The organism is Arthrobacter sp. 05L428 (genome assembly GCF_056397665.1).
Map to the genome: position 1 here is coordinate 1 of NZ_JBFTNW010000006.1, position 56373 is coordinate 56373.

Here is a 56373-nt window from a genome sequence, read left to right on the forward strand (position 1 = left end):
ACCGGCACTGTCACCATCAACACCTACGCCACCGCAGCAATCCCCACCTCCAACGCCAACGCCGCCCCGGTCACCTTCAACGTCCCACTCTCCCTGCTGGTCAACGGAACCAACACCATCGCCGCCGAAACCCACCTGAACTACCACGCAACCAAAGACATCAGCTTCGACCTCACCGCAACAACCACCACCAGCGGCTAGCGGAGTGAATGCCGTGCCGGCGGCGGCCTTGCCCGTCGATCGGCCGTCCGTCAGGACTGCGGCGGGGTTGCGGCGGGGGCGCTTCGCGCCTGACCACGCGGCATCGGACCTGGTTACACTGTCTGCCCGGCCCCGGTGACTACTCTCGGAGGCACCGAACTACCTGTTTGTCCGGTGCGTCCTCGGTGGCAGGATCTGGGCCATGGACCTGAACTTGGCGTTGACCGCTTTCGGTGTAGCCATCGTCGTTGGATTGACAGGTATGGGCGGCGGCGCCCTGATGACCCCCGCACTGGTGCTGTTCTTTGGCGTTCCCCCGCTCGCCGCGGTCTCCAGCGACCTCGTCGCCAGCGCCGTCATGAAGCCGGTGGGCTCCCTGGTACACCTGCGGCGCCGGACGGTGAACTTGGACGTGGTTAAGTGGTTGGCGGTGGGTTCGGTGCCTTCAGCCTTCTGCGGCGTGCTGGTCCTCAAATGGCTGGGCCCCGGCGAGGACGTCCAGCAGATGGTCAAAACGGCGCTCGGCTTCGCTCTGCTCTTGAGCGCCATCCTGTTGGTGGTGCGGGCCTACCTCCGGCTTGCCGAGCGCGCACGCAGCGCGGACGGGCGCGGAGCCGAGCTGCCTACAGAGCGGCCGCAGGTGGCGGTCCGGGTTCTGCCCACCGTCCTTTTGGGCATTCTGGGCGGCATTGTGGTGGGCATGACGTCCGTCGGAAGCGGATCCTTGATCATCATCGGGCTCATGCTCATCTACCCAGGGCTCAAGGCCAACCAGCTGGTCGGCACCGATCTCTTACAGGCCGTTCCCCTGGTCTTCGCTGCGGCCGTGGGGCACACGCTCTTCGGCGATCTGAACCTCGGCTTGACCCTGCCCTTAGTGTTGGGCAGCATCCCCGGCGTCTACCTCGGGGCCATGCTGTCCTCCCGTCTCTCGGGCGGCTTCGTGCGCCGGGCGTTGGCCTTTGTGCTGCTGGCCTCGGCGCTAAAGATGCTCTCCGTCCCGGACCCGGTAACAGCAGGGATTCTGGTGGCCGCCTTGCTGGTGGCGCCCCTGGCATGGATGTATCTGCGCCGGCAGAAGGGTTTCCCGGCGCTGGCCACCGTGGAGAGCCGACGTCGGCGCGAGGCAGCCGCCTTGTTAAACTCAACGAGCGGAATCAGGGGGACACTGTGAGCTTGCTCTTCGGTTCTGAACCATCACACGTTCTGACCGGCGCCCGGCTCGATGAGCTGGAACTCCTGCTGGGCGGCCTGTACGGCCCGGCGGACGGCTATGCTCTGCCCTCCAACGTTCCACCGGAATGGCCCTGGCCGTTTACGCTCTCGGTGCCCGCCGCCGTCGGCCAACAGGCGGTGGACTGCAGCGCCCTGCTGATCACGGATCCGGATGGCACACCGCTGGCTAGATTGACCGTATCCGCCGGCCAGGGCGCGGGAAACGGCACCATGCACCTTGCCGGCCGGCTGGAAGCCCTTCAGCCCGCCGAGCACCCGCCCATGCGCCGGCTGCGTCTGACGCGGCCCCTCACCGGACCGGGACAGGACACGGATCCGAGCCTGGTGGCGGCGTTCGACCGGCTGCCGGAGCCTGCCCAGCTCGCCGAAGCGATGGGTATGGCAATCCGCCATCACGCCAGGTTGTGGCTTGTCGCGGTTGCCGGCTGCCAGGAGCACGGAAACTATACGGTCTTGGAACTGCTTTCCGTCCTTGAACGCTGCACGGAGCAGCTGGTTGGAGCCCGGACCGGACTGCTGGTCCTGCCCGCGTTCGAGGGTGCGTCCGGCGCCCGGGACCGGACCCTGCGCGACTACGTGCTGCTCCGGCTGGGCGCCTCCATCCTGCTCAACTACACCTCCGATGCGGGGGCCGCGGCCAGTGCAGCGCCGAGGCGGCGTGCCGCCGCCGCTCCCGAACCGCTGGCAGCAGGCACCCCACCGCTGGGTGCTGTCGTTTTCCTGACGGGCCTGTCCGGTTCCGGGAAATCTACAATCGCCCGCGCACTGGCGGAACGGCTGCAGCGGGCAGACTCCCGCCCCGTCACGCTGCTGGACGGCGACGACGTGCGCAGGCTCCTGTCTTCGGGTCTTGGCTTCAGCCGGCAGGACCGGGATCTCAACGTCCGCCGGCTCGGGTGGGTCGCCTCCCTGGTTTCCAAGTCCGGCGGAGTTGCCGTCTGCGCTCCGATCGCGCCGTTCGAGTCGACCCGTCAGGAGGTCCGGGCGATGGCCGAGACTGTCGGCTCGTTTGTCTTGGTGCACGTGGCCACGTCGCTGGAGGTATGCGAAGCGCGGGACCGAAAGGGACTGTACGCACGGGCCCGGGCCGGTGACATACCGGACTTCACCGGGATCGGCTCTCCGTATGAACCGCCGCTCGACGCCGATCTGGTGCTTGATACCGGCACCACCTCGGTGGACGAGGCGGTCGATGTGATTTTGGCAGCGATGGGCGTCGGGGCCAGGGAACTGGTGGAACTCAGCCAGTGAAGACGGCGCGTGGCGGTTGAGCGAGGAAATCTGCCGTAAGCCAGGACATTCCTGTTGGCCTGGTCATGGAGGCAGGTCAGTAGCCCAACCATCGTTCCTGTTCTCCCCGGTCCTCAGCGGGGGCTGAGCGCGTCGCTTCGCACAGCCATCAAGTCACAACTCGTCAGGTCTTCGCGGCGGTTGATGCCGAGCTTGCTGAAGATCCGGTAGAGGTGTCCTTCAACAGTGCGGACCGACAGTGAGGCGAGCTGGGCAATTTCGCGGTTGCTGTTGCCGTTGATCACCATCGTGACTACTTCGCGTTCCCTGGGCGTCAGGGAGGTGGCGTCATCGGTGCCGAACAAGGACAGGGTGCTGATTCCCGCCAGCTCCCTGCGCCTGAGCTGAAGCAACTGGGCCACGGCGCGAACGCGCTTGCGGTCCCCGCTGCCGTTCAGGAACCAGACGGCCTTGCCAAGGCATTCCGCCGCCAGCAGGTGGTACCGCAGTTCCTGTGCCCTTTCGCTGGCCGCGATCAGCTGCTCAGCGTCACGCTGAAGAAGGGCCCGCGCGTAGGCATTGAGGCACTCGGCCTCCGGGCCTTCGCCGTGATCCGTCAGTTCCACCAGCCGCGGCAAGTGGCCGCTGTCGCCGAGCCGGAGCGCCAGTTCTCGGGCATCCCGCTCCGCCGCGAGCAGTCCCATGCCTCGGGCCCGATCAGCCAGCACTGACAGCTCCCGGACGCCGTTAGCTGCTCCATGCAGACCCGCCCGCGCTGCCGCGACGTGGGCCTGCCCCATCAGCTGGAAGTGTGCGGACCCTCGATACGGGACGCGGTTGAAAGCCTCGCAGTAGCGGTCCACCACGTCGTTTTGCCCGAGCAGGGAAGCTGCATAGGCCGCCAAACCCAAGGCATACGGCAGGAGGTGGTCGAAGTCTGATTCAAAGAAGGCCTCAATGGCGACCGAAAGCCTGCCCAATGCGGTCACCATGTCGCCCTTTCTTAGCGCCGCCAGCCCTTCCACCAAGGACTGTCCCCCGCTGAAGTGCAACCCGCTGCGGAATCCGTGCCAGGGGGCCTCCGTAGGGGGCATGGCGACCAGGTTCCATCGTCCCAGGCGAACCAGTGCCAGCGAATGCTTGAAGCGTGCCAGCTCATACGCCCGGAACTGCGCCGTGGAACTTCCCCCCAGCAGCTGCAGGATTTCGCCGCTCGCCCGGAAGGCACTGTCCGGCCGACCGGTGGCGGCCAGCAATTCAGCCCAGAGATAGAGAATCTTGGCGCGGGTAATCGGATCTGATCCGGTGTCGGCCAGCCGTTCGGCCAGCTCATCCTCGATCTCGGCGTAACGTCCCTCCAAGTGGAGCGCATGCAGAATCAGCAGCCGGCTACCGGCTGACTCGGCCGGTCCGGGCGTCAGGCTCCCTGCTCCCAGACGCTGCTCCGACGCGCGCCAGGAGGCGGCGATCTTCCTCAGTTCCAGGGTCTGCCCGCCCATGCCGAGATGCACGCGGGCGGCGAGGATGGATGCTGCCCCCGCCGTCGCGTGGTCCGCGGCGGAGTCGACGCAGTCCTGCAGCAGCGCCGCCGCGCGCGGAAGATCACCAAGATGGAAATGGGCGTCTGCCATTTGGACTTTCGCTGCCGCCCGGAACACTTCGCCATCGATCGCTCCGGCCGTTTGCAGCGCTACCATCGGCTCGAAATGCCGGTTGGCGCTGGCGGCTGCACCCAACAGCTGCTCGTCGGGAACCTCGGCTCCGCAGTCCAGGGACCAGCAGACCAACCGCGTCTGCATCTCCTCCGGCATCGTGCCGTCCACAACATCGAGCACGCGCGAGCGGATCATCATGCTGCGGGCCGGAGGAACAAGGGCGCGCACCACCTTTCCCAGCAGCGGGGAGGCCGACCGCACCAACCTTTGCGGCCCCCGGGCAATGGTGATGAGCCGGTCCTCTATCAGGGTGTCAACGTCCGAATCACTGGCGAGCCGGTGCAGCCAGGCCAGGGGCAGAGGCTCCGCGAGCGCGACCGTCTCAAGGATCTCCGTCTCGGCCGCAGACCTGCAGGCGAGCTGTTCCCGGACCAGATCCCTCAATTGCTGATCGACGCGCAGATGAAAGTTCTTCAGCATCCAGACGTGGTTACGCAGCACCAGTTCACCGGTGCGCTGGGCCTGGCGGATCAGCGCGAGCAGAAGCAGGGGGTTTCCGCCTGCAATCCTGCATAAAGCGGTACTGGCGCTGTTGATAACCTCACCACCCAGCATCTGGCTACAGAGCTCGCGGGCCTGCGCATCGGTGAGCGGGGACAGGTCAAAGCGCCGCAGCAGCCCCTCGTTCCAGAGGGAAACAAAAGCTGCCGTCGGTCCCGGCTTTGGTCTGGAGAGCACCAGCAGCTTTACCAGGCCCATCAAGGCCAGTTGCGCCAGCACCCTGGAACTGTCTGCATCCAGGTTCCCGGCGTCTTCCACGATCACAAGCGCTGTGGGTTCCCCGGTTTCGAGCCGCCGGCTAAGCACCTTCTCCATGCGGCGGGGCACTGACGGCCACGGTTCGGACTCCGGCAAGGGGTATGAGCCCAGGTATGGAGCCAGCGCGCCGAAAGGGAGCTTCGTCATCGCCGCTGCGGGAAAGATCCAAAAGGGCTTGACCGCCGCGCCGAGCTGCCGGAGCACCGCCCCGGCCAACGCACTCTTTCCCAAGCCGGCGTCCCCCGCCAGCAGGACTCCTACCCGGTCAGGGTCCTGCAGCGCGGCCACGATTGAAGCTACCAGGTCGGAGCAGCCCACCAGGGCGCGGGGAAAGTCGTCGTTGTCCATGTCCGCCGGCCCCCTAGGCAAAGGTCATCTTCAGGTCGGCACGGCTGGAGACCTGAAGCTTTCCGTAGATCTGGTAAAGATGGCCCTCCACCGTCCGCACGGAAATGCACATTTTCGCGGCGATGGCCTTGTTGCTCTCACCCGCGGCCGCCCGCTGGGCTACCTCCTGTTCGCGCGCTGTGAGCGTCGGTCCGTCCTCCTCCGCCGGCAGGACGCCCATTTTCTGGACACTGCTGCTGATCCGGTGTCTGGCTGCCCTGGCCGCGGCCCGGTCCCCCGCCGCGTCGGCAACCTTCTGGGCCTCCCTGGCGGCGTCCCTGGCGAACAGGTCATCACCTATCCGGGCGGCGGCCTCAGCGGCCTCCAGCAGCACGGCGCTGTCCTGTTCCACAATGCCCGTTCCGAACAGGTGAGTGACGTCCGCGAACTGACCGTGGACGGCAGCTGACGCCGCGACCAGCCGGGGGGCAGCGCCCCGGCAGCCTTGGCGCACGGCAGCGCAGAGGAAGAGCAGTTCAGGGAGTTTCGCGCCGCGTCGGCGTTCCTCCTCGGCGCGTTCCAGCAGTCGCACGCCGGCCTTTTCTTTAGACGCCAGCTCGGCAGAGGCGAGCACCTGAAACAGCGAACGCACGCTCAAGGAGAGCTGAGAGGGGCAACGTCCGTCCAGCTCCACAGAGCGCAGATACTGGAGGGCTTTGTCGTTTTCCCTGAGCAAGGCGTAGCAGTAGGCGATCGTGGCACTGGCCAAAGCCTGCGCTCCGGACGTATCCAGCTGCCCCAGCTGACTATGTGCCGGCAACAGCCTTTCCAGCGCACGCTCCGCCCGGCCGCAGTACGCGTCAAGAGCCCCCTGGGCGAGTTGGTCCAATGCGACGGCGGCGACGGCGGCGATCCCGTCGCCGAACCGTCCCGCATCGGGGCTATGGCAAAGCTGGGGATCTGAGGCCGTCCCGAGGAAGACGCTTAACAGTGCCTGCTCCGCTGACCTGGCATTGACCGCCGCCAGCTCCTCCGCGGTGAAACGCATCTGCATGTCGTGGACAAGGGCCCGGGCCTCCGCATGGCGTCCCACAATCGTCCAGGCTTGCCATAGGAGCGTGGCAGCATGCACCTTATTGCCTTGGGTCGCGCATGCGGGATAGAGCCGGCTCAGCGCATCCGTCGCCTGCCGGTATCTGCCCTCGCCGAGGTCCAGTTCGGCCCTGGCCAGGGCGACGTCCTCCCGCAGCGCGGCGATACCGGCCGCGTCCTGGACAGAGGCGGCAGCGGCTCCGTTCAGTCTGGCTTCCACCCGGTCCAACGCGGCGCGGGCTTCCGGTCCGCGGCCTAAACGGGATGCGAGGACGGAACTGCGCACCAGCATCGCCTCAACCCAACAGCCCAGCGCAAGGTCCATGGCGTCAAGGGCATCCGGCGACAAGAGCTGTTCGGCCTTTGCGGGGTCCCCCAAGGCTGCGTACGCCCGGCCCTGTTGGGCCAAAGCGGTGCCGCGTTCCTTCGGAGCCAGGAGCTCCACGAACCTCAGGGCCTGCTGCGGCTGACCTGCGAGATTGGCCAGCCGGGCAGCATGCCTGGCCTCCTGAGGGGACAAGGCCTCCCCACAGTCGAGGGCCCACCGGGCCAGCTCCAGGGTTTCCGTGGCCGACCTGTCAGTTGCTCGTTGGGTCTGTGCAGCGAGCCGTCGCAGCGTCCGGCTGCGGCCGTGGGGGACGCGTTGGCGGATCGCGCGCTCCGCCAACGGGTTCGAGAGTCGGACAAGGGGCCGCCGGTCGGTTGCCAGGTCGAGGCAGCCCCGCCGGGTGAGGGAGTCGAGGGCTTCGGCGCTGCACAGGCGCAGGAGGGTGTTCAATGGCATTCCGCCGCTGAGCGCCAGCAGCTCAAGGACCTGTTGCTCGGCCGCGGACTCCGGGTTGGCCCAGGCGCTGACGGCGTCCCGGGAGCATGCGCCGTACACGAATGTGCGGTTGGTCAGCACCCAGACGCCGGCGTCCTCAATGAAGGTGCCGGCGTCAATCTGATCGCGCAGGATCAGTTCGAGCACCCGCGGATTGCCGCGGCTGGCTCTCCAGAAAGCCACTGCTGCGGCAGTTGAGACCTCGGCGGCGAAGAAGCTGCGCAGCCACTGGCTTGCCTCGGCGAGGCTGAAAGCGCCCACGTCTGTCCGACCGATGAGCCTGTCCTTCCACAGCGACACCAAGTCGCCCGGAGCCGCCAGCAGATCCTCTCCCGTGGCCAGCAGGCGAACGGTTCCATGGACGGTCAGTCGGTTGATGACGAGCGCGGCGAGCTCGTCCAGGCCTTCGGTGTTGTCCACAAACAGCACGATGTTGCGCCCCTTTGCCCGGTCCCGCAGCAACTGGGCAAGTCCGGCCACCACCTTTAGCGGATGTTCAGCGCATCCTTCGTCGAGGTCGTTGAGCAGCGATCCCAAGGCGCCATAGGGCGTCGACGCCGAGGTGGAACTGCCATTTACTTGCACCACAAGGTAACTGTCGTCCAGCCGCTCCAGCGCCTGGCGGGCCAGAAAGGTCTTGCCCACTCCCGGCGCCCCGACTACCACCGCGCCGCAGGAGCCGCCGGGTGAGCCGCGGCCGGTCAGGGAGCCCAGGATGTCCTCGACCAGGTCCTGCCGGCACCATGCGGGACGGGAAATCTGTTTAACCCCGTCCGGGGCATCGGAATCACGATTTTTAGGGTTGCCTGCGGCAACAGAAATTAAGACGGCAGCATTTGAATCGAACATGAGGCGAGACCTTCGTATTCAGTTGGAGACCCAGTAGCCCCAACCTACGAACGGCGCTGCGCAGGTACACGAGTAACGTGTACTCGATTTACCTGCCCCGGTCCTGATGGCGGACGGCAACGGTACTCAACCTCTTGGATCTACTACCTACCCGTCTCGTGACCGCCCTTCGGCGACGCCGCAAGTACCGTCACGCCTCTATCTCTGGCGCGCGGGGAGGAGGTGCCGGACATGGTGCTCCAGAATCTCGCCGGAGCCGTGAGCAAAGCGAGCGTCCCCCGGCCCGGACCTAGACGGCGAGCAGCCCGGCGGGCCTCTGCCCGGACAGGGAAGCCAGCGCGCGGGGACGCAGCTCCGGCCACTCCTCGGTCAGCAGCGACAGGATGACGAAGTCGCGCCAGACGCCGTCGGCGTTGCGGGAGGACCGGCGCCGGGTGCCTTCGGCAGTGAAGCCGAACCGGGCCAGCGAGGCCAGCGACCGCTGATTGCGGCTGTCCACGTCGCATTCAACCCGTCCAGCCCCGCAGGAGAACAACCAGTCGAGCAGGGTGATCTTCACCTCGTGGTTCACCTTCGCTCCCCAGAGGTCCGGGTCCAGCACGGTCCGGCCGATCTTCACGCGCTCCGTCCTCTCGTCGTGTTCGGTGATGCCGGTGGTTCCGACGAAACGGGACTGTCCCAGCGGGAGCTGCTGGTACACCGAAAACACCTGCAGCCCCGCGAAACGGCGGTCCACGAACGCCGACAATTCGGCCTCACCCGCGGGCCGGGCCTCACTGTCACTAAAGCCTTGGGACCAGATCTCGTCGCGGGCCAGAAGGCGCGCCAGCGGCTCGACGTCGAGCGGTGTGAATGGTGCCAGGACGAACCTGCCGGTGGCCGTCTGAAGGGTCGGCAGGGTGTCGGGAAGGAGCAGCGCCATTGCGGCCTTTCTGGTGCGCGGTGAAGCGTGGGGAGTGGGTCGGCGGAAGCCGTATGTGTCCGCAAATTTTCGGCGGCAAGAGAAATTATCACCCCGATGCCGCAGTCCGCAACGACACGCTGGCCGCGGCTGTGCGGCAGCCCATCCGCAGCCGGTTCAGCCAGCTGCCGGCCGGCCACGAACGACTTATCCGCGGGGGTGGAGGGCCTGCTGGACCGTGCCGAGGAGCGAACGGAACCTTGCGTCCTGAGGCAGTTCCTCGATCAGCACGACGCCTTCCGGCCCGGCCAGTGGTATCCGCCAGTTGGGGTACTCCGTGCTGGTGCCGGGCTGGTTCTGCGTGCGGGTCTCCCCCACGGCGTCGACCAGCGCCACACCGAGCAACGACGACGGCGTGAGGGCGGTGAACGCGTACAGCGCCTCCACCGTGGCCTGCTCCCCGGCCTCCGCCGCTGCCGGCAGCAGCCCGCGCTCCCGGACGAGCTCCAGCACGGCTTCCTGCTCTGCGGCGTCGGCGGCGCGTTCTTCCGCGACCGGGCGCCGCAGCAGCCCGAGCGACTCGCGGAGCGTCACGTGCGCGCCGGCCAGGTAGCCTGCGGTAGGAGGCAGGTCGTGCGTGTTGACACTGGTGAGGCACTGCTGCCGGTAGCGTTCCGGCGCCAGCGGCCCGTCGCCGTCGTGCTCGAACCACAGGATCGAGGTGCCGAGGATGCCCCGTTCGGCCAGGTAGTCCCGGACCCAGGGTTCGAAAACGCCGAGGTCCTCGCCGATCACCACTGCCCCCGCGCGTTGGGCCTCGAGGGCCAGGATGCCGATCAGCGCTTCGTGGTCGTAGTACACGTACGTGCCCCCGCCCGGCCCGGCGCCCTCCGGGATCCACCAGAGGCGGAACAGGCCCAGGACATGGTCAACCCGGATCCCGCCGGCGTGGCGCAGCACGGTCCGCAGCATGTCCCGGTAGGGGGCGTAGCCGGCCTCGGCGAGCCGCCCCGGGTGCCACGGCGGCTGGGTCCAGTTCTGGCCCTGCTGGTTGAACATGTCCGGAGGCGCGCCAACCGTCACGCCGTGCGCGAGGACGCCGGACAGGGTCCAGGCGTCGGCGCCGCCGAGCTTCACCCCGACCGCAAGATCATGCACGACGCCGATGTCCATGCCGGCCCGCCGCGCGGCGTCCTGCGCCGATTCCAGTTGCTGGTCGCAAATCCACTGCAGCCAGCGGTGGAATTCGATCCGGTCCGCGAGCGCGGTCCGTTGGGCGGCGCAGTACCCGGTGTCCGGGGAGGCAGCGGCGTCCGCCCACTCGGGCGCCGAGGGGTCGAGGCTCTCTGCCAGGGCGCACCACAGCGCGAAGTCGTCGAGCCCCTGGCCCTGGTCCCGGCAGAAGTCGCTGAACCGGCGTGAACGGAAGGGTCCCCGCCGGACGCGGAACACCCGCTCAAGCACCGCCAGCTTTGCCTCGTAGCTGGAGTTGCGGTCCAGCAGGGACGCCTCCCGGTTGGCGGCCCGCAGGCGGGTAGCGAGGCTGTCCGCCTCGGCCAGCGCACCGGGCTCCAAGTAGGCGTATTCCGGGATATCCTCCACCCGGATGTACAGCGGGTTGAAGAAGCGCCGGGTGGCCGGCAGGTACGGCGAGTCCTCCACCGGCGGCCGGGGCTCCGCGGCGTGCAGCGGGTTGACCAGGATGAACCCCGCCCCTTCCGCCCCGGCAACGGCGGCCAGATCGGCCAGGTCCGCGAAGTCGCCGATCCCCCAGGAACGCGCTGATCGCACGGAGTAGAGCTGGGCCGTGAGTCCCCAGTTGCGGCGTGCCGCCAGGGCTGCAGTGGTCCGCAGCCGCCCCGGAGTGACCACCAGCGGGCACTCCGCCGCGGTGCCGGCCGCGTCCGCCTGGATGGTGTGCCAGCCGATCGCCAGCCCCTCCGGGATGGCGAAACTCGCGCGCCCGGTCAGGACGCCGTCGACCTCTTTTGGCTCCTCCCAGTTCTCCAGCTGCCGGACCTCGTGCCGGGCGCCATCCTCGGCGACGACCCGGACATTGACGTCGGTCCCGTGCGGGACGTGGACATCGAAGGATGCCGCTGCTCCCTCCCGCGCCACCACGACCGGCGGCAAGAACCGGCGCCAGGGGGCCAGCTCGGCTGCCTCCAGCGATCGCTTGATCTCCCCCGGACCGGCGGAGGCAACGCCCAGGGCGGTGAGGACCCGGCGAAGGGTGTCCGCGGCAACGGAGCGCTCCACCCCGTCCCAGCCCCAATAGGAGGTTCCCACCCCGTGGGCCGCTGCCAGTTCGCGCAGCAGCGCGTCGGCGTCGTCTGCCGTGGCGGGGTGGTGGTCAGCCGGTTCCGTGCCGTCCCTCATGGGCGCGTCAGCCGTTGTCCGGGCGCGCCGGCGGTTCGGCACCGTGGGCGGCATGGATGTGGGCCTCCCCCACCAGCTCGTGCAGGCCGGCGACGGAGGCGGCGAGGCTGAGACCGGGCGATTCGACAATGAACGGCATCAGCAGCCGGTTTTCTTTCTCCAGGTGCAGGGCGAAGACCTGTCCGATCGTGCCGGCGGCGACGGCGGCGTCCACTCCCTGGGCGGCGCGGAGGCGCTCCACGAGGCCGACTATCGCCTTGTGTTCGGCGAGCATCCCTGCCACCAGCAGCCGTCCCTCCGGCATAGCCCCCGGTCCGCCGTACAGCGGGCCCTCCTCGGCAAGCGCATGCGGGACCAGTTCGGTCTCGCACCATTCGACCAGCACCTCGTGGGCCTCGTGCTCGGCTCCGGTGTCGCGGGACTTCACCGCATGGGTCAGGGCGGCAATCAGCGCCTCGAGCCGTTTGAGCATCCCCGCATGGTGCGTCTCCACGGCTGCGAGCGCCTCGGCTTCTTCCTCGGGTTTCTTGGGAACCGGCGTGTCCATGGCGTCTCCCTGGCTGGGCGGAACTCGGGTCCTGCTGAATCTGATCCAACTGTACGGCCGGCCCGGTTCCCGCGAACAGGCCTTTCGGCCCCGCATGCCGCCCGGACCTGCCGGCAGGGTCGGGGCGTTTTGGGGCGGTTTCGACGCTTCCCGGCCGGCCGCGCTAGCCTTGCACCCTATGATCGACGTCGAACGGTTCCGGATCCTCCTCAGCCAGGAGCGCGAGCGGAAGCTTGCCCTGTTGCCCGCCCTGCGCAGGGACATCACGTCGGTGAATGCCGCCCGGCAGGATTCCAACGTCGACGACGAACACGATCCGGAGGGGGCGACGATCGCTTTCGAACTCTCCCAGGCCTCCGCGCTGCTGGAACAAAGCAGGGCCGGGCTCGCACAGATTGAAGCTGCGCTGGTCCGGATCGACGCAGGTAGCTACGGCATCTGCGAGGTGTGCGGCGGCCCGATTGCCGAGGGCCGGCTTGAGGCCAGGCCGTGGACGCCCTACTGCATCCGGCACAGCGCCGGCCCGGCATAACAGCGAAGGCGTAACAGTCCCCCCATGAGCATTGAGTCAACTGCCCTCGCCACCGACGACCTGGCCGGAACGTGGTGGCACCGCATTGTGGACGGGTTCAGCCACGCGCCCGCACCGGTGGTGACCGGAACCGAACTCCTGCTGGTGGTCGCCGTCGCCGTCGCACTCTCCCTGCCGCGCGCCAGCTGGCGGTACTTTGGGCTGCTCGCCACCGTGACGCACGAGCTGGGCCATGCCTTCGCCGCACTCATGACCGGCCAGCGGCTTGGCGGCATCAGGCTGAGCCTGGACCATTCCGGCACGACCACGAGCTACAGCCGCCGGCCCTTGGCCGCCGCCTGGTCGACATTCTGGGGCTATCCGGTCCCCGCCGTCGTCGGCGCCGCGATGGTTTGGTCAGGCTTCAACGGCTGGGGGCCGGCGGCGATGTCGGTCGGCACCCTCGTGTTGCTGCTTTCCTTCCTCTTCCTGCGCAACGGCGTCGGTGTACTGATCACGGCCGCGGCGGTCCTCGCCGCAGTGCTGCTGGTCCTCGTTGTCCCCGCGGTGTTTATTGGCCACGTGATGATCGGCCTGGGGCTGGCACTGCTGGTGGCTGCCGTCCGGGACCTGGGCAAGCTGGTGGCGGTGCATTCGCGGCACCGGAACCGGCTGTCGACGTCGGACGCGTACCTGCTTGCCCGCTCCACGCCCTTGCCGGCGTTTGTCTGGATCGGGCTGTTCGGCGTCGTGGTGGCGGCGGCCTGGTGGGTGGCATGGCAGCCGATGGCGCCGGTCGTCGCCGGCCAGTTCGGCCTCGTGGCCCAGGCTGCCCGGCTGGGCTGATCTGCTGGGCTGATCTGCTGGGCTGCCCGGCTGGGCTGACCGGGGCCGGTGCGGCTGGTCAGGTGCGTCCGGCTGGCCTGCTGCGCATAGGCTGGGAGCATGAGTGAGACAACCACGAAATCGGACCAGGCCTTCAGCACGCGGGGCGCCTATGTCACCGGCGGTGCGGAGTTCAACCGGGACACCAACTACATCGAGGACCGGGTCACCCGCGACGGCGCGCCCGGGGCCAACGGGGAGCCCGGCTGGCCCGTCGAACCCGGCCGTTACCGGCTGGTCGCGGCGCGCGCCTGCCCGTGGGCGAACCGGACCGTGATCGTGCGGCGCCTCCTCGGCCTCGAAGACGTGATCTCTCTCGGCCAGCCAGGCCCCACCCACGATGCACGCTCCTGGACCTTCGATCTGGATCCCGGCGGCAAGGACCCGGTCCTGGGCATTGAGCGGATCCAGGAGGCCTACTTCCGCCGTTTCCCGGACTATCCCCGCGGCATCACGGTCCCGGCGATCGTCGATGTGCCCAGCGGCGCAGTGGTCACCAACAACTTCCCGCAGATCACCCTGGACTTCTCCACCGAGTGGACGGAATTCCACCGCGACGGCGCCCCGGATCTTTACCCCGAAGCCCTCCGGGAGGAGATCGACGCCGTCAACAAGCGGGTCTTCACCGAGGTCAACAACGGCGTCTACCGCTGCGGTTTTGCCGGCTCCCAGGACGCCTACGACGCGGCCTACGACCGGCTTTGGACGGCGCTGGACTGGCTGGAAGAACGGCTCACCGGGCAGCGGTACCTGGTGGGCGACACGATCACCGAGGCGGACGTCCGGCTGTTCACCACGCTGGCACGCTTCGACGCCGTCTACCACGGGCACTTCAAGTGCAATCGCCAGAAGCTCAGCGAAATGCCGGCGCTGTGGGCCTACGCCCGGGACCTGTTCCAGACCCCCGGCTTCGGTGATACGACCGACTTCGTGCAGATCAAGCAGCACTATTACATCGTCCACGAGGACATCAACCCCACCGGGATCGTCCCGAAGGGTCCGGAACTGGGCAACTGGCTCTCGGAGCACGGCCGCGAGGCCCTCGGCGGCCGCCCCTTCGGCAACGGCACGCCGCCGGGTCCCGTCCGGGCCGGCGAAGAGGTTACCGCCGGACACGGCGCGGGCTAGGCACCGGCCGCGGCGGGCGGTGCAGACGGCGGCGCTAGGGTGGGGCAATGGAACTTTCCACCCAGCCACACTCCGGACCGGCGGCCGGACCCCAGCTGTCCGTCGGGACCGCCGCCCCGGCGTTTGCGACCGTCCGTGAACTCTTCGACACATTCCTGGCAGAGGATCCTGAGTACAGTGCCCAGTTAGCGGTGTACCGCGGCGGCGTCAAGGTACTGGAGCTCAGCGGCGGTCCCGGGCTGGGCCCGGGCGACATCACAGGTACCTACTCGTGTTCCAAGGGGGCGGCAGCCTTCGTCATCGCCCTGCTGGTACAGGACGGGCTGCTGGACCTGGACGCGGCCGTGGCGTCCTACTGGCCCGAGTTCGCCGCGCACGGCAAGGACCGGCTCACCGTCCGCCAGGCACTCTCGCACCAGGCGGGCCTGCCGGGCATCGCCGGCGGCTTCGCGCTCGAGGAGTTCCCCACGCCGGAAGCCGCCCGCCGTCTGGCCGCCGCCGCCCCGCTGTGGCGCCCGGGACGCACCTTCGGCTATCACGCGCTGACCATCGGCATCCTGATGGAGGAACTGTGCAGGAGGGTCGCCGGAGCCCCGTTGCAGGAACTCTTTGACGAGCGCCTCCGCCGTCCCTTCGACATCGATTTCTTCCTGGGCCTGCCCGCCGAGGAGGAGGAGCGCTTCCGCGAGGTGTTGTACACCGAGGACCCCGATGGCTGGCTGGACCCGCTCAGCCTGGCGGGACTGAACAGCAACGCGCCGGTCAGCGGCATCATGGAGTTGCCCAACCACCGCGTCATCCGCGCAGGCGGCATGAGCAGCGCCGGAGGGATAGGCTCCGCGGAAGGACTCGCCCGGCTCTACGCCGCAGCCACCACCGGAGTCGACGGCGGTCCGGGCTTCCTGGCGCCCCGGACCATCGGACTGATGGCGGAGGAGCAGGTGTGGGGCCTTGACCGTTCCTCCGGACAGGACAACGCCTTCGGCGTGGTCTTCATGAAGCCGCACCCGGGGCGGGACTTCGGCAGCCACCTCGCTTTCGGCCACGAGGGCGCCAACGCGGCCCTGGGCTTCGCCGATCCCGGCTACGGAATCGGCTTCGGCTACGTGCCCAGGCGCAGCGAGGAAGGACGCACCAACGGAAGGGCCCAACGACTCTCGGCCGCGGTGCGGAAGGCCTGCGCGTCGACCCCGCTGGCATCCCCGTAAGGGTTCGTCCAGTTGTAGCAGCAACGCCGCGGCCCTAGGGTGAGCCGGGATGGCAAATGCAAAAGAACACGACGACGGCGGCACCCACCCCTCCTGGGCCCGCAGGCTCGCGCGCACCGTGGCCGGGAGCGTCTCTGCCGCCCTGCTGTGGCCCCGGCTGCAACTGGCCACCAAGGCGGCCATCGCGGCGGGCGTCGCGTTCTTCATCGCCCCGTTCATGCCCGGATCCGCGGCTGACTACCCGTACTACGCGCCCCTGGGCGCCCTGGTCGCGATGTACGAAAACGTCTCCGGCTCCATGCGCCAGGGAGTCCAGACGCTGGTGGGCCTGGCCCTCGGCATCGGGCTCGCCTTTGCGCTGTTCAGCTTGGGAAACCCGACGCCGCTGTCGGTCGCGATCATGATGGGACTCGGCGTCATCCTCGCCGGCCTGCCGAAGATCGGTTCCGGCAGCGACTGGATCCCGACGGCGGCGCTGCTGGTGCTGCTGGTCGGCGGCCACAACCCGGACAAGTTCTCGTTCGGCTATCTCTTCCAAATGGGCGTCGGCGTCAGCGTCGGCATCGTGGTGAACCTGCTCGTCTTCCCGCCGCTGCACTTCAAAGCCGCCGCCCTCAGCCTGGCCGAGCTGCGGCTGGCCCTGGCCCAACAGCTCTGGGATATGGGCAAGGCGCTCCGCGAGAACTGGCCGCCGGAACACGAGGACTGGTCCCGCCGCTCAGAGGCGCTCGCGGGGCGCGCCCGCTCCGTGCGCGTTGCCGTGCAGAAAGCCGACGCAAGCCGGCAAGCCAATCCCCGCCGCCGGCTGCACCCGCGGGACGTCGAGGAGGACTACCGCAACCTGCGTGACCTGGAGCGGCTGACCTTCCATATCCAGGACGTGACCCAGGTACTCTCGGATGTCATCTGGGCCAAGGACACCCCCTTCGTGATTCCGGACGGGTATGCCGAGCCGCTCGCCGAAGCCATGACCATGGCGGGCGACGTGCTCCGGGCTGCGGAGGAGGAGGAACCGCAGCGGCAGGCCGAACTCGTCGAGGAGGCTGACGCGGCGGTCAAGGCCTTCACCGCGCGAGTCGCCGCCGACGACCAGTCCGCCGGCGCCCCGAGCGCCGTCGAGTCAATCCTGCTGAGCCTGCACCGGATGCTGCGGGTAGTGAAGTCGGGTAACGCTGATTTCGCGAAGTCCAGCGACGGACACCGGGAACCGGACGCCTCCTCCGCCGGCACCAGCTAGCCGAACGGCACAGCCGCGCTCCCCGCCAGAACGACGACGGCGGCCGCCCCCGAAATAGTCGGAGACGGCCGCCGTCGTTGTTCGGTGGCGCGCTATTTCAGCGACGCCACCGACCCGCTGAAGTGCTTGCGTCCCGAATGCGGGCTCCAGGCGACGTAGTCGGAGCGCAACCACGCGCCGTCGTCGCCCTGCACCGTGCTGATGTCCAGCGCGACCCGGGCCGGCAGGAACACCGGCGCCTCGAACGCCACGTCCCAGCTGAAGGCGTCGCCCTTGGCCGCGCCGACGTCGGCCAGCGCCCTGGAGGCAAGGTACATGCCGTGGGCGATGGAACGCCGCATGCCGAGGGCCTTGGCGCTGAGCACGCTGAGGTGGATCGGGTTGAAGTCACCGGAAACGGAGGCGTACGCCCGCCCGGTGTCCACGCCGAGCTGCCAGAGCGCCGTCGGGTTCGGGGCCCTGAAGCCATCGGGCGCGGCGGCCGCGGACGGCTTGTCGATGCCCGGGAGGAACACGCCCTTCGCGAGGTAGGTGGACACGCCGCGCCAACGGACGAAGTCCTCTCCGGCCCCGCGCACTTCAGCCACAAGGTCCAGCTGGGTGCCGGCCCGGTGGCCGCGCAGGTTTTCCGCCCAGGCCCGGATGTCCAGGGCTTCGGAGAACAGCACCGGACCGCTCTGGACCACCTTGTTGGTGAGGTGGATCATCCCCAACAACGGCAACGGAAAGTCGTCCCGGTTCATCACGGACATGGACAGCGGGAACGCCAGGGCATGGATGAACCCGGCCGGCAGCACGTCGCTGGCGGTCTCCCCGATCAGGTGCTGGTAGGCCGTCAGGTTGGCGACCCCGGCCGTCACGCCGCGCACCTCATGGCTGCAGCCGGGCAGTTCCGTGCCCGCGTGCGTTCCCAGCACCCGCCGGCGCGCAGCGGTGGCGGCAGCGTTGACGTACAGCTTGGACAGCGACGGCATCTCGCCCAGGAGGACGGGCTGAGTACCACTCATGCGCCCACCAGGTTCTGCCCGCAGACACGCAGCACTTCGCCGGAAATGCCGCCTGCGGCGTCGCTGGCGAGGAAGGCGATCGCCTCCGCCACGTCCCCTGGCTGGCCGCCCTGCTGCAGCGAATTGAGCCGGCGGGCCACCTCGCGGGTGGCGAACGGGATCCGGGCCGTCATTTCGGTTTCGATGAAACCGGGAGCGACGGCGTTGATGGAGCCGCCGTGTGCTGCGAGCAGCGGCGCCGTGGCACGGACCATGCCCATCACGCCGCCCTTGGACGCTGCGTAGTTGGTCTGACCGCGGTTGCCGGCGATGCCGCTGGTGGAGGCGACGGAGACGATCCGCGGCGAGTTCCGGAAGTGCTCGGAGGCCAGCAGCGCCTCGTTGATCCTCAGCTGCGCGGCGATGTTCACGGCAATCACCGAGCTCCAGCGGCCCTGATCCATGTTGGCGAGCAGCTTGTCCCGGGTGATGCCGGCGTTGTGGATCAGGATGTCCAGGCCGCCGTGGCGCTCCACGGCGTGGTCGATGATGCGCTGCCCCGCGTCTTCCCGGCTGATGTCAAGCTGCAGGGCGGTACCGTGCACCTCGTTGGCGACCCTCGCCAGGTGGTCCCCAGCGGCCGGGATGTCGACGACGACGACCGTGGCGCCGTCGCGGTACAGCGTGCGGGCGATGGCCGCGCCGATCCCGCGGGCGGCTCCGGTCACGACCGCGACCTTCCCTGCCAGCGGCTTCTCGGCGTCGGCAGGCAACTGGCCGGCCTCGGAGGAGACCGTCAGGAACTGGCCGTCCACGAAAGCGGAGCGGCCGGAGAGGAAGAACCGGAGGGCCCCGAGGGCGCTGGGGCTCGTGATCCGTGCGCCGTCGGCGAGCAGGATGCCGTTGCCGGTGGCGCCGGCGCGCAGTTCCTTCGCGAGCGAGCGCAGCAGGCCGTCCACGCCCTGCCGGGCCGCCGCCGTGGCCGGGTCCGAGGTCCCGGCGGCGGCGCGGGAAACGGTCACCACGCGCGCGTTCGCGGCGAGGTCCCGGAGCGAGGCCGCGGCGCTGAGCACGGGCTTTTCAAGGTCCTCGGGCCGCGCGGCCTCGTCCAGCACCAGGATGATCGCGCCGAGTTTTTCGCGCGGCACGGCGTGGCGGCGGACGTCCAGGTTCCAGGACAACAGCGTAGCGGCGAGTTCATCCGCCCCGCTGCCGGCTCCCTGGACCAGGACGGGTCCCTGCACCAGCGGCTGGCCCGGCCGGTGGCGGCGGAGCACCACGGGCTGCGGCAGCCCGAGCTTCTTGGCAATGTCCTTGCCCAGGCCCCGGCTCACGAATTGGGTGTATTTGTCAGTCATCCGGTCCCCCTAGTGTGCTTCGAGAATAGCGACGACGCCCTGGCCGCCGGCGGCGCAGATGGAGATGAGCCCGCGCGCCGGGCGGCCGTCGACCTGTCCCTTGTCATGCAGCATCTTCGCCAGCGAGGCGACGATGCGGCCGCCGGTCGCGGCGAACGGGTGCCCGGCGGCGAGCGAGGAACCGTTGACGTTGAGCTTGGCGCGGTCGACGCTGCCCAGGGCGCCGTCGAGGCCGAGCCGGGTGCGGCAGAATTCCTCGTCCTCCCATGCGGCGAGGGTGCTCAGCACAGTGCCGGCGAAGGCCTCGTGGATTTCGAAGAAGTCGATGTCCTCGAAGCCCAGGCCGTGGCGGGCCAGCAGCCGCGGGACAGCGAACGCGGGAGCCATCAGCAGGCCGTCCTTGCCGTGGACGAAGTCGACGGCGGCCGCCTCGCCGTCGAGTACCGTGGCCAGCTTGGGCAGGTCGTGCGCGTCGGCCCATTCCTCCGAGGCGAGCAGCACGGTGGAGGCGCCGTCGGTGAGCGGGGTGGAGTTGCCGGCTGTCATCGTTGCTTCGGCTCCCAGGTTCTTGCCGAAGACCGGCTTGAGACCCGCGAGCTTTTCGAGCGTGGTGTCGGGCCGCAGGTTGGAGTCCTTGCTGAGCCCGCGGTACGGGGTCAGGAGTTCATCGAAGAAGCCGGCGTCGTAAGCGGCGGCCAGGTTGCGGTGGCTGTTGTACGCCAGCTCGTCCTGGGCTTCGCGGGTGATCTTCCACTGCGCCGTGGTGAGCGCCTGGTGCTCGCCCATGGACAGCCCGGTCCGGGGCTCCCCGGTGTTCGGGGCATCCGGGGTCAGGTCCTTCGGCCGGAGCCGGCTCAGCACCTGCAGCCGCTGCGGCAGGGTCTTGGCGCGGTTCAGGTCGAGCAGGATTTCACGCAGGCCCTCGCTCACGGCGATGGGCGCGTCAGAGGCGGAGTCGACGCCGCCGGCGATGGCGGAGTCGATCTGGCCCAGCTTGATCTTATTGGCGAGACCCAGGACGGTTTCGAGGCCGGTTGCGCAGGCCTGCTGCAGGTCGTACGCGGGGGTTTCGGCGGAGAGCGCGGAACCGAGTACCGCTTCGCGGGTGAGGTTGAAGTCGCGGGAGTGCTTGAGCACGGCGCCGGCGGCAACCTCGCCGATCCGCTCGTCCTGCAGGCCGAAACGTGCGATCAGTCCGTCCAGCGCGGCGGTCAGCATGTCCTGGTTGGAGGACTTGGTGTAGGCGCCGCCGGTGCGGGCGAACGGGATGCGGTTGCCGCCGACCACAACGGCTTTGCGGAGTTGCGGCGCTGCGGCTGATCCTGCGCCCGGCGTGGTGTCCTTCGGTCCGGTCGCGGATGTTCCGTTTTCAGGCATGTGCTCTCTCCTTTGATCAAAGCGGATTACTGATACCCAGCGTACCTGATACGCTGGGTATCGTGAACATCCTGCAGGCGGAACCCCCCGGACCGGTCAGTGCCGGCATCAGTGCTGCGCGCAGCAACCCCGGCGACGCCTCGGGGAGCCCAGTCGATGGCCGGGCCTCCCGCTGGCAATCCCACCGTGAGGAACGGCGCCGGGAGCTGATCAAGTCCGCACGGAAGGCGGTCCACGCCCTGGGCAGCGAAGCCTCGATGGAGGACATCGCTGCAGCGGCCGGAACGTCCAAATCCGTCTTCTACCGCTACTTCGGAGACAAGGCCGGCCTCCAGCAGGCCGTGGGCGAAGTGGTCCTGAGCCAGATGCAGCGGCGCATCCAGGAGGCCGCGCAGAGCGCCCAGACCCCGCGCGAAGGGCTCTACGCCATGGTGTCCGCCTACCTGCAGATGGCCGAGACCAGCCCGAACGTCTACACCTTCGTCACCCGCTACGCGCCCGGCGAGGCGGAGAGCCACAACGCTTCGATCGCCGCGGCCGGGGCGCTCGGCCATTTCTTCGCGTCGATCAGCGAGATGATCGCGTTGCCCATGCGGAGCCAACTGCGTGCTGTCGCCGGTAAGGAAGCCGTGATCGGCTACTGGCCCAACGCCGCGATCGGGCTGGTCCGGAACGCCGGGGAGCAGTGGCTCGCCAGCCCGGACTCCCCCGCCAAGCCCGGCCAGGAAGCGATGGCCCGCCAGATCACCGACTGGCTCTGCTTCGGCATCGCACCCGAACTCCAAGATCCGCCGGCCCCGTAGCCGCGTACCAGCTCCAACACGACCAATTGCCAGAGCACCAAAGACCAGAACCACCAACGACCAGAACCGCAATGTCAGTGCCAACGAAGGAATCGACATGACTGAACTAGCCGACCGCCCCGCGGGCCACCCCACCTCCCCGGCCCCCGCGCCCCGGACCTCGCCCGCCGCAGCTTCCGCTGCCGGTGCCCCCGCCGTCGACGTCGCCGCCCTCGGCGAACAGCTGCTGGGCAAGTGGGCCGCGGTCCGCCGGCAGGCCCGGGACCTGGCCGGCCGCCCGGAACTGCACAAGACCGAGGGGCTCACCCACACCGAACACCGCAAGCGGGCCTTCGGCCAGCTCAAGATCCTGGTGGAGAACGGCGCCGTGCACCGGGCCTTCCCTGCGGAGGTAGGCGGTGCGGACGAACACGGCGGCAATGTCGCCGGCTTCCAGGAACTCGTCATTGCCGACCCCTCGCTGCAGATCAAGGCCGGCGTGCAGTGGGGCCTCTTCGGCTCCGCGGTGAACCACCTCGGCACCGAGGAACACCACCAGAAGTGGCTGCCGGGCATCATGAGCCTGGACATCCCCGGCTGCTTCGCCATGACCGAGACCGGCCACGGCTCGGACGTCGCCAGTATCGCCACCACCGCCACCTACGACGCCGCCACCGGCGAGTTCGTGGTGCACACGCCCTTCCGCGCGGCCTGGAAGGACTACATCGGCAACGCCGCCATCGACGGCCTGGCCGCCGTCGTCTTCGCGCAGCTGATCACCAACGGCGTCAACCACGGCGTGCACGCGTTCTACATGGACCTACGTGACCCGGAGACCAAGGAGTTCCTGCCCGGCATCGGTGGAGAGGACGACGGCGTCAAGGGCGGCCTGAACGGCATCGACAACGGCCGGCTGCACTTCACCCAGGTCAGGATCCCCCGGACGAACCTGCTCAACCGCTACGGGAACGTCGACGCCGACGGCACCTACACCTCGCCGATCGCCAGCCCGGGCCGCCGCTTCTTCACGATGCTCGGCACCCTGGTCCAGGGCCGCGTGTCCCTCGACGGCGCCGCCGTGACCGCGTCCAAGCTGGCCCTCAAGACCGCCATCCAGTACGCCTCCGAACGGCGCCAGTTCAACGCCTCCTCCGCCACAGACGAGGAGGTCCTGCTGGACTACCAGCGGCACCAGCGACGGCTGTTCACCCGGCTCGCCACCACCTATGCCGCCAGCTTCGCCAGCGAACAGCTGCTGCAGAAGTTCGACGACGTGTTCTCCGGCCGGAACGACACCGACGAGGACCGCCAGGACCTCGAGACCCTGGCCGCCGCGCTCAAGCCGCTCAGCACCTGGCACGCCCTCGACACCCTGCAGGAGTGCCGCGAAGCCTGCGGCGGCGCCGGCTTCCTGATCGAGAACCGGTTCGCTTCGCTGCGCGCCGACCTCGATGTCTACGCCACCTTCGAGGGCGACAACACCGTGCTGCTGCAGCTGGTCGCGAAGCGCCTGCTGGCGGACTACGCCAAGGAATTCCGTAACGTGGACTTCGGCGTGCTGGCGCGCTACGTCGTCGGGCAGGCCACCGGCGCCGCCATCCACCGGACCGGCCTGCGCGGCGTCGCCCAGTTCATGGCGGACTCCGGCTCGGTGCAGAAGGCCGCCAGTGCGATCAAGGACGAGGCAGGCCAGCGGGCCCTGTTGACCGAGCGCGTCCAGGCCATGGTGGCCGAGGTTGGATCGGCGCTCAAGGGCGCGAACAAGCTGCCGCAGCAGCAGGCCGCCGCGCTGTTCAACAGCCACCAGAACGAGCTCATCGAGGCGGCCCAGGCGCACGCCGAACTGCTGCAGTGGGAGGCCTTCACCGAGGCGCTGGGCAAGGTCGCCGACCCCGGCACGAAGGCGGTCCTGACCTGGCTGCGCGACCTCTTCGGACTGTCCCTGATCGAGAAGAACCTGTCCTGGTATCTGATGAACGGCCGTCTCTCGATGCAGCGCGCCCGCACCGTGGGCGAGTACATCAACCGGCTGCTCGTGAAGATCCGCCCGCATGCCCTGGACCTGGTGGACGCTTTCGGTTTCGGCCCGGAGCACCTCCGCGCAGCTATCGCCACCGGGGCGGAGAAGACCCGCCAGGACGAGGCCCGGGAGTTCTTCCGCCAGCAGCGTGCCAGCGGCCACGCCCGGGTTGACGAGAAGATCCTGCTGGCCCGCACGGCGCGCGAGGCGAAGGCCAAATCCGGGAAGGCCGCTTCCGGCAAGGCGCGGCGCGGCTAAGCAACAGCGCCGCTAAGAAAGCAACCGAGCTCAAAAACAGCACGGCACGACGACGGCGCCGCCCCCTTATCCGGGGCGGCGCCGTCGTCGTGCTGCGTCGCTACTGCGGAAGAACCGAGCGGTAGACCTCGAGGGTGGTTTCGGTGATGGATTCCCAGGAGAAGTGCTCCTCGGCCCGGCGGCGGCCGGCCTGGCCCATCGCGCGGGCGCGCGCCGGGTCGGAGACCACCTCGGTCAGGGCCGCGGCAAACTCCGTAACGAACTTCTCCGGATCGAGCGGAGTGCCGGTGCCGTCGGTGACCTGCTCAAGCTGCACCAAGAGGCCCGTCTCGCCGTGCTGCACAACTTCCGGGATGCCGCCCGTGGCGCTGGCCACCACCGCGGCGCCGCAGGCCATCGCCTCCAGGTTCACGATCCCGAGCGGTTCGTAGATGGACGGGCAGGCGAACGCGGTGGCGTGGCTGAGGACCTGGATCAGCTCGCGGCGCGGAAGCATCCGCTCCACGAGGATCACGCCGCTGCGCTGGCCCTGCAGTTCCTCGATCAGGCGGGCAGTCTCCGCGGCGAGTTCCGGCGTGTCCGCGGCGCCGAGGCACAGCACCAGCTGGACGTCGGCGGGAAGCTTCGCAGCAGCCCGGAGCAGGTACGGGACGCCCTTCTGGCGGGTGTTGCGCCCCACAAAGACGACGCTCGGCCGCTCAGGGTCGATGCCCAGGGCGCGGACCACGTCCTCGTCTTCGTCGCGGTTCCAGAGGCTGACGTCGATGCCGTTGTGGACCACTCGGACCTTCGCGGGGTCCACCTCCGGGTAGCTGCGCAGAATGTCCTGGCGCATCCCTTCGGACACGGCGATGATCGCCGCGGCGGACTCGTAGGCGGTCTTCTCCACCCAGGAGGACAGGGCATAGCCGCCGCCGAGCTGTTCGGCTTTCCAGGGCCGCAGCGGTTCCAGGCTGTGGGCGCTGAGCACGTGCGGGATGCCGTGCAGCAGCGAGGCGATGTGCCCGGCCATGTTGGCGTACCAGGTGTGCGAATGCACGAGGTCCGCGCCGGCGATGTCCGGGACGATCCTCAGGTCCACGCCGAGGGTCTGCACCGCGGCGTTGGCGCCGGCCAGGTCCTCCGGCACGGCATAGGACGTTACGGTGGCCCCGTGGTAGTCCGGAGTGCGCGGGGCACCGAAGGCCCGCACCTGCAGATCCACCCTCTGGGCCAGCACACGGCTGAGTTCGGCCACGTGGACGCCGGCGCCCCCATAGATTTCGGGCGGGAATTCCTTGGTCACAATGTCTATTCGCACAAACCCCAAGGTAGTCCTTCCGGCTGATCTGTTCTAGTGTGAAGAGGTCCGGGCACACCGGACGGTTTTTGGGGAGCAACGAAGGCGTTCAGGAGCGATCACATGCCGCAGCAAAAGAAAGTCTTGGCCATTGTCCTCGCAGGTGGCGAGGGAAATAGGCTGATGCCGTTGACGGCCGACCGGGCCAAGCCGGCCGTTCCCTTCGCCGGAAGTTACCGGCTCATTGATTTCGCCCTTTCCAACCTGGTGAATTCCCGGTATTTGCAGATTGTCGTCCTGACGCAATACAAATCCCACAGCCTTGACCGGCATATTTCCGAAACGTGGCGCATGTCCACCCAGCTCGGCAACTACATCGCCTCCGTACCCGCCCAGCAGCGCGTCGGCAAGAGCTGGTTCCTGGGCAGCGCCAACGCCATCTACCAGTCCCTCAACCTGATCCACGACGCCAACCCCGACATCGTCGTCGTGGTCGGCGCGGACCACGTGTACCGCATGGATTTCGCGCAGATGGTCGAGCAGCACGTCGCCAGCGGCGCGAAGGCGACGGTGGCGGCCGTACGGCAGCCGCTGCACATGGCCGACCAGTTCGGCGTGATCGAGGTTGACCAGCAGAACCCGGAGAAGATCGCGGCCTTCGTGGAGAAGCCGTCCTCCACGCCCGGGCTCGCCGCGGACCCCACGCAGTTCCTGGCATCCATGGGCAACTACGTTTTCAACGCCGACGCCCTCGTCGAGGCGCTGCACGTCGACGCCGAGCGGCTCGACACCAAGCACGACATGGGCGGGGACATCATTCCCTACTTCGTCGACCAGGGCGAGGCCGGGGTGTATGACTTCACCCTCAATGACATCCCCGGCTCCACCGAGCGTGACCGCACCTACTGGCGCGACGTCGGCACCATCGATTCGTTCTACGACGCCCACATGGACCTGATCTCCCCCGTGCCGGTGTTCAACTTGTACAACTCGGAATGGCCGATTTACACGCGCCAGAGCATCTCGCCGCCGGCCAAGTTCGTCCGCGGCGAGGGCGGCACCGTGGGCACGGCGTTGGACTCGATCGTGGCCAGCGGCGTCGTTATCTCCGGCGGCATCGTGGAAGGCTCGGTGCTCTCCAACGACGTCTACGTCGGCACGGCCAGCCGGGTCCTTGACTCGGTGCTGATGGACAAGGTCCAGGTCGGGGCGGGCGCAGTGGTCAAGCGTGCCATCGTCGATAAGAACGTCCGGATCCCGGCCGGTGCCGCGATCGGCCTGGATCCCGAACTAGACCGGGCGCGCGGGTTCAAGGTCACCGACTCCGGCATCACGGTCCTGTCCAAGGGCCAGGAAGTTCCCGAGCCCGGCGACGCCGAACGTTCCCTCTCCGCGGCCAACCTGTACCTCGTGCCGGATGCCGTGAAGACCGCCACCGAGAACTGGCCGGCCGGCCGCGAGTCCGTGGAAAAGGTCGGCGAGGTGCACGCCGCCGCCGTCGGCGTCGAGCCTCCCGGGAAGTCCTCCACCAAGGCGTACTAAGCCGCGGGCCTGAGCCGGGCCGCCGGTTGGCGGCCCGGGTTCCGGGCCGGCAATCTGCGGCGTCGGGTCGGGGCCGTTGCAGGCTGTAAAATTAGCCCAATGAGCTCTCCCGATCTGCCCCCCGTGCCGGCCAGCGATTCACCGGCCCCGGCTGAGTTGACCCCCGCGGAAATCGCCGCCTGCCTCAAGGTGCTGAACAGCATCCACGTTTACGACGAGGAACACCCGGACTACGTTTCGATCCGCCGCGCGACCGGGAAGATGTTCAAAGCGGTCAAGCGGCACCGCCGGAGCACGAAGCGGGACCTCATCGCCGAGGCGGACCGTGCCGTCATCGCCCAGACCGCGACCGCCGCACCGGACCGGATCGATGACGAGACCCGCGGCAACAAGCTGGCGACCTCGGCCACCGGCGAGGTTGCGGGCCACCTGATCAGGTCCCGGCCCTGCTACATCTGCAAGCAGCACTACACGCAGGTGGATGCGTTCTACCACCAGCTCTGTCCCGAGTGCGCCCTCTTCAGCCACAGCAAGCGCGATGCCCGGACGGACCTGAGCGGCCGGCGTGCGCTGCTGACCGGAGGACGGGCCAAGATCGGCATGTACATTGCCCTCCGGCTGCTCCGCGACGGCGCCCACACCACCATCACCACGCGCTTCCCGAAGGACGCCGCCCGGCGCTTCGCCGCTATGGAGGACAGCGCCGACTGGCTGCACCGGTTGCGGATCGTCGGCATCGACCTGCGTGACCCCTCGCAGGTGATGGCCCTGACGGACTCCCTCGACGCCGCGGGCCCGCTGGACATCATCATCAACAACGCCGCCCAGACGGTCCGGCGCTCGGGCAACGCATACAAGCCGCTGGTCGACGCCGAGGACGAAGCCCTGCCCGCGGAGCTGCAGGCAGCCAACGGCGGCCCCGAGCTGGTCACCTTCGGCCACGCCCACGACAAGCACCCGCTGGCCCTGGCCAGCTCGGTCCTGGACCATCCCGTGCTGGCCGGCGACGCCATCACCTCGCTGGCGCTGTCCACCGGCTCCGCCTCGCTCGAGCGGATCGCCTCCGGCACCGCGATCGACGCCGGCGGCCTGGTTCCGGACCTCGCCAGCATCAACAGCTGGACCCAGGTGGTGGACGAGGTGGATCCGCTGGAGATGCTTGAAGTGCAGCTCTGCAACGTCACCGCGCCGTTCCTGCTGGTAAGCCGGCTGCGCGGGGCAATGAGGCGCTCCACCGCACGGCGCAAGTACATCGTGAACGTCAGCGCCATGGAGGGCCAGTTCTCACGCGCCTACAAGGGACCCGGGCACCCGCACACCAACATGGCCAAGGCCGCGTTGAACATGATGACGCGGACCAGCGCCAAGGAAATGCTCGACTCCGACGGAATCCTGATGACCGCCGTCGATACCGGCTGGATCACCGACGAGCGGCCGCACTACACGAAGGTCCGGCTGATGGAGGAAGGCTTCCATGCGCCGCTGGACCTCGTCGACGGCGCCGCGCGGGTCTACGACCCGATCGTCATGGGCGAGTCCGGCGAGGACCAGTACGGCGTTTTCCTGAAGGACTACAAGCCCAGCCCCTGGTAGGACCGGGGCCGCCGGGTCCGGTGTGCCGTGGACAAGCGGGCCGTAGTCAAGCGGGCCGTCCGTCCCGGCGCCACGGGCCTTATGGCCCTGATGGGCTGCCCGGCCTGTCCGTAACGTGGAGCTGTGAATACGACGACGCCTCCGCCCAATTTCCAGCTGTCCATCGACCAGTGCTGGGTGCTGCTCGACAGCGAAGTTGTCGGGCGGATTGCCCTGATCGTCGACGGCCACCCGGAGGTATTTCCGGTGAACTTCGTCCTGCAGCGCCGCTCGATCGTGTTCCGCACGGCCGGTGGCACCAAGTTGTGGGGCGCCATCACGGCCAAACCGGTTGCCTTTGAGATCGACGGCTACGACTCGCACGAGCAGACAGCCTGGAGCGTCGTCGCCCGCGGCGAAGCCGAACTGATCGAAGACCAGGCGGACAAGGACGCGGTGGACGATTTGCTCCTGGAGCCCTGGCAGCCCGGTGAAAAGAACTACTATGTGCGGCTGGCGCCCAAGGCCCTCACCGGACGCCGGTTCAAGGTCAACAACCCGGATGTGTGGCACACCCGTCTGGCGGACCCGCGGCGGGCCTCTTTCGGTTAGACCCGGACAGACGCGGCCGCCCCGGGCCCCCTGTCAGCCCCGGCTAACGCTTTTCCGGTGTGTGCACCACCAGTACGGGGCAGTGCGCGTGCGCCACGAGGGCGGAGCTCACCGAGCCGAGCAGCAGGCCGCCGAAGCCGCCGTGCCCGCGCCGGCCCAGCACCAGCAGGTCCGCGCCGCGGCTCTCATCGAGGAGCACTTTGCGCGGGTGCCCCTGCACCAGCCGCTTTTCCACATTGGCGGGGGTGGCTTCGCCGAAGGCCTTCACCACGGTCTCCTGCAGGATTTCACCCGCCCGCACGTCGAAATCGTTGATTCCCATGGCGACGTAACCGTCGTAGACCGGCGGAACGTCCCAGCAGGCCAGTGCCACGATGTTGGCCGACAGCGGGACCGCCAGCCGTTGCGCCTGCCGCAGGGCCTCCACCGAAGCGTCCGATCCGTCGACTCCGACCACGATGGTCCGGATGCCCGTAGCCTCGCTCATGACTGGTCCCTTCGTGGTGCCCCCATGGCACGTAGCTCCAAGGATTCCGGCGTCCGGGTCCGCAGGCTAGGGCCGAAAGTCACGCCGGCGGGCCCAGCCGGCCCGGCGTCGTGGGCCGAACGGCCCTTGTCCGGGGCAACGCGCCGGCCGCAGACTTTCAGTGCGCGGCGAAGAAATATTCCCGCTTCGCGACCATTGGGGGCGACTAAAGCCCACAATGGAAGGTACGACTTCACCGCAATTCAGGGATCAGCAAGCAGGGTCCCGCACAAGTTGGACGGGCGCGCTCCGCCACGGACCTGCAACGCGAGCTGGGGAGCTCCGTGGGACCGGTGGCAGCGACAGCGCCCGGACGGGAGAAACATGATTGCCTGGGCAGATGCCGGTCTCACTGCAACCGAGGGCCACCCGGCCGTGATCCGCGTGTTCATCCTCGACGACCACGAGCTGGTCCGCCGGGGCCTCCAGGAACTCCTGGAGGGCGAGGGTTTCCTGGTGGTCGGCAGTTCGGGATCAGCTGTGGAGGCGACGCGGCGGATTCCGGCGCTGCACCCGGACGTTTGCGTTCTGGATGCCCGGCTGCCCGACGGGACCGGGATCGAGGTCTGCCGCGACGTTCGTTCCGTCGACCCCTCGCTCAACTGCATCATCCTCACAAGCTTCGACGACGAACAGGCCCTTCGCGGCGCCGTCCTCGCCGGAGCCTCAGGCTACGTCCTGAAGGAGATCGGCGGAACCGACCTGATCGGTGCCCTGCGCCGCGCCGCCTCGGGCGAGTCCCTCTTCGAGGACGGCGTGGCCGCCGGGATCGTTGAAAGCCTGGTGGAAACCGAAGAAGTTGATCCCCGGACCGCTTCCCTCACGCCGCAGGAACGCAGGGTGCTGGAGTTGGTCGGCGGCGGGCTCACGAACCGCCAGATCGCGGCAGAGATGTTCCTGGCCGAAAAGACCGTCAAGAACTACGTCTCATCCCTGCTGGCCAAACTGGGCTTCGAGCGCCGTACCCAGGCGGCGGTGTTCATCGCCAGCCCGGCCGGCGCGGGAACGCCCGCCAACGGCACCGAGGCCGATGCCGGCCGGCGACACAGCATCCACTGAGGGCGCCTGCCCGACAGGCCCGCCGGGCCGAAGCCGGGCACGCCGGCTAGAGCGGGACGGACCATTCGACGCTGGTTCCGGCGTCCGGCGCCGTCGTGATGGTGCACTGGCCGTCCAGCATCCGCGCCCGATCCTCCAGATTGGCCAGGCCGTTGCGCTCCTGGCTGTCATTGAAGCCGGAACCGTTGTCCGTGATGACCACCGTGACCTGGCCCTTGATGACGGCTACCGACACCGAGATAGCGTCCGCACCGGAATGCCGGATGGCGTTGCTCAGCCCTTCGGAAACCACAGCCACGACGTTGTCCGCCTTGTCCGGCGTGACGGCGTCCACCGGGCCGGTCAGCGTCAGCCGGGGCGTGAAGGGCATGGACTTGGCGGAGCTTCGGGTCACCCGACGGATCCTTCCGCTGAGCAGTTCCGTTTCGCCGCTGCTGCTCTTGAGCGAGTAAATCGTGTCGCGCAGGCTGCGGATCGCTTCGTCCAGTTCGCCGGTGATATTGCGGATCCGCTCGGTTGCGAGTTCGTCCTTGGTGAACCGCGTCAGGCTCTGCACGCTCAGGCCGGCCGCGAAGAGCCGCTGGATCACGAGATCGTGCAGGTCCCGGGCGATCCGGTCCCGGTCCGTAAACACCAGCAGTTCCTCGCGGAGCCGGTGCACGCGGGCGAGTTCGAGGGCGAGTGCCACGTGCGAGCCGAAAACAGCGCCCATCTCGACGTCGGTACGGGCGTAGCGCAGCGACTCCGGGTTGCGGGCCAGCAGCAGGAGGCCGTGGTGGGCGCCCTGCGTGCTGAGGGCCACCGCGAGCAGCGGACCCAGGCCTCCACCGTCGACCCCGTTAAAAACCCCGCCGGCGTGGTCAAGCATGACCGGCTCGCCGCCGGAGAGCACGTCCTGCAGCTCGGGCGAGTCGAGGCAGAGCGACGTGCCGGAGAAGTCCTTGGCCCGCTCCCCCGCGGCGCCCGCCACGATGAACCCTGGCCCGGACACGGCGGGAGCCACAATCAGCGCCAGCGCCGAATCCGACTCCTGCAGCGCCCGCGCCGCGATCGGGTCGAGGCCGCCCGCGGAGTAGTCCCGGTCGCTGGCGAGCATCAGCCCGGACACATCCATGCACGCTTCCAGCCAGCGGGCACGTCGCCGGGAGTCGTCGTAGAGTTTGGCGTTCTCGATCGCGACGCCCGCTGCGGCGGCCAGCGCCACCGCAAGCGCCTCATCCTCCGCGGTGAAGTCCCCGCCGCCTTCCTTCTCCGTCAGGTAGAGATTGCCGAACACGGTGTCCCGGACCCGGACCGGCACGCCGAGGAAGGACTGCATGGGCGGGTGGTGCTTCGGGAATCCGTAAGCCTCCGGATGTTTGCGCAGGTCCTGCAGCCGTAACGGCCGGGGATCGCTTATCAGTAGGCCCAGCACCCCGTGCCCGGTCGGCAAAGGTCCGATCTGCTGGGCGAGCTCGCCGTCGATTCCAACGGTGATGAAGTGGCTCAGGGCGTGGTCATCGCCGATCACGCCCAGGGCGCCGTAGCGGGCGTGCAGGAGGCGGCAGGAGGACTGCACCACGCGTTCCAGGACGGCGTCCAGGCTGAGATCCTCGGCCACGGCGACGACGGCTTCGAGCAGGCCCGCCATGCGCTCCTGGGACTGGAGCAGCTCTCCGGCGCGGGACACGAAGTCCTTGAGCAGGTCCTCGATCCGGGGGTTGCCGGAATTCACGATCTCCGGGCTGTTATTAGGTGAATGCATCTACATTGGCCCCAATCCTCACGACGTACATCCGCGCCGATGACGTGTTGCCAGAATACCCTGATACCTTCCGATCGGACCCTAAACGCTCGGGGATTATTACGCCGCCGGGCCGTTATGCCCTAGCCCGATTGTCGCCGGCTGACGTAGGCTCGGCGCCATGAGCACCGATCCGAAACCGACCGCAGGCCAGCCCCATGAAGTCGAAAACCTGGACAACCACGAGTGCTGGCGGCTGCTGCGCAGCGTGACCGTGGGCCGGATGGCCGTGTGGGTGGACGACCATCCGGACATCTTCCCGATCAACTACAAGGTGGACCACGGAACCCTCGTTTTCCGCACCGCGGAGGGCACGAAGCTGCAGGCCGCGACCGGCGACACTCCGGTAGCAGTGGAGGCCGACGGCGTCGATGCGGACAGGGGCATCGCCTGGAGCGTGGTGATCAAGGGCCAGGCCGCCGCGGTGAAGAACACGGAGGAGATCCTGGATACGGTGGGCCTGCTGCTCTTCCCGTGGCAGGCCGGCAAGAAGGACCACTTCGTCCGCATCACTCCGGACTCGATCACCGGCAGGCGTTTCAAGATTGTGCCGCCGCTGACGTGGTGGACGCCGCTGGACGACGCCACCCGCTCGGGCTTCGAATAACCCCACAACCGCGGACGGCTGGAAAGCGGCTTAGGCCAGCCGGGTGATTTCCACCGTCACCGACAGGGCGGACCCTCCGCCGCCGGACAGGATGCCCTTGAGCGGCGGTACGTCGCGGTAGTCGCGGCCGCGCGCCACCGTGACATGGAAGTCCCCGGCAGGTTTGTGGTTTGTCGGGTCCCAGCTGCGCCATTCCCCGTCCCACCATTCCAGCCAGGCATGCGACTGCCCGGCGACCGTCTCGCCGAGATCCGCCGTCGAACGCGGGTGCAGGTAACCGGAGACGTACCGGGCCGGGATTCCGCAGCTGCGCAACGCCCCGATCGCCAGGTGGGCGAGGTCCTGGCAGACGCCCTGGCGCTGGGTCCAGGCCTCCTCGGCGTTCGTGGTGACGCCGGTGGAGCCCTTCATGTAGCTCATCTCGCCGCGCATCCATTCGAACACGGCCATGGCGGCCTCATGCGGGTTGCGCCCCTCGACGACGCCGGGGACGATCGCGAGCACCTCGGCGCCGGGGCCGGTCAGCTGCGACTGCGGGATCCAGTCGCTGAACTGGTTGAGCGTTTCGGGCGAGGACAGCACGTCCCAGCCGACGATGTCCGCCTCGGCCGGGATCCGCTCGACGCGGTGGACCTCCACCGTGGTGGTGGAGAGGACCTCGAGGTGGTCGTGCGGCATCTGCATGTCGAAGGCCGTCACGCGGGTGCCCCAGTAGTCGCGGTAGCTGCTGAGCGCCGCCTGCGACGGCGAGACCTTCATGGAGGACTCCAGCACCACCTGCTGCGGGTCCGTCAGCGGCGTCATCCGGGCCTCGTTGTAGGAGAGCGTGACCCGCTTGTTGTACTTGTACGCGGTCTTGTGCGTGATGCTGAGCCGGGTCATGAAACTTCTCCCACCCAGGCCAGTTCGTCTGCCTGATTGAAGTACTTACGGGAAATGGCGTCCGAGGCCTGCGAGACGGCCTTCTGCACGCGCTCCATGTGCTCCGGCAGCTCTGACATCAGGTCGTCGGTGCGGTGGAACTCAAGGAAGGTCCGGGCCTGGCCCACGATCCGTCGGGCGTCATTGATGAAGCCGACGCGCTGCGCCGAGGGGTCCAGCTTGGCGAGGCAATCGTCGGCGTCGCGCAGGGCGTAAACGATGGACCGCGGGAACAGCCGGTCCAGCAGCAGGAACTCGGCCGCGTGCTGATCGCCGAAGGCGGCCCGGCGGGTCCGCAAAAAGGATTCGTACGCGCCGGCGCAGCGGAGCATGTTGACCCAGGACATCCCGGCCGAGAGCACATCCCGGGTCGAGAGCATCCGCGCGGTCATGTCGGCCCGCTCCAGCGAGCGTCCCAGGACCAGGAACAGCCAGCTTTCGTCGTGGCTGACCGTGGTGTCCGCAAGGCCGCTGACCATCGCGGTGCGTTCCAACACCCAGTTGCAGAAGCGGTAGGTGCCCACCACGTCCTTGCGGTGCTGGTTCAGCCCGTAGTAGGTGGTGTTCAGGCTCTCCCAGAGACCGGAGGACACGGTTTCCCGGGCGCGCCGGGCGTTCTCACGCGCGGCCCCCAGGGAACCGGCGATCGAGGTGGCGCTGTGCTTGTCGTAGGCCAAAGCATGCAGCAGCTCGTCCAGGCCGAAGTCCTCGGACTGCGGCCGGGCGCCCATGACGGCGAGGAGTTCCTGCGCGACGCTGCGCTGTTCCTCCATCGGCAGGTGGTTCAGCCGTTCGAGGTGGACGTCCAGGATCCGTGCGGTGCCGTCCGCGCGTTCCACATAGCGGCCGATCCAAAACAGTGACTCGGCAATACGGCTAAGCATTCTCGGCTACCTCCCGCGCGTCGGACATCTGCTGCTGTTGTTGTTCCTTCTGGCTGTCACGCCAGTTGCTCTCCACCGGCCAGACCGAGACCCGCTCGCGGACCGCAATGGCAGGCCGCGGGATGACCTCGACCGGGACCTGCGGGGAGTCCGCCAGCACCCAGGTGTCCTTGGAGCCGCCGCCCTGGCTGGAGTTCACGATCAGGGACCCCTCCTTGAGCGCCACCCGGGTGAGGCCGCCGGGCAGGACCCAGACGTCGTCGCCGTCGTTGACCGCGAAGGGGCGCAGGTCCACGTGCCGCGGGCCGAACTTGTCGCCGCTGAGCGTGGGCACGGTGGAGAGCTGCAGCACCGGCTGCGCGATCCAGCCGCGCGGGTCGGCGATGATGCGCTTGCGCAGGGCCTCGAGCTCGTCCTTGGACGCGTCGGGGCCGATGACCAGGCCCTTGCCGCCAGATCCGTCGACCGGCTTGACCACCAGCTCGTCGAGCCGGTCCAGCACGTGCTCGCGGGCTTCCTTCTCCTCAAGCCGGAAGGTGTCCACGTTGGCGATCACGGGTTCTTCGCTGAGGTAATACCGGATCAGGTCCGGCACGTAGCTGTAGACCAGCTTGTCGTCCGCGACGCCGTTGCCCACCGCGTTGGCGATCGTGACGCCGCCAGCGCGGGCGGCATTGACCAGCCCGGGGCAGCCAAGCATGGAGTCGGAGCGGAACTGCAGCGGGTCCAGGAACTCGTCGTCGATCCGCTTGTAGATCACGTCCACCCGTTGTTCGCCGGCGGTGGTGCGCATGTACACCCGGTTGCCGCGGCAGATCAGGTCCCGGCCCTCGACGAGCTCGACGCCCATCAGGCCGGCCAGCAGGGTGTGCTCGAAGTAGGCGCTGTTGAACACGCCGGGGGTCAGGACCACGACGGTGGGATCGTCGACGCCGGACGGCGCGGTCTTGCGCAGCGCGGAGAGCAGCCGGCGCGGGTATTCCTCCACCGGGCGGATGAGCTGCTGGCCGAACGCTTCCGGCAGGCCCTTGGCCATGGCGCGGCGGTTCTCCAGGACGTAGCTGACTCCGGACGGGACGCGCACGTTGTCTTCCAGGACGCGGAACGTTCCGGCCGCGTCGCGGACGACGTCGATGCCGGAAATGTGCACGCGCACGCCGCCTGCCGGTTCGAAACCGTGGACCTGGCGGTGGAAGTGGGCGCTGGTGGTGACGAGCTGCCGCGGGATGACGCCGTCGGCGACGACCGTCATCTTGTCGTAGACGTCGTTGAGGAAGGCTTCGAGGGCCCGGACGCGCTGGGCCACCCCGCGTTCCAGGACAGACCACTCGTCGGCCGGGATTACCCGGGGCACGATGTCCAGCGGGAACGGCCGCTCCTCCCCCGCGAAGTCGAAGGTGACGCCGCGGTCCAGGAAGGTCCGTGCCATCGAGTCGGCGCGGGCGGTGACGTCGGCCAGCGAGAGCTCCTGCAGCGCCCCGGCCACCTGCCCGTAGGAGCGCCGGGCCTGCTGGTCCGGGGTAAACATCTCGTCGTAGGCGCCGCTGCGGCCGGCGGCCTCGGAGTAATCCTGGAAAAGGTCAGACATGCCCACTAGCCAACCACCTTTTCGTTACGAAATCATTTCGGCGCATCCGGTGGGGCGTGTTGCGGCTCACACCGGCGTCCGGCTTTGGAGCGGTTCCGTGTCGCGCTTCGATGTTTGTCCGCAAATTACGGCAAGGTTGGGTGCGTGCCACTTATCCGACCCGCCTTCCTGCAGCGGCGCCCGGGCCGGCTGCAGCCGTTGCTGCCGGGCCTGCTCGCCTGCGCCGCCGCCGTCGTCACAGCCCTCGCCGTCCACCTGGCGCTGCCCGCACTGCCGGCCATGACGGTGGCGGTGGTGCTGGGACTGCTGGCCGCGAACCTGCCCGGTGTGTCCGGCTGGAGCGCCGGCTCCGGCCGGCCCGGGCTGGACTTCGCCGGGAAGCACCTGATGCGCAGCGGCATCGTGGTGCTGGGGCTCAAGGTCAGCGTGGTGGATGTCCTGGGCCTGGGCTGGCCCGCGCTGCTGCTGATCACCGGGGTGGTGCTGGCGGCCTTCGCCGGCACCTACGGCATCGGCCGGCTCTTCCGGCTCCCGCCGCCGGTGTCGCTGCTGATCGCGACCGGGTTCGCCATCTGCGGCGCCTCCGCGATCGGTGCGATGGCCGCGGTGCGCCGCATCCGGCAGGCTGACACCGTGCTCCCAATCGCGCTGGTCACGCTTTGCGGCACGCTAGCCATCGGCGTCCTGCCGCTCCTGATCGGCCCGTTGGGACTGGGCCCGGAAGCTTTCGGGGCGTGGGCCGGCGCTTCGGTGCACGACGTCGGGCAGGTGGTCGCCACCGCGCAGACCGCCGGGGCTTCGGCTCTCGCCGTCGCCGTGATCGTCAAACTCACCCGGGTACTGCTGCTCGCGCCCATGGTCGCCGCGGCGGGCATCCACCACCGGATTGGATCCGACGACGGCGGGAAGCTCCCGCCGGTCGTCCCGCTGTTCGTGGTGGGGTTCATCGCCATGGCGGCCCTGCGGTCCGCCGGCTGGCTCTCCCCCGCGGCGCTCGGGGCGGCCGCCGTGCTGCAGGACCTGCTGCTGGGCATGGCGCTGTTCGGACTTGGTTCGGCCGTGCGGGTGCGGCACCTGCTGCGCACCGGAACCCGTGCCCTGCTGGCCGCACTGGCCTCGTGGCTGCTGATCGCCGCGCTGGGCCTGGGCGCCGCCGTCGTCCTCATCCCCGGGCACTGATACCGGGCGCTGTTACCGGGCGCTGTTACCGGGCGCTGACCCCGGCTGTGCAGCGGCACCGCTCGTGATTAGATAGCGGAGTGTCGAACCAGAACCTGCGCCGTGACGAAGCGGCCGCCCGCTCAGCCCTGATCACCACCCACAGCTACGACGTGTCCCTTGACGTCCGGCAGGCGGCGGACCCCATGGTCGCGGGCTATACCAGCCGCAGCGTCATCAACTTCTCCGCCAGCGAGCCCGGCGCCTCCACCTTCCTGGACTTCATCAGCAGCAAGGTGCACAGCGTCTTCCTCAACGGCAAGGGCCTGCCGGTGGCGGACGTGGTGGACGGCTCGAGGATCCGGCTGGACAATCTGCAGGCCGAAAACCAGGTCACTGTCACCGGCACCGCCCTGTTCAGCACCTCCGGCGAGGGTATGCACCGTTTCTTCGATCCCGCCGACGGCCAGTGCTACCTCTACACCCAGTACGAGCCCGCGGACGCGCGGCGCGTGTTCGCGAACTTCGAACAGCCCGACCTCAAGGCCGAGTTCACCTTCCACGTGATGGCCCCGTCCGAATGGCAGGTGTCCTCGAACGGCGTCGAAGCCCTCCGCACCCAGCTGACCAGTGATCCGGCGACAAGCCGCTGGGACTTCGCCCCCACCAAGCCGATGTCCACCTACATCACCACGGTGCTCGCTGGCCCCTACTTCAAGGCCGAGGACACCTGGCACGGGACCCTCTCGGACGGCACCGCGCTGGACGTGCCGCTGGCCCTCTACTGCCGGGCCTCCATGGCGCCGTCTTTCGACGCGGCGGAACTGTTCCGGCTGACCAGGAACGGCCTGGACTTCTTCAACGAACTCTTCGACTACCCGTACCCCTGGGGTAAGTACGAGCAGGCCTTCGTGCCCGAGTACAACCTGGGCGCCATGGAGAACCCCGGCCTGGTGACGTTCACGGAAAGCTATGTGTTCACCTCCCGGGCGGCCGACTCGCAGTACCAGGGCCGGGCCAACACCCTGCTGCACGAAATGGCGCACATGTGGTTCGGCGACCTGGTCACGATGCAGTGGTGGGACGATCTGTGGCTCAAGGAATCCTTCGCGGACTACATGGGGACCCTCGGCGTGGACCGCACCACGGACTGGGAAACCGCCTGGGTGAACTTCGCCAACAACCGCAAGGCCTGGGCCTACGTCCAGGACCAGCTGCCCACCACGCACCCGATCGTCGCGGACATCCCGGACCTTGAGGCCGCCAAGCAGAATTTCGACGGCATCACCTATGCCAAAGGCGCCTCGGTGCTCAAGCAATTGGTCGCCTACGTGGGCTTCGAAGCGTTCATCGCCGGATCGCGCCAGTACTTCCGCGACCACGCCTACGGCAACACCACGCTGGAGGACCTGCTGGCCGCGCTCAGCGCCGCGTCCGGCCGCGACCTCGCCACCTGGGCCCGGCAGTGGCTGCAGACCTCCGGCATCTCGACCCTCACCTCCGAGATCGAGGAGCACGATGGCGTCCTGGCCACCGTGTCCCTGCACCAGCACGCAGAGGACCCGATCACCGGCCGGCAGGAGCCGCGGCCGCACCGGCTGCGGATCGGCCTCTACAACCCCGATGCCGCCGGCGCCCTGGTGCGCACCGACAGCGTGGAGACCGACGTCGACGGCGAACTCACCCTGGTAAGCCAGCTCGCCGGCAAGGCGCGACCGGCGCTGCTGCTGGTCAACGATGAGGACCTCAGCTACGCCAAGGTCCGGCTGGACCCGCACTCCGAGGCCACCGTGCGCAGTTCCCTGGGGACGATCAGCGATCCGATGGCACGGGCACTGTGCTGGACCGCGTTGTGGGATTCCGCCCGGGACGCCGTCACGCCCGCGGCCCGCTACGTGGAGGCAGTGCAGCGCTTCGGCGCCTTCGAGACCGGCATCGGCGTGCTCCTGAATGTCCTCGGCAACGCCGGAACGGCGATCGAACGCTACGTTCCCGCGGCCGGGCGGAACGCCGTCCGCAGCGCCTTCCTGGACGTCGCCGCCGCCGAACTGGAGAAGGCAGCGCCCGGCTCCGACCACCAGCTGGCCTGGGCACGCACGCTCGCCGCCACGAGCCGCTTCGACGCCGGACGGCTGGACCTGGCGAAGGGCCTGCTGGACGGCAGCACTGTCATCGAGGGCCTCTCCGTCGATGCGGAGCTCCGCTGGAACCTCTGGCACGCCCTCGCGGCCAACGGCCAGGCGGACCCGGCGCAGCTGGACGCCGAACTGGCCCGCGACAACACCGCCTCGGGCAAGTCCGGGCACGCCACCGCCCTAGCGGCCCGGCCTGAGCCCTCGGTCAAGGATGCCGCCTGGGACGCCGCCGTGCACGGCACCGCACTGTCCAACCAGTTGCTCAGTGCCACCATCGCGGGCTTCAACACCGCGCCGGCCGGCCTGCTGGCCGGCTACGTCGAACCCTACTTCGAGTGCCTCGAGCGGGTCTGGGCGGACCGCAGCATCGAGATCGCCAGCCGGATCGTTCGCGGCCTCTACCCGGCCGGCCAGGACCTGACCCCCGACCTGCCTCCGGAGGAGCACCCGGTGATCGTCCGGACGGACAAGTGGCTCGCCGAACATACGGACGCACCCCGCGCGCTGCGACGGATCATCATCGAACAGCGTAGCCAGTTGCTGCGGGCCCTCACGGCGCAGGCCGCGGGCTAGGAACCGCCGGGGCGCCCATCTGACGCGAATGGCCGCTATACGCGTGGGCATAGCGGCCATTGGTGGCGAATCGACGAAGGACGTCGCCCGCCCGGGCGCCCATCGCATGCAAACGGCCGCTGGGGGTGTGTACGGAGGACTGCTGCGGAGCAGCCGGCGCGATAGTGGGGACGCTACGGGACCCGGTGTAGCCACTCCGTGGTGCCGAACTTGGTCTCCACCCGCTGCCGGGCGGCGTCGAGCTCGGCGTCGGTAAGTTCCGCCGGCGTCGCGCCGTACCGCTCGGTGAAAACCTCCATCATGGCGGCGACAATCTCGGCGCGGGCCAGTCCGGTCTGCCGGCGCAGCGGGTCGACGCGTTTCTTTGCGCTCGTCGTGCCCTTGTCCGAGAGTTTCTCCTTGCCGATCCGGAGCACCTCGACCATCTTGTCGGCGTCGATGTCGTAGCTCATGGTGACGTGGTGCAGCATGCCGCCGTTGGCGAGGCGCTTCTGTGCGGCGCCGCCGATCTTGCCCTGCTCGGTGGCGATGTCGTTCAGCGGCACGTAGAACGCGCTGATGCCGACCTTTTCCAGGGCCGCCATGACCCACGCGTCCAGGAAACCGTAGGAGTCGGCGAAGCTGATGCCGTCCACGAGCGTCTGCGGCAGGTAGAGCGAGTAAGTGATGCAGTTACCGGCCTCCATGAACATGGCACCCCCGCCGCTGATCCGGCGGACCACACTGATGCCGTGCCGGCTCACGCCGTCGGGGTGGACCTCGTTGCGGACGGACTGGAAGCTGCCGATCACCACAGACGGCTCCTCCCAGTCCCAGAACCGCAGCGTCGGGTTGCGGCGGCCGGCGCCGACCTCCTCGGTGAGGACCTCGTCCAGGGCCACGTTCACGTGGGTGGGCAGCACGGACGGGCCGATGATGTTCCAGTGGTGGTCGGCCCAGCCCGTGGCCTTGGCCAGGGCCCGGCGGACCGTGATGGCGATCGCCTCGGCGGAGAAACCGAAGAGCACAGCGTCCTCGGGCAGCGCGGCCTTGACCGCCGCGGCAAGGTCGGCCGCGCTGGCATCCTCGGGCAGGCCGGTGAGGCTGCGATTGATCTCCAAGAGCGCCTCGTCGGGTTCCAGGAAGAAGTCCCCGCTGATCGAGACGTGGGCCAGGACCCCGTCGACGACGTTGAGGTCGGCCACCACCAGTTTGCCGCCGGGAACCTTGTACTCGCCGTGGCGGCGGCCGCCGTCGTCCTCGGTGGCGGACGCTGCGGGCGAAGGGAAGGAAGTCATACCCTTAATCCTGCCACGCGGCCAGGGTCCGGGTACGCAAAGCGGCCGGGACGCAAAAAGCCCGCACCGTTGCCGGTGCGGGCTTTTCCAAAAGACTTTGGAGTGAAGAAAGTTACTTCTTGCCGCCGAAGCCCTTGAAGCGAGCGTTGAAGCGCTCGACGCGGCCTGCAGAGTCCATGATGCGCTGCTTGCCCGTGTAGAACGGGTGGGACTCGGAGGAGATTTCGACGTCGATGACCGGGTAGGTGTTTCCGTCTTCCCACTCGATGGTCTTCGAGGAAGACACAGTGGACTTGGTCAGGAACTTGACGCCGGAAGCCAGGTCGTTGAAAACAACAGCTTCGTACTTCGGGTGGATATCAGACTGCATAATTGGACCTTTGTTCACGCAACTGGATTTTGCCAGCTGCCAGGTATGAGTGGGATGGCTGCTCGGCGCCGGAAGGCGCAGCACGGCCAGCTACCAATAATAGCCCAGATCCCCCGACTGGACGAACCGGCCCGCAGGCGGCCGCGGAGGATCTCCGAACCGACCGGCGGGCGGCCGCGGAGTGTCAGTCGCGGGGCCGCAGTTCCCAGAACGCGACGGCGGAGGCCGCGGCGACGTTGAGCGAATCGACGCCGGGGCGCATCGGGATCTTCACGGCCAGATCGACGGCGGCCAGGGTCTCCTCACTCATCCCGGCGCCCTCGGTGCCAAGCACCAGGGCCAGCCGTTCGGGGTTCCGGGCCGCGAGCACATCGACGTCCACCGCGTCCGGGGTCAGCTCCATCGCGGCGACCAGGAAGCCGTGTTCCTTGAGCACCGCCAGCTCCCCCGGCCACGTGTCGAGCCGGGCCCACGGGACCTGGAAAACGGTTCCCATGCTCACGCGCACGCTGCGCCGGTAGAGGGGGTCGCCACAGCGCGGGGAGACCAGCACGGCGTCAAGCCCCAGGGCGGCCGCGGACCGGAAGATCGCGCCGACATTCGTGTGGTCCACAATGTCCTCGAGGACCGCGATCCGGCGGGCACCGGCGAGCAGGTGGGGCAGCGGCACGGGCGCCGGACGGTGCATGGCTGCCATCGCGCCCCGGTGCAGGTGGAAGCCGGTAATCTCCTCCAGGAGCGCGGCCGAGCCGATGTAGGCCGGGACGTCCGGATACTCCTCAAAGACATCGGCGAGGTCCTGGATCCACTTCTCCGCAAGGAAGAAAGAACGCGGCCGGTGCCCGGCGGCGAGGGCGCGGCGCAGCACCCGGGAGGACTCCGCAATGTACATGCCCTCGGCGGGTTCGCGGAGCTTGCGCAGGTGCACGTCCGTGAGCTGGGTGTAGTCGGCGACCCGGGGGTCGTCGGCGGATTCGAGGTAGTGGAAGCTCATGCGCCGGTCAATTCACCAGTTTGGCGATCATGAAGCCCAGGGCCACGGTTCCCAGGATGAAGATCACGCCGCGCAGCACCGGCGGCGACAGGCGGCGGCCCACCTTGGAACCGACCAGGCCGCCGATCAGCGAACTGACGGCGATCAGCCCGACGGCGGGCCAGCTGATCCGGTCGAAGGCGAAGAGCAGGTAGGATGCCGCGGCGACGAGGTTCACGCCGAGGACCAGGATGTTCTTCATGGCGTTGGCGTTCTGCATGGTTCCGGCCATGAACACCCCGAGGATGCCGACCAGCAGGATGCCCTGCGCCGCCACGAAGTATCCGCCGTAGACACCGGCGAGGTAGACCAGGACCACCAGCAGGATCCCGTGCCGTTTGTCGCGGATGGCGTGCTCCGGGTTTTCTTCCCGGTTCTGCACCCAGCGTTGCAGCCTGGGCTGGAACACCACCATCAGCAGGGCCACCACGATCAGCGCGGGCGCGGCGTAGTGGAACACCATTTCCGGCAGGTGCAGCAGCAAGTAGGCGCCGGTGATGCCGCCCAGCAGTGAGGCGGGCAGCAGCCGGAGCAGCTGGTTCCGCCGCCCTGCCAGCTCCTTGCGGTAGCCCCAAGCACCGGCCGCGCTGCCGGCCACAAGGCCCATGGCGTTGCTGATCGAGGCGGTCACCGGGGCGAAGCCGAGGGCGATCAGCACCGGAAAAGTCACCAGGGTGCCCGAGCCCACCACGCTGTTGATGGTTCCGGCCCAGAGGCCGGCGAAGAAAATGAAGACGCTACTGAGGAACTCCACGCGCTGTCAGTGGTTTCTTCAGCGGCGGGCGGTGGCGGTGTACCGGCCGCCGGAAACGTTGACGTCGAGGTCGACGCCGAACGTCTTGCTGAGGTTTTCCGCGGTCAGCACCTCGGCCAGCGGGCCGGAGGCAACAACGCCGCCGTCGCGCAGGAGGAGTGCGTGGGTGAAGCCCGGCGGGACCTCTTCGAGGTGGTGGGTGACCAGCACGATCGCGGGGGCAGCCTCGTCGCGGGCCAGCTCGCTGAGCCGGTGGACGAGGTCCTCGCGGCCGCCCAGGTCCAGGCCGGCGGCGGGCTCGTCGAGCAAGAGCAGTTCAGGATCCGTCATGAGCGCGCGGGCAATCTGCACGCGCTTGCGTTCCCCTTCGGAGAGGGAGGCGAAGGGGCGGTTGAGCAGCGGGCCCATCCCCCACTCATTGAGCAGGGCGAAGGCGCGGCGTTCGTCGTCCTTCTCGTAGCCCTCGCGCCAGCGGCCGGTGACGCCGTACGCGGCGGTCACGACGACGTTGAGGACCTTTTCGTGCTCGGGGATCTGGTTGGCGAGGGCGGCGGAGGACAGGCCGATCCGCGGGCGGAGTTCGAAGACGTCCACGGCGCCGAGGATCTCTTCGAGGATCCCGGCCATGCCGCTGGTGGGATGGAGGCGTGCTGCGGCCACCTGCAACAGAGTGGTCTTGCCAGCGCCGTTGGGACCGAGGATCACCCAACGCTCGCCTTCCTTGACCTGCCAGTCAACCTTGTCCAGGAGCGTTTTCGCCCCACGTACAACGCTGACGGCGGCCATTTCAAGAACATCACTCATAGGAGTAGACACTAGGACAAAAAAGCGGACTACTGATAACCGGGCCGCAGGCCAGAGGGCGGTGTCCCCCGGGCGCGTCACCAGCGCGAAACGAATTCCGGGCGGCTGCGGCGCGCTCGCTAGGATTGAGGCCATGAGTTCGAAAGTGACCGCGGTCAGCTACGGCGTGCATTTGTCCCTTCCCGAAGTAGAGCAGCTGCGCCGTTCGCTGTCCGGAGCGGGGCTGTCCGTCGGCGCCGAAAGCACCTCCGGCGACGGCCGCTTCGCGGTCTACTCCGCGGACTGCACGCTGCCGGACGCCCTGACCGAGGCGGGGCTGGCCGACCTTCGCCGGAGCGTCGCCGCGGCCGGCGTCGAGGGCGTCGAAACGGCAATCGTTCCCGCTGCCCTGCGGCAGGCAGCGCGGAAGTTCCTGATCATGGACGTCGACTCCACACTGATCCGGCAGGAAGTCATTGAGCTGCTGGCCGCCTATGCGGGCAAGCGGGAGGAAGTGACGGCCGTGACCGAGGCGGCCATGCGCGGCGAACTGGACTTCGCGCAGAGCCTGCACGCCCGGGTGGCGGTGCTCGCCGGGCTGCCGGCCGACGTCGTCGACTCCGTCCGCGCCGAGGTGACTCTGAGCGACGGCGCGGCAGAGCTGGTGGCGGCCTTCAAGGCGGCCGGACACGCCGTCGCCGTCGTCTCGGGCGGCTTCAACCAGATCCTGCGGCCGATTGCCGAGGGCCTGGGACTGGACTACTGGATCGCCAACGAACTGGAAATCGTCGACGGCGCGCTGACCGGCAGGGTGCTGGGAGATGTGGTGGACCGCGCCGCCAAGGAAAAGTACCTGCGCGAATGGGCGGCCGCGGAGGGCATCCCGATGGAACACACCATTGCGGTGGGCGACGGGGCCAATGACTTGGACATGCTTGGCGCCGCGGGCATCGGTGTCGCGTTCAACGCCAAGCCCGCCGTCCGCGCGGTGGCGGACGCTGCAGTGAACATGCCCTACCTCGATGCCGTCCGGCACATCGCCGGCGTCTGAGCCCGCGCCTTGACGCCCGTCCCTTAACGCCAGTCCCTTAACGCCAGATGACACTTGGCGGCAGTGTCATTGAAGAACACTGCCGCCAAGTGCCATCCCGGTGGCTGCTAGTTGTTGACCGTGCCGTTTGACTTGTCGAAGTAGTCGGCGCCCCCGACGTATTCGGTGTGGCCGGTTTCGACGTCGGCGGTGGCCATCTTGGCGACCTCGGCGGCGAATTCCTTGACCGAATACAGCTTGCCGGCCTCGGCGCGGCGGGCCTCGATGGCGCCCGGGTTGGAGCGGTCCAAGAGTGTGGCGGTGACGGTGCCTTCAATCATGTCGCCGGAGACAACCACCAGCGAGATGCCCTTCTCCGCCAGGGCCGGAACCAGTTCGCGGAGCGCATCCTCGCCCGCGCGCTTGCTGCGGGCGACGGGCTCATACTCGGGCATGGTGGGCACGGTATTGATGAAGTGGGCCTGGTGGCTGGTCACGAAGACCACGCGTGAGCCCTCGGCCATCAGCGGCACGGCGGCATTGAGCATGTTGACCTGGGCGTCGCGGTTCAGCTTGAGCGCGTAACCCTCTTCCATGCCGGACTCCATGCCGCCGGAAGCGTTCAGGACCAGGAGATCCAGTGAGCCGAAGTTCTCCATTGCGGCGCTGGCCAGGGCCTGGACGCCTTCCTGCGTGGTCAGGTCTGCGCCCACGGCTGCAGCCCGGCCGCCCGCGGCCTCGATCTCAGCGACAACCTTGTTGGCGCGCGGCGCCTTCTGGCGGTAGTTCACAACGACGGCGGCACCCTCGGCGGCGAGGAATTTGGCGACCTCTGCGCCGATGCCGCGCGATGAACCGGTAACGATTGCGGTCTTGTTGTCCAGCAGTCCCATTCGAGCTCCTTTGTTCCAAACATCCAAATACTGTGGGGTCTGCTGTCCATCATGCCAGCGGCCCGCAGCATTTCGGTTGTTCGGGATCCACAAAGAAGCCGTGCGGGCCTAGTTCGGGTGGCGGCGCGGATTGGTTTTCGGGTACTGCGCGGGACATGCCCACTCCCGGCGCCCCAGACCACGGGACATGCCCAGATGGCGGGCGCAGCAAGGGACATAAGGCCTAAGTGTCCATCGCCCGCAGCCAAGAGTGGACATGTCCCCCGCGCGTGCGGTGCACGCTCCCCTGGTCTCACCGAGTACAACCTGCGGACCCGGTTCGATTGGCCCACACGCTTCTGTTTTGGCACCGCGCCGGGGCGTAAGCTCGCGCCCATGGGGAGCCATGGCACCGAATCCACGCCGGAAGAGGTCTTCAGCGGGTCACCGCGCGGCCTGGACCTTTGCCGCGCGGTGGAACGGCTCCTCGCCACGTCGGCTCTGCCGGCAGCCGCGCCGCCCGAAATCAGGGCGACCACCAGCCAGGTGGCCTTCCGCGGACGCCGTCGCGGGTTCGCCTACGTCTGGTGGCCGGGACGCTATGTCCGCTCAGATGTCCCGGCCGTACTGTCCATTGCGCTGCGCAACCGCATCGACTCGCCCCGGTTCAAGTCGGTGGTTAACCCGTCCCCCGGCCTGTGGATGCATCATTTGGAGCTCCGCGCTGAAGAGGACCTGGACGCCGAGGTCGCGGGATGGCTGCGGCAGGCAAGGGACGAAGCCGGCTGAGGAAAGCGATCGCCGCTCGTCCCCAGCCGGCGGGGCTTCGCCGCGGGCGGGCGGCCCGCCATACGGGGACCCGCCTCAGGCGCGGTCCACCCGGATTTTCTTCGTGGGCTCCCCTGGCGCCGCCACGGGGGCCGGCGCGCGCACTTCCAGGACGCCGTCCTTATAGCTGGCCGTGATGTCCTCTTCCTCTGCCCCGGCCGGGAGGGCGATGCTGCGCAGGAAGGAGCCGTAGCGGAATTCCGAGCGATAGCCGGTCTTGCTCTTGTGCTCGGTCTTTTCTTCGCGTTCGGCCCGGATGTGCAGCATGCCTTCGCTGACCGACACGTCGACGTCCTTGTCGGGATCGATACCGGGAACCTCCGCCCGCACCACCAGGGTATTGCCGTCCTGGAACTGCTCGACCTTGATGGTCGACGCCATCGTCAGGTCGCCGTCGAGGAACCGACGGACAGGTTCCAACATGTCCGAGGGCGCCCACTTGCTGAGATCAGCCATGATAAATCCTCCTGGGTCCACGCCCCTGCCTTGGCGCGGTCAGGGGCTGTAACCCCATTACACGCCCCCGGCCGCAGCGCCGCCTAGGGCCAAAGGCCCGGCCTCGTGCCGCCGCCGCGGACGACGGCGGCCGCCGTCGTCCGTGGAGCCCAAAGCCGGCCGCAGAGCTATTGCCTAGTGGCCCATACCAAGGCCGCCGTCGACCGGGATAACCGCGCCGGAGATGTAGGCGGCCTCGTCGCTGGCAATCCAGCGGACGACGTCGGCCACTTCCGACGCCTCGGCGAAGCGGCCCGCGGGAACCTTCGACAGGTAGTCCTTCTGCGTGGCTTCCGGCAGCTCGGCGGTCATATCCGTGTTGATGAAGCCCGGCGCCACCACGTTGGCGGTGATTCCGCGACCCCCGAGTTCGCGGGTGAGGGAGCGGGCAATCCCGACGAGGCCGGCCTTGGATGCGGAGTAGTTGATCTGGCCCGGGGCGCCGTAGAGGCCGGAGACGGAGGAAATGAGTACCACGCGGCCCTTGCGTGCGCGGATCATGCCCTTGGAGGCGCGCTTGATCACCCTGAAGGCTCCGGTGAGATTTGTGTCGATGACCGAGGTGAAGTCGTCCTCGCTCATCCGCATCAGGAGCGTGTCTTTGGTGATGCCGGCGTTGGCCACCAGGACCTCGACGGGGCCGTGCGCCGCCTCGACTTCCGTGAACGCCGCGTCCACCGAAGCCTCGTCCGTGACGTCTGCCTTGACGCCGAGGATGCCCTCCGGGAGCGTGGCCGCGCTGCGGTAGGTGACCGCCACCTTGTCGCCGTTGGCGAGGAAGGATTCGGCGATGGCCAGGCCGATGCCGCGGTTGCCGCCGGTGATGAGGACGCTGCGGCCGGTGGAGGTTGCTTCAGACATGTTGGGCTCCGGGATTCTGCGGCTCACTGGCACCGCGTTGGGTGGGCTGGATTTTCCTGCCTCCGATCTTAGCCTCCGGCGCGCTCCACCCCGCTCTGGGCCGCCCGCTGTTTGGGCGGTCCAGCCGATGGTGAGAGAATTGCAGGAAGCCTATGGAGCGTGATCTGAAAGCCGTGACAAACATGAACCGACCCGGTGAACGGACGTCCGGGGAGGACTCCGGCGACACCGAGGTCCACAGCATTACCGACGCCGCCGCCGCCCACTCGGAAGAGATGCGTCAGCGGATGATCAAGTATGCCGTGGCGATGGGCATCCGCATGGTCTGCCTGATCCTGGTGTTTGTGGTCGACGGCTGGTTCAAGATCCTCCCCGTCATCGGAGCAGTGTTCCTGCCGTGGTTTGCGGTGGTGATCGCCAACGGCAGCGACCACGCCGAAGTGCACAGCGAATCGCTGATCGACTACGTGCCGATGGGCGAATTGGACGCTCCACGCTCCGGGCAAACAACGGGCCAGGAACCACCGGCGGCGGACGATGTCCCCATCACCCTGTTGCAGGGCGAGCTGATTGACGACGACGAAGACCACGGACGGGCAGCTTCATGAACATTTTTGACTTGGCCGACCCGACGGCCGAGCCCGCCAGCGCGCTGTGCTCGCGCAAGGCGTGCCGTGCGCACGCCGAGTGGCAACTGCTGTGGAACAACCCCAAGATCCACACCCCGGAGCGGCGCAAGATCTGGCTCGCCTGTCCGGAGCACCGGGCCTGGCTGGAGGATTATCTCCAGACGCGGGGGCTGTGGAAGGAAACCCTTCCGCTGCACAGCACCCCCGACGAAGCCGCGGGCAGGGTCGGCTGAATGTACCGCTTCCTTTTCTCCAGCAAGTGGCTGGGCTACCTGCTGCTGGCCGCCATTTTCGCCACCGCCTGCGTGCTCCTGGGCCGCTGGCAGATGGACCGCCGGGCGGAAACGCTCGCGGAGATCAACCGCGTCGTCTCGAATTACTCGGCCACCCCGATCCCCTTCGCGGACGCCCGGAACCAGTTCATTAAACTCGACGCCGACCGTGAATGGACACAGGTCGAGCTGCACGGCCGCTACGACGAGGCCGGCCAGCGGATTGTCCGCAACCGCCCGCTCAACGGCCAACCGGGCTACGAGGTGGTGGTCCCCTTCAAGCTGGACTCCGGCGAGACGGTTGTGATCGACCGCGGCTGGCTGCCCATCGGCAACAAGACCCCGGGCAGCCCGGACTCAATTCCTGCCCCGCCCCCGGGCGAGGTCACGGTGGTTGCGCGGCTCAAGCATTCCGAGCCGGAACTGCAGCGCGGCGCCCCGGACGGGCAGCTCGCGTCGATCGACCTCGCCGCCTACTCGGCCCAGCTCGGGTATCCCCTCCTCACCGGGGCCTACGGCCAGCTGGCCTCGGAAACCCCGCCGGCAGCGGACATGCCCGTCGGCTTCCCCAAACCGTCCACCGACGAGGGCACGCACCTGTCCTACTCGCTGCAGTGGTTTGCCTTTGGCGTTCTCATGTTCGTCGGCTTCGGCTACGCAGCACGCCAGCAAGCCCGCAACGCTGAGATTGACGCCGAGGACGCCCAGGATCAGGCCGCGGCCGCCGACGGCTACCTGCACGCCAGCAACCCGGCGCCCCGCCGTCGTCCTGTCCCCCGGAAGCGGAAAACTGCCACCGCGGAGGAAGAGGAAGACGCCATCCTGGACGCCCAGGGATTCTGAAGTTGCACAGCATGGACCCCGACGCCGTAGCGAACGTCCGGCGCGCGCTCCTCGCGGCGGGCGCGGCCGACACCGTAGCCGTCTTTGAGACCCAGGTGCCGACCGCCGCCGCGGCGGCCGCCGCCTTGGGCTGCGACGTCGCGGCGATCACCAACAGCCTCGTGTTCGACGTCGACGGCGCTCCCCTGCTGATCCTGGCCAGCGGCGCGGCCAAGGTCGATCTCCGCCACGTCGCCGCGCGGCTCGGGTCAGGGAAGATCCGCCGCGCGGATGCCGACTTCGTCCTGCTGCATACCGGCCAGCGCGTCGGGGGTGTAGCCCCGGTGGGCCACCCGCAGAAGATCAGGACCCTGCTCGACGAGTCCCTGAAGGACCACGAACTCCTCTGGGCCGGCGCCGGCGATCACCACTCCATGTTCTCGATTACCTACCAAGAACTCCACCGCATCACCAACGCCGAACAGATGCCTATCCGCTAAACACTGGCAGCACGGATGGTGACGTTACCTCAAGCGCAATGGTGACGTCCAAGTAAGCGCCGAACGCGGGCAATTTGCGTAGCGTGCGTCTAAGCGGGGGCCCACGCCGTCAGGGTTCCCTGGCCGAGCTTGCGAGGTTAGGGCGACGGTGGGGAGGACGAGCGAGCACGCGGCAAATTGCGCGCGCGAGGCGCGAACCCAACCACGGAACGAAGGCGGAGCGGCGAAGGAAGGCGAGGCCTACGCCAGCGTGATCAAGTCCAGGTAGTCCTCATTCCAGAGGTCCTCGACGCCGTCAGGAAGCAGCACAACGCGCTCCGGGTTGAGGGCTTCGACAGCACCCTCGTCGTGGCTCACCAGCACCACGGCACCAGTGTAGTTGCTCAGGGCCCCGAGGATTTCGGCGCGGCTGGCCGGGTCGAGGTTGTTGGTGGGCTCATCAAGGAGCAGCACGTTCGCGCTCGAGGCCACGATGGTGGCCAGCGCCAATCGTGTCTTTTCGCCGCCGGAGAGCACACCGGCGGGCTTGTCGACGTCGTCGCCGGAGAACAGGAACGAGCCCAGGATGTTGCGGACCTCGGCGTCGTTCATGTCAGGGGCCGAGGAGCGCATGTTCTGCAGAACGGTGCGGTCGACGTCGAGCGTCTCATGTTCCTGGGCGTAGTAGCCGACCTTCAGTCCGTGGCCGGGGATCACTTCGCCGGTGTCCGGCTTGTCGACGCCGGCGAGCATGCGCAGCAATGTGGTCTTGCCGGCACCGTTGAGGCCCAGGATGACCACCTTGGAGCCGCGGTCGATGGCGAGGTCGACGTCGGTGAAGATTTCCAGCGAGCCGTAGGACTTGCTGAGGCCGTCGGCGGTGAGCGGCGTCTTGCCGCAGGGTGAGGGGTCCGGGAAGCGCAGGGCAGCCACGCGGTCGTTCTCGCGGACCGCTTCGAGGCCGCCGAGGAGGCGTTCGGCGCGCTTGGCCATGTTCTGCGCGGCGACGGCCTTGGTGGCCTTGGCGCGCATCTTGTTGGCCTGGTCCATCAGGACCTGGGCCTTCTTTTCGGCGTTGGCGCGTTCGCGCTTGCGGGCACGTTCGTCGGTTTCGCGCTGCGTGAGGTAGCGCTTCCAGTCCATGTTGTAGAAGTCGATCTGCGCGCGGTTGGCGTCCAGCAGGAAGACCTTGTTCACCGTGGCCTCAAGCAGTTCCGTGTCGTGGCTGATCACGATCAGGCCGCCCTGGTGGTTCTTCAGGAACTCCCGGAGCCAGGCGATGGAATCGGCGTCGAGGTGGTTCGTGGGCTCATCGAGGAGCATCGTCTCGGCGTCGGAGTACAGGATGCGCGCCAGCTCCACACGGCGGCGCTGGCCGCCCGAAAGGGTCTTGAGCGGCTGGTTCAGCAGCCGGTCCGGCAGGGCGAGGTTTGAGCAGATCGCTGCGGCCTCGGCCTCGGCCGCGTAGCCGCCGGCGGCGAGGAACTCGGATTCCAGCCGGTCATAGCGGTTCATCGCCTTGCGCTGGACGTCGGCGTCCTCGCTGGCCATCTCTTCGTGTGCCACGCGGAGCTTGCCGACCGCGATGTCGAGGCCGCGGGCGGACAGGATGCGGTCCCGGGCCAGCTGCTCCATGTCCGGCGTGCGCGGGTCCTGCGGCAGGTAGCCGATCTCGCCGCTGCGGGTGACCTTACCGGCGGCGGGCAGGCCCTCGCCGGCCAGGACGCGGGTGAGCGTGGTCTTGCCTGCACCGTTACGGCCGACGAGGCCGATCTTGTCTCCCTTGTCGATCCGGAAGCTCACCTGGTCCATAAGCAGACGGGCGCCGGCGCGCAGTTCGAGATCCTGGACGGTAATCAATGCAGCTAAGGCCTTTCACAACAGGGAACGCCGCGGCACAACGGATGGAGTCTGGACGGGGGCCGGGGCAGTGTGGCCGAGAGAACGGCCTCTACCAGTCTACCGGCACCTCCCCTGCCGGGTGACATCGGGGAACGCGGCGGACGACGGCGGCCCGCGTCCGCCAGCGCCGGCTCCCTTTGGCGGGGTTGGCCAGCGAGGGGACCGCCGCTTAGTGGAAGGCCTACAAAATGGCGGGGTTGCCGCGGCCGTATCGTCGGAAGTGAGACCCCGGCCCCACCACTCGACTCGACCACTCGACAGGAAACAGCATGAGCAACACCGACAATTCCGTCACCACCCCCACCCCCGCGGCCGGCCAAGGCAGCACCGCCCCGGCGGCCCCGCGCCAGAGCCGCCGACGCCGCTGGGACGCGACCGACCTCGCACTGATCGCGGTGTTCGCGGCGATCATCGCGGGTTCTGCCCTGATTGCCGCAATCCCCGTGGGCGGGCTTGGTGTGCCGATCACCCTGCAGACTCTCGCCGTGATGCTCACCGGACTGGCGCTCGGTCCGGGCCGCGCCTTCGCTGCCGTGGGCCTGTACCTCCTGCTGGGCTTCGCCGGGCTGCCGATCTTCAGCGGCGGGCGCAGCGGGCTGGGTGTCCTGGCGGGACCCTCGGCCGGCTACATCTTCGGCTTCCTGCTGGCCGCCACGGCCGTCGGCGCCCTGACCGTCGTCGTGCTGCGCCGCACGGGGGCGCACTCCGCCAAGGTCCGGTCTGTGCTGCTCTTCTGTGCCGCCATGGTCAGTAGCATCGTCTTTGTCCACGGGCTGGGCATCCTCGGCATGATGGTCAATGCCAAGCTCAGTCTCTCCGCGGCCTTCCTCGCCGATCTGGCCTTCTACCCGGGCGACGTCATCAAAAACATCCTCGCCGTGACGGTCGCGTTGACGCTGCATAAGGCGTTCCCTGACCTGCTGATCCGCCGGATCCGCCGCGTGGACTTGGCCGGCGAGGCAGACGGACGCGCATGAGTATTGTCCTGGACGGTGCGGCCGTCCGGGTAGCCGTCGACGGCCGCCCGGAGCCCAAGACCCTGCTTGAGCCGGTGTCCCTGACGCTGGCTGAACGCCGGATCGGCGTCATCGGGGCGAACGGCTCGGGCAAATCCACGCTGCTCCGGATGCTTAACGGCCTCGTCGCACCGAGCTCCGGCGCGGTGGCGGTGGCAGGTTTCGACACGGTCCGGGATGTCCGCGCTGTCCGCCGCCGCGTCGGCTTCGTCTTCACCGATCCGCTCTCGCAACTCGTGATGCCGACCGGTCGCGAAGACGTCGAATTATCGCTGCGCCGCTCGGTGCGGAACGCCGGGGAACGGCGTGCCCTCGCGGAGGCCTGCCTCGAACGGTTCGGGCTGCTGGGGCTGGCGGACCAGAGCGTGTACGAGCTCTCCGGCGGCGAACGGCAGCTTGTCGCCCTCGCTGCGGTGCTGGCCGTGAACCCGGACATCCTGGTACTGGACGAGCCTTCCACCCTGCTGGACCTGCGGAACCGGGAACTGCTGCGCCGCACCCTGGCGGCGCTGGACCAGCAGATCGTCCTGTCGACCCACGACCTCGACCTCGCGCTCGATCTGGACCGGGTGCTGGTGGTGGACGACGGCAAGATCGTGTTCGACGGCGGGGCGGCCGCCGCCGTCGCGCACTACCGCGTGCTCTGCGCGGCGGAACCCGCCGGGGTGCGGGGCGCCGGCGTGCGGGAAGCCGGCGGGGGGACGGCGCAGCCGTGAGGGGCCATGGCTTCCTGCTCGCCAACTATGTACCGGGCACCTCGCTGGTGCACCGGACTCCCCTGTGGCTGAAGTTCTTGCTGGTACTGGCGTGCGGGATGGGATCGTTTCTCGTTGCGGACTGGGCCGCGGCGGCAGCTGGACTCGCCTTGCTGTGCGGGGTATTCCTGCTCAGCGGGGCAGGTGCCCGCAGGCTGTTCCGGGCTGTCCGGCCGATCCTGCCCGTGCTGGCTGTGATCGGCGTGTTCCAGTGGTGGCAGCTGGGCGGCCCGGTCGCCGTGCGGATTGTGTTGAACGTTTTGGTCTGCGTGGTGGCGGCGGCAATCCTGACGGCCACCACGCAGGTCCAGTCGCTGTTGGACGGTGTAGCCTCGCTGGCGCGGCCCTTTCGCCGGCTCGGCGCCGATCCCGAGCGGTTCGCCCTGACAATTGCCATCATGCTGCGCAGCATCCCGTTCATCGCCGGCGCCTACGCCGATGTGCGCGATTCGGCACGGGCCCGCGGCCTGGAACGGAACCCGCGTGCATTGGTGCTGCCGGTCTTCATCACTACGGTGGCATTCGCCCGGCAAACCGGCGATGCCCTGGCGGCGCGCGGTTTGGGTGAGGCTGACGATGGGGAGGACCGGGAGGATCCGGACGGCCTAGCGGCCTGAGACGACCGGGCCGGGGCAGGTTTCGTGCCGCGGCTTGAAGCACTGGGCATGCCCCCTGCTGAGGCCCGCGACGGCGCATGCCCATTCCTCGTCCTGCGCACTGGACATGTGACCACTATGTCCACTCCCCGCAGCCAGGAACGGGCATGTCCGGCAGGGTTGGCGCACCGGGCATGCCCCCTGCCGAGGCCCACCACGGCGCATGCCCATTCCTCGTCCTGCGCACTGGACATGTGACCACTATGTCCAGTCCTCGCAGCCAGGAACGGGCATGCCCGGCAGGGCGCTACCGGAGCGAGCGGTACTCGAACAGTGCAGCAGTCCCCATCCCGCCAGCGATGCTGATCATGGCCAGGGCCAGTCGGCCATCCACGGCCTCCCGGCGGGCCTGGGCCAGCAACCTGGACACGAGCACCGCGCCGGACGCCCCGTAGGCGTGCCCCAGGGCAAGGGCGCCGCCGTCGAGGTTCGCGCGTTCCGAGTCGATGCCCAGCTGGTCGAGGCATGCCAGGGTCTGGGATGCGAACGCCTCGTTGAACTCGATCAGCCCGAGATCCCCGGCCGCGACGCCGGAAACCGTAAGCAGGCGTTCAGCGGCGGCCGCCGCGCCCATCCCCAGCAGCGCCGGCTCCACGCCCGCGGTGTCCGTCCCGAGGACCAGGAGGCCGTCCCGTGCGCCGAGTTGGCGCGCCCGGGCCAGCGAGGTGATCACGACGGCGGCGGCCCCGTCCGCGTCGAAGCAGGAGTTGCCGGCTGTCACGGTCCCGCCGGGAACGAACGCGGCAGGGAACCGGGCCAGCAACGCCGGGGTCAGCGAGCGGCGTGGGCCGTCATCGCAGCCCACGGGACCATCGGGCCCGGGCAGCGCGACGGTCTCGGTTTCGAAGGTTCCGGCCGCCGCGGCGTCGAGGGCGCGACGGTGGCTGCGCAGCGCGAAGTCGTCCTGCCGTTGCCGCTCAATACCATGGCGGACGGCGACGTTCTCGGCGGCCACCCCCATGTCCGGGTCGCCGATGCTGCCGGGGGCGAACTGGGCGCGGCTGAAGAACTGCGGCTCGCCGTCAGCGCCGCGCCTGGCCCGCAGTGGTGCGGTGCTGATGCTCTCCACCCCGCCGGCGAGATACACGCTGCCGCCGCCGGAACCCCCGCCGAATTGGCCGCCGGACGCGACGAGCCGGGATGCCAGCACGATCGCGTCGAGGCCGGACCCGCACTGCCGGTCCACGGTCAGTCCCGGAACGCCCACGGCCAGCCCGGCCTCGAGGGCCGCCAGCCGGGCGACATTGCCGCCGCCGCCCACCGCGTTCCCGACCACGACGTCCGTCACCTGGTCCGGTGCAACACCCGAGTCGGCCAGCAGTCGGTGCAGTACCGGCGCCAGCAGTTCGTGGGCGGGCAGCGTCTTCAGGGCTCCGTGGGCGCGGCAGAGCGGGGTCCGCAGGGCAGCGATGATGACGGGCTGCCGGTCCTCCGGCAACAGACCGCCCCGGCGCCGTGCAGGCGAAGGCGTCCGGGAAGGCAACGGATCCT

General features: G+C 68.4%; 51 protein-coding genes (2 of these 51 cut by a window edge). 26 read left to right on the top strand and 25 right to left on the bottom strand.

The window, feature by feature from the left end:
- The 3 genes from AC1DH3_RS11885 to cysC form a co-directional block, all read left to right on the top strand.
- Positions 1-201, top strand: a 201-nt coding sequence (locus AC1DH3_RS11885) for a hypothetical protein (protein ID WP_476909395.1), incomplete at its 5' end; no start/stop codon positions are given.
- 202 nt (positions 202-403) lie between these two features.
- Positions 404-1375 (top strand): sulfite exporter TauE/SafE family protein, encoded by a 972-nt coding sequence (locus tag AC1DH3_RS11890; protein WP_441418745.1) that lies wholly within the window; start codon positions 404-406, stop codon positions 1373-1375.
- Entirely contained in the window at positions 1372-2688 is a 1317-nt protein-coding gene (gene cysC / locus AC1DH3_RS11895) for an adenylyl-sulfate kinase (RefSeq protein ID WP_441418744.1), read from the top strand. The genes AC1DH3_RS11890 and cysC overlap by 4 nt, the downstream gene beginning before the upstream one ends.
- 113 nt (positions 2689-2801) lie before the next feature.
- Here cysC and AC1DH3_RS11900 read toward each other — a convergent pair whose 3' ends face one another.
- The 5 genes from AC1DH3_RS11900 to AC1DH3_RS11920 all read right to left on the bottom strand — a co-directional run bounded on the left by AC1DH3_RS11900 (position 2802) and on the right by AC1DH3_RS11920 (position 12059).
- Positions 2802-5429, bottom strand: coding sequence for a helix-turn-helix transcriptional regulator (locus tag AC1DH3_RS11900; RefSeq protein WP_441418743.1), 2628 nt, complete (start codon positions 5427-5429; stop codon positions 2802-2804).
- Positions 5430-5502: 73 nt separating this feature from the next.
- Entirely contained in the window at positions 5503-8232 is a 2730-nt protein-coding gene (locus AC1DH3_RS11905) for a helix-turn-helix transcriptional regulator (RefSeq protein ID WP_476909396.1), read from the bottom strand.
- A gap of 289 nt (positions 8233-8521) precedes the next feature.
- A complete protein-coding gene (locus AC1DH3_RS11910; RefSeq protein WP_441418741.1) occupies positions 8522-9154 on the bottom strand; it encodes a GNAT family N-acetyltransferase in 633 nt (210 codons plus the stop codon).
- 186 nt (positions 9155-9340) lie between these two features.
- Complete coding sequence (gene malQ / locus AC1DH3_RS11915; protein WP_476892546.1) at positions 9341-11512, bottom strand: 4-alpha-glucanotransferase; 2172 nt, start codon at positions 11510-11512, stop codon at positions 9341-9343.
- A gap of 7 nt (positions 11513-11519) precedes the next feature.
- On the bottom strand, positions 11520-12059 hold the full coding sequence (locus AC1DH3_RS11920) for a hemerythrin domain-containing protein (RefSeq protein WP_476892547.1): 540 nt from the start codon (positions 12057-12059) through the stop codon (positions 11520-11522).
- A gap of 178 nt (positions 12060-12237) precedes the next feature.
- Between AC1DH3_RS11920 and AC1DH3_RS11925 the strand changes: the two genes are divergently transcribed.
- The 5 genes from AC1DH3_RS11925 to AC1DH3_RS11945 all read left to right on the top strand — a co-directional run bounded on the left by AC1DH3_RS11925 (position 12238) and on the right by AC1DH3_RS11945 (position 17028).
- Entirely contained in the window at positions 12238-12591 is a 354-nt protein-coding gene (locus AC1DH3_RS11925; RefSeq protein WP_441418738.1) for a TraR/DksA family transcriptional regulator, read from the top strand.
- A 24-nt stretch (positions 12592-12615) separates the two neighbouring features.
- A complete protein-coding gene (locus tag AC1DH3_RS11930; RefSeq protein ID WP_476892548.1) occupies positions 12616-13416 on the top strand; it encodes a M50 family metallopeptidase in 801 nt (266 codons plus the stop codon).
- Positions 13417-13515: 99 nt separating this feature from the next.
- Positions 13516-14583 carry a glutathione S-transferase family protein gene (locus tag AC1DH3_RS11935; RefSeq protein ID WP_476892549.1) on the top strand — a complete coding sequence of 356 codons (1068 nt, stop codon included), beginning with the start codon at positions 13516-13518 and terminating at the stop codon, positions 14581-14583.
- Positions 14584-14630: 47 nt separating this feature from the next.
- Positions 14631-15791 (top strand): serine hydrolase domain-containing protein, encoded by a 1161-nt coding sequence (locus AC1DH3_RS11940; protein ID WP_476909397.1) that lies wholly within the window; start codon positions 14631-14633, stop codon positions 15789-15791.
- Positions 15792-15840: 49 nt separating this feature from the next.
- Positions 15841-17028 (top strand): FUSC family protein, encoded by a 1188-nt coding sequence (locus AC1DH3_RS11945; RefSeq protein ID WP_441418734.1) that lies wholly within the window; start codon positions 15841-15843, stop codon positions 17026-17028.
- Between the two features lie 92 nt (positions 17029-17120).
- On the opposite strand, the gene AC1DH3_RS11950 is transcribed toward AC1DH3_RS11945, so the two are convergent.
- Genes AC1DH3_RS11950 through AC1DH3_RS11960 form a run of 3 tightly spaced genes read right to left on the bottom strand, consistent with a single transcriptional unit; the run spans position 17121 to position 20749 of the window.
- A complete protein-coding gene (locus tag AC1DH3_RS11950) occupies positions 17121-18035 on the bottom strand; it encodes a MaoC family dehydratase (protein ID WP_441418733.1) in 915 nt (304 codons plus the stop codon).
- A complete protein-coding gene (locus tag AC1DH3_RS11955) occupies positions 18032-19372 on the bottom strand; it encodes a 3-oxoacyl-ACP reductase (RefSeq protein ID WP_476909398.1) in 1341 nt (446 codons plus the stop codon). Before AC1DH3_RS11955 ends, AC1DH3_RS11950 begins: the two co-directional genes overlap by 4 nt.
- A 9-nt stretch (positions 19373-19381) precedes the next feature.
- Positions 19382-20749 carry an acetyl-CoA C-acetyltransferase gene (locus tag AC1DH3_RS11960; RefSeq protein ID WP_476909399.1) on the bottom strand — a complete coding sequence of 456 codons (1368 nt, stop codon included), beginning with the start codon at positions 20747-20749 and terminating at the stop codon, positions 19382-19384.
- A gap of 62 nt (positions 20750-20811) precedes the next feature.
- On the opposite strand from AC1DH3_RS11960, the gene AC1DH3_RS11965 reads away from it, so the two are divergent.
- On the top strand, positions 20812-21552 hold the full coding sequence (locus AC1DH3_RS11965; protein WP_476909400.1) for a TetR/AcrR family transcriptional regulator: 741 nt from the start codon (positions 20812-20814) through the stop codon (positions 21550-21552).
- 97 nt (positions 21553-21649) lie between these two features.
- Positions 21650-23809, top strand: coding sequence for an acyl-CoA dehydrogenase family protein (locus AC1DH3_RS11970; RefSeq protein ID WP_476909401.1), 2160 nt, complete (start codon positions 21650-21652; stop codon positions 23807-23809).
- 100 nt (positions 23810-23909) lie between these two features.
- Here AC1DH3_RS11970 and glgA read toward each other — a convergent pair whose 3' ends face one another.
- On the bottom strand, positions 23910-25109 hold the full coding sequence (gene glgA / locus AC1DH3_RS11975) for a glycogen synthase (protein WP_349627356.1): 1200 nt from the start codon (positions 25107-25109) through the stop codon (positions 23910-23912).
- Positions 25110-25211: 102 nt separating this feature from the next.
- Here glgA and glgC point away from each other — a divergent pair, with 102 nt between their 5' ends.
- The 3 genes from glgC (at position 25212) to AC1DH3_RS11990 (ending at position 28814) form a co-directional block, all read left to right on the top strand.
- On the top strand, positions 25212-26630 hold the full coding sequence (gene glgC / locus AC1DH3_RS11980; protein WP_476892556.1) for a glucose-1-phosphate adenylyltransferase: 1419 nt from the start codon (positions 25212-25214) through the stop codon (positions 26628-26630).
- Positions 26631-26729: 99 nt separating this feature from the next.
- Positions 26730-28223: an SDR family NAD(P)-dependent oxidoreductase gene (locus AC1DH3_RS11985; protein ID WP_476892557.1), complete on the top strand. Its 1494-nt coding sequence runs from the start codon at positions 26730-26732 to the stop codon at positions 28221-28223.
- 123 nt (positions 28224-28346) lie between these two features.
- Positions 28347-28814 (top strand): pyridoxamine 5'-phosphate oxidase family protein, encoded by a 468-nt coding sequence (locus AC1DH3_RS11990; RefSeq protein WP_476909402.1) that lies wholly within the window; start codon positions 28347-28349, stop codon positions 28812-28814.
- A 43-nt stretch (positions 28815-28857) separates the two neighbouring features.
- On the opposite strand, the gene AC1DH3_RS11995 is transcribed toward AC1DH3_RS11990, so the two are convergent.
- On the bottom strand, positions 28858-29301 hold the full coding sequence (locus AC1DH3_RS11995; RefSeq protein ID WP_476892558.1) for a universal stress protein: 444 nt from the start codon (positions 29299-29301) through the stop codon (positions 28858-28860).
- 363 nt (positions 29302-29664) lie between these two features.
- Here AC1DH3_RS11995 and AC1DH3_RS12000 point away from each other — a divergent pair, with 363 nt between their 5' ends.
- Positions 29665-30399, top strand: a complete 735-nt coding sequence (locus tag AC1DH3_RS12000; RefSeq protein ID WP_441418724.1) for a response regulator — start codon at positions 29665-29667, stop codon at positions 30397-30399.
- 46 nt (positions 30400-30445) lie between these two features.
- Here AC1DH3_RS12000 and AC1DH3_RS12005 read toward each other — a convergent pair whose 3' ends face one another.
- Positions 30446-32143: a GAF domain-containing sensor histidine kinase gene (locus tag AC1DH3_RS12005; RefSeq protein WP_441418723.1), complete on the bottom strand. Its 1698-nt coding sequence runs from the start codon at positions 32141-32143 to the stop codon at positions 30446-30448.
- Between the two features lie 160 nt (positions 32144-32303).
- On the opposite strand from AC1DH3_RS12005, the gene AC1DH3_RS12010 reads away from it, so the two are divergent.
- The gene (locus AC1DH3_RS12010) at positions 32304-32789 is read left to right on the top strand and encodes a pyridoxamine 5'-phosphate oxidase family protein (RefSeq protein ID WP_476892559.1); all 486 of its coding nucleotides are present in this window, start codon (positions 32304-32306) and stop codon (positions 32787-32789) included.
- 30 nt (positions 32790-32819) lie between these two features.
- Here AC1DH3_RS12010 and AC1DH3_RS12015 read toward each other — a convergent pair whose 3' ends face one another.
- From AC1DH3_RS12015 to AC1DH3_RS12025, 3 genes are read right to left on the bottom strand one after another with little or no spacing between them, the layout of a single operon-like run.
- Positions 32820-33671 (bottom strand): transglutaminase family protein, encoded by an 852-nt coding sequence (locus AC1DH3_RS12015; RefSeq protein WP_441418721.1) that lies wholly within the window; start codon positions 33669-33671, stop codon positions 32820-32822.
- Positions 33668-34594 carry an alpha-E domain-containing protein gene (locus AC1DH3_RS12020; protein ID WP_175323354.1) on the bottom strand — a complete coding sequence of 309 codons (927 nt, stop codon included), beginning with the start codon at positions 34592-34594 and terminating at the stop codon, positions 33668-33670. The genes AC1DH3_RS12015 and AC1DH3_RS12020 overlap by 4 nt, the downstream gene beginning before the upstream one ends.
- On the bottom strand, positions 34587-36182 hold the full coding sequence (locus tag AC1DH3_RS12025) for a circularly permuted type 2 ATP-grasp protein (RefSeq protein WP_441418720.1): 1596 nt from the start codon (positions 36180-36182) through the stop codon (positions 34587-34589). The genes AC1DH3_RS12020 and AC1DH3_RS12025 overlap by 8 nt, the downstream gene beginning before the upstream one ends.
- A 153-nt stretch (positions 36183-36335) precedes the next feature.
- On the opposite strand from AC1DH3_RS12025, the gene AC1DH3_RS12030 reads away from it, so the two are divergent.
- Together AC1DH3_RS12030 and pepN are read left to right on the top strand one after the other, a co-directional pair.
- Complete coding sequence (locus AC1DH3_RS12030; RefSeq protein ID WP_476909469.1) at positions 36336-37361, top strand: YeiH family protein; 1026 nt, start codon at positions 36336-36338, stop codon at positions 37359-37361.
- An 80-nt stretch (positions 37362-37441) separates the two neighbouring features.
- A complete protein-coding gene (pepN, locus tag AC1DH3_RS12035) occupies positions 37442-40048 on the top strand; it encodes an aminopeptidase N (RefSeq protein WP_476909403.1) in 2607 nt (868 codons plus the stop codon).
- A gap of 173 nt (positions 40049-40221) precedes the next feature.
- On the opposite strand, the gene AC1DH3_RS12040 is transcribed toward pepN, so the two are convergent.
- From AC1DH3_RS12040 to AC1DH3_RS12060, 5 genes are all read right to left on the bottom strand, one after another.
- Positions 40222-41325: a lipoate--protein ligase family protein gene (locus tag AC1DH3_RS12040; protein WP_476909404.1), complete on the bottom strand. Its 1104-nt coding sequence runs from the start codon at positions 41323-41325 to the stop codon at positions 40222-40224.
- Positions 41326-41437: 112 nt separating this feature from the next.
- Positions 41438-41695: a type B 50S ribosomal protein L31 gene (locus AC1DH3_RS12045; protein WP_056739465.1), complete on the bottom strand. Its 258-nt coding sequence runs from the start codon at positions 41693-41695 to the stop codon at positions 41438-41440.
- 184 nt (positions 41696-41879) lie between these two features.
- Positions 41880-42689 (bottom strand): TrmH family RNA methyltransferase, encoded by an 810-nt coding sequence (locus AC1DH3_RS12050; protein WP_441418717.1) that lies wholly within the window; start codon positions 42687-42689, stop codon positions 41880-41882.
- 7 nt (positions 42690-42696) lie between these two features.
- A complete protein-coding gene (locus AC1DH3_RS12055) occupies positions 42697-43482 on the bottom strand; it encodes a sulfite exporter TauE/SafE family protein (protein ID WP_441418716.1) in 786 nt (261 codons plus the stop codon).
- A gap of 18 nt (positions 43483-43500) precedes the next feature.
- Entirely contained in the window at positions 43501-44286 is a 786-nt protein-coding gene (locus tag AC1DH3_RS12060; RefSeq protein ID WP_441418715.1) for an ABC transporter ATP-binding protein, read from the bottom strand.
- Positions 44287-44419: 133 nt separating this feature from the next.
- Here AC1DH3_RS12060 and serB point away from each other — a divergent pair, with 133 nt between their 5' ends.
- A complete protein-coding gene (serB, locus tag AC1DH3_RS12065) occupies positions 44420-45316 on the top strand; it encodes a phosphoserine phosphatase SerB (RefSeq protein WP_476909405.1) in 897 nt (298 codons plus the stop codon).
- 107 nt (positions 45317-45423) lie between these two features.
- Here serB and AC1DH3_RS12070 read toward each other — a convergent pair whose 3' ends face one another.
- Positions 45424-46188 (bottom strand): SDR family oxidoreductase, encoded by a 765-nt coding sequence (locus AC1DH3_RS12070; RefSeq protein ID WP_441418713.1) that lies wholly within the window; start codon positions 46186-46188, stop codon positions 45424-45426.
- A 375-nt stretch (positions 46189-46563) separates the two neighbouring features.
- On the opposite strand from AC1DH3_RS12070, the gene AC1DH3_RS12075 reads away from it, so the two are divergent.
- Complete coding sequence (locus tag AC1DH3_RS12075) at positions 46564-46956, top strand: DUF5655 domain-containing protein (protein WP_476909406.1); 393 nt, start codon at positions 46564-46566, stop codon at positions 46954-46956.
- 75 nt (positions 46957-47031) lie between these two features.
- Here the strand turns inward: AC1DH3_RS12075 and AC1DH3_RS12080 are convergent, their stop codons facing one another.
- Both AC1DH3_RS12080 and fabG read right to left on the bottom strand, forming a co-directional pair.
- Positions 47032-47451, bottom strand: coding sequence for an Hsp20/alpha crystallin family protein (locus AC1DH3_RS12080; protein ID WP_476909407.1), 420 nt, complete (start codon positions 47449-47451; stop codon positions 47032-47034).
- A 174-nt stretch (positions 47452-47625) separates the two neighbouring features.
- Entirely contained in the window at positions 47626-48351 is a 726-nt protein-coding gene (gene fabG, locus AC1DH3_RS12085; protein WP_175323342.1) for a 3-oxoacyl-ACP reductase FabG, read from the bottom strand.
- A 152-nt stretch (positions 48352-48503) separates the two neighbouring features.
- On the opposite strand from fabG, the gene AC1DH3_RS12090 reads away from it, so the two are divergent.
- Genes AC1DH3_RS12090 through AC1DH3_RS12105 form a run of 4 tightly spaced genes read left to right on the top strand, consistent with a single transcriptional unit; the run spans position 48504 to position 50574 of the window.
- Positions 48504-48959, top strand: coding sequence for a DUF3099 domain-containing protein (locus AC1DH3_RS12090; protein WP_476909408.1), 456 nt, complete (start codon positions 48504-48506; stop codon positions 48957-48959).
- The gene (locus tag AC1DH3_RS12095) at positions 48956-49213 is read left to right on the top strand and encodes a hypothetical protein (RefSeq protein WP_476909409.1); all 258 of its coding nucleotides are present in this window, start codon (positions 48956-48958) and stop codon (positions 49211-49213) included. The genes AC1DH3_RS12090 and AC1DH3_RS12095 overlap by 4 nt, the downstream gene beginning before the upstream one ends.
- Positions 49214-50095 carry an SURF1 family cytochrome oxidase biogenesis protein gene (locus AC1DH3_RS12100; protein ID WP_476909410.1) on the top strand — a complete coding sequence of 294 codons (882 nt, stop codon included), beginning with the start codon at positions 49214-49216 and terminating at the stop codon, positions 50093-50095.
- A gap of 11 nt (positions 50096-50106) precedes the next feature.
- Positions 50107-50574: a YbaK/EbsC family protein gene (locus AC1DH3_RS12105; RefSeq protein WP_476909411.1), complete on the top strand. Its 468-nt coding sequence runs from the start codon at positions 50107-50109 to the stop codon at positions 50572-50574.
- A gap of 240 nt (positions 50575-50814) precedes the next feature.
- On the opposite strand, the gene AC1DH3_RS12110 is transcribed toward AC1DH3_RS12105, so the two are convergent.
- A complete protein-coding gene (locus tag AC1DH3_RS12110) occupies positions 50815-52413 on the bottom strand; it encodes an ABC-F family ATP-binding cassette domain-containing protein (protein WP_441418706.1) in 1599 nt (532 codons plus the stop codon).
- A 311-nt stretch (positions 52414-52724) separates the two neighbouring features.
- On the opposite strand from AC1DH3_RS12110, the gene AC1DH3_RS12115 reads away from it, so the two are divergent.
- Genes AC1DH3_RS12115 through AC1DH3_RS12125 form a run of 3 tightly spaced genes read left to right on the top strand, consistent with a single transcriptional unit; the run spans position 52725 to position 54843 of the window.
- Positions 52725-53432 (top strand): biotin transporter BioY, encoded by a 708-nt coding sequence (locus tag AC1DH3_RS12115; protein WP_476909412.1) that lies wholly within the window; start codon positions 52725-52727, stop codon positions 53430-53432.
- The gene (locus AC1DH3_RS12120; protein ID WP_476892571.1) at positions 53429-54187 is read left to right on the top strand and encodes an energy-coupling factor ABC transporter ATP-binding protein; all 759 of its coding nucleotides are present in this window, start codon (positions 53429-53431) and stop codon (positions 54185-54187) included. The genes AC1DH3_RS12115 and AC1DH3_RS12120 overlap by 4 nt, the downstream gene beginning before the upstream one ends.
- Positions 54184-54843 (top strand): energy-coupling factor transporter transmembrane component T family protein, encoded by a 660-nt coding sequence (locus AC1DH3_RS12125; protein WP_476892572.1) that lies wholly within the window; start codon positions 54184-54186, stop codon positions 54841-54843. The genes AC1DH3_RS12120 and AC1DH3_RS12125 overlap by 4 nt, the downstream gene beginning before the upstream one ends.
- 286 nt (positions 54844-55129) lie before the next feature.
- Here the strand turns inward: AC1DH3_RS12125 and AC1DH3_RS12130 are convergent, their stop codons facing one another.
- A protein-coding gene (locus AC1DH3_RS12130) for a thiolase family protein (RefSeq protein ID WP_476892573.1) crosses the window boundary here: on the bottom strand, positions 55130-56373 show its 3' portion. The gene runs 28 nt beyond the window's last position; only the last 1244 of its 1272 coding nucleotides appear in the window; its start codon lies beyond the right edge, outside the window — the gene reads right to left on this strand; its stop codon occupies positions 55130-55132.
- Position 56373 carries a 1-nt sliver of a class I adenylate-forming enzyme family protein gene (locus AC1DH3_RS12135; RefSeq protein WP_476892574.1) on the bottom strand. It continues 1442 nt past the right edge of the window, so just 1 of its 1443 coding nucleotides falls inside the window; the start codon falls outside the window, past its right edge; the stop codon is cut by the window's right edge — 1 of its three bases falls inside, at position 56373. The genes AC1DH3_RS12130 and AC1DH3_RS12135 overlap by 29 nt, the downstream gene beginning before the upstream one ends.

What these genes read in the sequence shown, in the direction of transcription:
- AC1DH3_RS11890 (WP_441418745.1), top strand. Translation starts at nt 404, where the DNA reads ATGGACCTGAACTTGGCGTTGACCGCTTTCGGTGTAGCCATCGTCGTT.
- AC1DH3_RS11905 (WP_476909396.1), bottom strand. Translation starts at nt 8,232, where the DNA reads ATGTTCGATTCAAATGCTGCCGTCTTAATTTCTGTTGCCGCAGGCAAC.
- AC1DH3_RS11910 (WP_441418741.1), bottom strand. Translation starts at nt 9,154, where the DNA reads ATGGCGCTGCTCCTTCCCGACACCCTGCCGACCCTTCAGACGGCCACC.
- malQ (WP_476892546.1), bottom strand. Translation starts at nt 11,512, where the DNA reads ATGAGGGACGGCACGGAACCGGCTGACCACCACCCCGCCACGGCAGAC.
- AC1DH3_RS11920 (WP_476892547.1), bottom strand. Translation starts at nt 12,059, where the DNA reads ATGGACACGCCGGTTCCCAAGAAACCCGAGGAAGAAGCCGAGGCGCTC.
- AC1DH3_RS11925 (WP_441418738.1), top strand. Translation starts at nt 12,238, where the DNA reads ATGATCGACGTCGAACGGTTCCGGATCCTCCTCAGCCAGGAGCGCGAG.
- AC1DH3_RS11930 (WP_476892548.1), top strand. Translation starts at nt 12,616, where the DNA reads ATGAGCATTGAGTCAACTGCCCTCGCCACCGACGACCTGGCCGGAACG.
- AC1DH3_RS11935 (WP_476892549.1), top strand. Translation starts at nt 13,516, where the DNA reads ATGAGTGAGACAACCACGAAATCGGACCAGGCCTTCAGCACGCGGGGC.
- AC1DH3_RS11940 (WP_476909397.1), top strand. Translation starts at nt 14,631, where the DNA reads ATGGAACTTTCCACCCAGCCACACTCCGGACCGGCGGCCGGACCCCAG.
- AC1DH3_RS11945 (WP_441418734.1), top strand. Translation starts at nt 15,841, where the DNA reads ATGGCAAATGCAAAAGAACACGACGACGGCGGCACCCACCCCTCCTGG.
- AC1DH3_RS11950 (WP_441418733.1), bottom strand. Translation starts at nt 18,035, where the DNA reads ATGAGTGGTACTCAGCCCGTCCTCCTGGGCGAGATGCCGTCGCTGTCC.
- AC1DH3_RS11955 (WP_476909398.1), bottom strand. Translation starts at nt 19,372, where the DNA reads ATGACTGACAAATACACCCAATTCGTGAGCCGGGGCCTGGGCAAGGAC.
- AC1DH3_RS11960 (WP_476909399.1), bottom strand. Translation starts at nt 20,749, where the DNA reads ATGCCTGAAAACGGAACATCCGCGACCGGACCGAAGGACACCACGCCG.
- AC1DH3_RS11970 (WP_476909401.1), top strand. Translation starts at nt 21,650, where the DNA reads ATGACTGAACTAGCCGACCGCCCCGCGGGCCACCCCACCTCCCCGGCC.
- glgC (WP_476892556.1), top strand. Translation starts at nt 25,212, where the DNA reads ATGCCGCAGCAAAAGAAAGTCTTGGCCATTGTCCTCGCAGGTGGCGAG.
- AC1DH3_RS11985 (WP_476892557.1), top strand. Translation starts at nt 26,730, where the DNA reads ATGAGCTCTCCCGATCTGCCCCCCGTGCCGGCCAGCGATTCACCGGCC.
- AC1DH3_RS11995 (WP_476892558.1), bottom strand. Translation starts at nt 29,301, where the DNA reads ATGAGCGAGGCTACGGGCATCCGGACCATCGTGGTCGGAGTCGACGGA.
- AC1DH3_RS12000 (WP_441418724.1), top strand. Translation starts at nt 29,665, where the DNA reads ATGATTGCCTGGGCAGATGCCGGTCTCACTGCAACCGAGGGCCACCCG.
- AC1DH3_RS12005 (WP_441418723.1), bottom strand. Translation starts at nt 32,143, where the DNA reads ATGCATTCACCTAATAACAGCCCGGAGATCGTGAATTCCGGCAACCCC.
- AC1DH3_RS12010 (WP_476892559.1), top strand. Translation starts at nt 32,304, where the DNA reads ATGAGCACCGATCCGAAACCGACCGCAGGCCAGCCCCATGAAGTCGAA.
- AC1DH3_RS12015 (WP_441418721.1), bottom strand. Translation starts at nt 33,671, where the DNA reads ATGACCCGGCTCAGCATCACGCACAAGACCGCGTACAAGTACAACAAG.
- AC1DH3_RS12020 (WP_175323354.1), bottom strand. Translation starts at nt 34,594, where the DNA reads ATGCTTAGCCGTATTGCCGAGTCACTGTTTTGGATCGGCCGCTATGTG.
- AC1DH3_RS12025 (WP_441418720.1), bottom strand. Translation starts at nt 36,182, where the DNA reads ATGTCTGACCTTTTCCAGGATTACTCCGAGGCCGCCGGCCGCAGCGGC.
- AC1DH3_RS12040 (WP_476909404.1), bottom strand. Translation starts at nt 41,325, where the DNA reads ATGACTTCCTTCCCTTCGCCCGCAGCGTCCGCCACCGAGGACGACGGC.
- AC1DH3_RS12045 (WP_056739465.1), bottom strand. Translation starts at nt 41,695, where the DNA reads ATGCAGTCTGATATCCACCCGAAGTACGAAGCTGTTGTTTTCAACGAC.
- AC1DH3_RS12050 (WP_441418717.1), bottom strand. Translation starts at nt 42,689, where the DNA reads ATGAGCTTCCACTACCTCGAATCCGCCGACGACCCCCGGGTCGCCGAC.
- AC1DH3_RS12060 (WP_441418715.1), bottom strand. Translation starts at nt 44,286, where the DNA reads ATGAGTGATGTTCTTGAAATGGCCGCCGTCAGCGTTGTACGTGGGGCG.
- serB (WP_476909405.1), top strand. Translation starts at nt 44,420, where the DNA reads ATGAGTTCGAAAGTGACCGCGGTCAGCTACGGCGTGCATTTGTCCCTT.
- AC1DH3_RS12070 (WP_441418713.1), bottom strand. Translation starts at nt 46,188, where the DNA reads ATGGGACTGCTGGACAACAAGACCGCAATCGTTACCGGTTCATCGCGC.
- AC1DH3_RS12075 (WP_476909406.1), top strand. Translation starts at nt 46,564, where the DNA reads ATGGGGAGCCATGGCACCGAATCCACGCCGGAAGAGGTCTTCAGCGGG.
- AC1DH3_RS12080 (WP_476909407.1), bottom strand. Translation starts at nt 47,451, where the DNA reads ATGGCTGATCTCAGCAAGTGGGCGCCCTCGGACATGTTGGAACCTGTC.
- fabG (WP_175323342.1), bottom strand. Translation starts at nt 48,351, where the DNA reads ATGTCTGAAGCAACCTCCACCGGCCGCAGCGTCCTCATCACCGGCGGC.
- AC1DH3_RS12090 (WP_476909408.1), top strand. Translation starts at nt 48,504, where the DNA reads ATGGAGCGTGATCTGAAAGCCGTGACAAACATGAACCGACCCGGTGAA.
- AC1DH3_RS12095 (WP_476909409.1), top strand. Translation starts at nt 48,956, where the DNA reads ATGAACATTTTTGACTTGGCCGACCCGACGGCCGAGCCCGCCAGCGCG.
- AC1DH3_RS12100 (WP_476909410.1), top strand. Translation starts at nt 49,214, where the DNA reads ATGTACCGCTTCCTTTTCTCCAGCAAGTGGCTGGGCTACCTGCTGCTG.
- AC1DH3_RS12105 (WP_476909411.1), top strand. Translation starts at nt 50,107, where the DNA reads ATGGACCCCGACGCCGTAGCGAACGTCCGGCGCGCGCTCCTCGCGGCG.
- AC1DH3_RS12115 (WP_476909412.1), top strand. Translation starts at nt 52,725, where the DNA reads ATGAGCAACACCGACAATTCCGTCACCACCCCCACCCCCGCGGCCGGC.
- AC1DH3_RS12120 (WP_476892571.1), top strand. Translation starts at nt 53,429, where the DNA reads ATGAGTATTGTCCTGGACGGTGCGGCCGTCCGGGTAGCCGTCGACGGC.